Raw genomic sequence first — 42,041 nt, 5'->3', positions numbered from 1 at the left:
CTGTTCCCTGATCATCCCGATAATCTGCGCCTCGGTGAAACGGCTTTTCCTCATGTCGTCTGCTCCTTCTCAGGTTGGGCAGACTCTACATCACAGCGAGGGAACTTCCGGGGGGCAGGTCAAAAAGGTTGCAGTTATGTCGCGCCGCATTGCGTCCAAGCGCAAAATAGATGGCGGTTTGATGGCGGGTAAGTCCGCAAATTTCGAATTTAATCGTTTATTTTCAATGATATATGGCGGAGTGGAAGGGATTCGAACCCTCGAGACGTTGCCGTCTGCACCCTTAGCAGGGGTGTGCCTTCGACCACTCGGCCACCACTCCGCTGACCCGTCTATCCGCAGTGGGTGGGGGTGACAAGGGGGGCTTGCGGATTTTGTCTGTCAGATCAACTGCCCGATCCGCCGCCGACCACGCCCCTGTCAGCCGCCCGATCAGCCGTTGAACAGGAAGTGCAGGACGTCGCCGTCCTTGACCTCATAGGTCTTGCCTTCGACGCGGAATTTCCCCGCCTCTTTGGCACCCGCTTCGCCGTTGCCGGACACATAATCCTCATAGCCCACGGTTTCGGCGCGGATGAAGCCGCGTTCGAAATCGCCGTGAATCACGCCGGCGGCCTGCGGGGCAAGGGTGCCTTTGGTGATTGTCCAGGCGCGCGCCTCTTTCGGGCCGACGGTGAAATAGGTTTGCAGGCCCAAAAGGTCATAACCTGCGCGGATCAGCCGGTCCAACCCGGCCTCGTGCAGCCCCATTTCCTCAAGGAACATCAGGGCTTCGTCGGCGGGAAGCTGGCTGATCTCTTCCTCGATCCGAGCCGAGATCACCACCGAACCGGCACCTTGCGCCTTGGCCATGGCGGTCACGCGGGCCGATTGGCTGTTGCCTTCGGCGGCGCAGGCCTCTTCGACGTTGCAGACGTAAAGCACGGGCTTGGCGGTCAGCAGTTGCAGCATCCGCCACTGCTTTTGATCTTCGGCGGCAACTTTCACGGTGCGGGCGGGCTGGCCCGCCTCCAGCGCGGCAAGAGCGGCGCGCAGCAGGCGGTCTTGGTCCAGCGTGTCCTGATCGCCGCCGCGCAGCTTTTTGGCCAGGCTGGTCAGGCGCCGTTCGACCGAATCCAGATCGGCCAGCATCAGTTCGGTTTCAATGGTTTCGGCATCGGCCACGGGGTCGATCCGGCCTTCGACATGGGTGATGTCGCCATCTTCAAAGCAGCGCAGCACATGGGCCACGGCGTCGCATTCGCGGATATTGGCCAGAAACTGGTTGCCCAGGCCTTCCCCCTTGGAGGCACCGCGCACCAGACCTGCAATGTCAACAAACGTCAGGCGGGTGGGGATGATCTGCTTTGATCCGGCAATCTCGGCCAGCTTGTCGAGGCGCGGATCGGGCACGGCCACATCGCCTACATTGGGTTCAATGGTGCAAAAAGGAAAGTTTGCAGCCTGCGCCGCCGCCGTGCGGGTCAGGGCGTTGAACAGGGTGGATTTCCCCACATTGGGAAGCCCGACGATACCCATCTTGAAACCCATGATGCCGTTCCTTGTGACCAAACCGAAGGGGGCATAGGCCGCGCCTGCGCGGCGGTCAAGCGGATTGCCGCGCGTTGCCCCCGCCGCAGGCGCGCAGGAAAGGCCTTGGTGCTAAGGTCACGCCAGTTTCAGACCGAGGATTTCATGCCCACGCTGCCCTATCTGCATTTTCAGGGCCAATGCGCCGAAGCGCTGGCCTTTTACGCGACGGTCTTCGGCTCTGCCGCGCCACAGATTCTGCTCTATGCCGATGGGCCGGATGCGCCACTGGATCATCGCGGCTCGGACCGCGTGATGCACGGCGAGATTGCGATCTGGGATGGCAAGCTGATGGCGTCTGATTTTCCACCCGGCGTGACGGGCGACGCACAGGCGGCAGTGTCGGTGATGCAATCGGCCCCATCGGTGGACGAGGCGCGCCGCGTGTTCGACCTGTTGGGGCAGGGCGGGGCGGTGATTGCGCCCTTTACCCCCACCTTTTTCTCGCATGGGTTCGGCATGGTCAAAGACCGCTTTGGCACCCACTGGATCATTGCGGCGATGCCTGCCGTCTGATTGCAGAGTGCCGTTCTTTGGCGGGGCCATTGATTTTCCCGCCCCGCCCGTGCAAACCGCCTGAAAGAACAAGTGACAGCGGGCCCGCCATGACCAGAATCGACGATACCTTCGTGCGGCTGAAGGCCGAGGGCAAAAAGGCCTTTGTCGCCTATCTGATGGCGGGCGATCCCGATGTGGCGCGGTCGCTGGCCGTGATGAAGGGCCTGCCTGCCGCCGGGGTTGATGTGATCGAGCTGGGCTTGCCCTTCACCGACCCGATGGCCGATGGCCCGACGATCCAGCTTGCCGGCCAGCGCGCGCTGGATGGGCATATGACGCTGGGCAAGACCTTGCAGATGGTCCGCGATTTCCGGGCAGGTGACGCGACCACGCCCATCGTGTTGATGGGCTATTACAACCCGATCTATTCGCGCGGCGTTGACCGTTTTCTGGCCGAGGCCTGCGAGGCCGGCATTGACGGGCTGATCATCGTCGATCTGCCGCCAGAAGAAGATGAAGAGCTGTGTATTCCGGCGCAAAAGGCCGGGCTGAACTTTATCCGCCTTGCCACACCGACGACGGATGACAAGCGTCTGCCCAAGGTGCTGCAAAATACCAGCGGGTTTGTCTATTACGTCTCGATCACCGGCATCACCGGGGCTGCGGCGGCGCAAGCCACCGATGTCGGGCCGGAAGTGGCGCGGATCAAGCGGTCTACCGACCTGCCGGTCATCGTCGGCTTTGGCATTTCAACGCCAGAGGCCGCCCGCGATGTGGCCCGCGTGGCCGATGGCAGCGTGGTCGGCTCGGCCATTGTCAAGGAAATCGCTTCCGGCAAGCCGGTCAGCGAAATTCTGGCCTTTGTCGCGACGCTGGCCGCCGGGGCGCATTCGGCCTGATACGGGCCGTCTTGCGGGTCAAAGGCAAAAGGTTAGGGTTGGCGCATCCCGTCCAAAAGGCTGCGCCATGCCCGTCATTACCTGTATCGAAGACCTCAAACGCCTGCACCAGAAGCGGACGCCCCGCATGTTCTGGGACTATTGCGAAAGCGGCAGCTATACCGAGCAGACGTTTCACGACAACACCGGTGATTTCAGCAAGATACGCCTGCGCCAGCGGGTGGCGCGCGATCTGACGGGCCGCACCACCGAAAGCACGATGATCGGGCAAAAGGTGGTGATGCCGGTGGCGCTGTCGCCCGTCGGGTCCGCCGGAATGCAAAGCCCGGATGGCGAGATAAAGGCGGCACGGGCGGCAGCGGCCTTTGGCGTGCCTTTTACCCTGTCCACCATGTCGATCTGTTCGATCGAGGATATTGCCGAACATTCGCCCGATCCGTTCTGGTTTCAGCTTTATGTGATGAAGGATGAAGATTTCGTCGATGCCATCATCGAACGCGCCCGCAAGGCGGGGTGTTCGGCGCTGGTTCTGACGCTGGACCTGCAAGTTCTGGGCCAGCGCCACAAGGATCTGAAGAACGGGCTGACCTCTCCGCCCCGGCTGACTTTGCCGAATATCCTGAACATGATGACAAAGCCCGCCTGGTCGCTGGGAATGCTGCGCACCCCGCGCCGGACGTTCCGCAACATCGTGGGCCATGCCAAGGGCGTGACCGATCTGGCCAACCTGAACGCCTGGACCAACGAACAGTTCGATCCGCTGCTGGATTGGGCCAAGGTGCGGCGGATCCGGGATCAATGGGGCGGCAAGCTGATCTTGAAGGGTATTCTGGACGGTGAGGATGCCCGGATGGCGCTGGATGTCGGGGCGGACGGGATGATCGTCTCGAACCACGGGGGGCGGCAACTGGATGGGGCGCTGTCCACCATCCGGGCGCTGCCGCAGGTGGTGCGGGCCGTTGGTGGGCAGACCGATGTGTTTTTAGACAGCGGAATCCGGTCGGGTCAGGATGTTCTGAAAGCATTGGCTTTGGGCGCGCAGGGCGCGTTTATCGGACGGGCCTATATCCATGGGCTGGGCGCGATGGGGCAGGCGGGGGTGACCAAGGCGCTGGAGGTCATCCACAAGGAAATGGACATCACGATGGCGCTGTGCGGTTGCCAGAAGGCCCGCGACTTTGGCCCGGAGCATGTGCTGGTGCCCGAGGATTTTGAAGGGAAATGGGTGTGATTTCCCGTGTGAAATGCAGCATAATGTATTGATTGCATAAATAAATACATTTGGAACAAAGGTTGCGTCAGGCAAGGTAGCCCGCTACGGCGCCCTGAAAGCGCAGCGATCCGTGCATTGCAAGTAAATTGACAAACCTCAATGCGGCATGCTCGATATTCGGGCAGCGGGCCGGTGCCCGCGATCAAGGAACCTGCCCCATGTCCTACCGCCCGCCCGAAAGCTATGAAGAGCTGATCACGCTGATCCACGACCGTTATGACGATATGAGCAAGTCATATCAAAAGATTGCGCTCTACCTGACGCAGAACCCGAACGATGTGGCGGTGCTGTCGGTCAATGCCATCGGGGCCAAATGCGGCATCCATGCTTCCAGCTTTGTGCGCTATGCCCAGTCCTTGGGTTACAAGGGGTTCAAGGAATTGCAGGCGGTATTCCAGCGCCGGCTTTCCACGGCTGCCCCGGGGTTCGATGCCCGCGTCCGTGCGCTGGAAGCAGAGCTTGGCGGTGCGAAAGAGGGAGAGCTGGGCTTTCTGGCCGATCTTGTCGCGCGGGATGTCGCCTCGCTTAAGGATCTGCTGTCCAACATGGAAAGTGGCAACCTGACAGCCGCGGCAGAGCTGATGGAGCAGGCCGATACCATCTATCTGATCGGTCAGTTGCGCTCTGCACCAGTGGTCGAATTGCTGCGCTATGTGCTGACCATGCTGGGCAAGCGCACCGTGTTGCTGGACCCCGGCGGCGGGTTGGCGACCCATATGGCGAAAGCGTCGCGCCCGAATGACCTGCTGATGGTGGTGTCATTCCGCTTTTATGCGACCGAGGTTGTGAATGTGGCCGAGGAAACGGCACGGCGCGGGGTGCCGATCGTGGCGATCACCGACAGCACGCTGTCGCCCTATGCCAAGCTGGCCAAGGTGCTGTTCGCGGTGCCAGAGCATGAATACACCTTTTCACGCTCGCTTGCCGCGCCGATGTGTCTGGCGCAGGCGCTTTGCGTGATCCTGGCCTCGCGGCTGCAAAAGAACAACAACGATCCCCGCATTCCGGTTGTAACGGGGCCTTAGGGCCGGGGGCGACGGGCACCCCCGGCCTCTTGCACTCAGGGGGACACGCTCATCGGCCCATCGGGAACCGGCATTCCGCCAGAAACCGCGCCCCAGACCGACTGATCAAAGTTGACGATAGCCCCCGTCATAAGGCCCGCATCGTCCGAGACGAGAAAGTTCACCGCCCGCGCCGCCTCATTCGGGTCAACCAGACGGCCAAAGGGCAGGGCAGCGGCGGCCTTTGCCTCCCATTCGGGATCGCCGCCTTCGGCTTGTATCTCGCGCTCGTGGTCCGATGCCATCCAGCCGACGTTCAGCTGGTTCACGCGGATGCGGTTGGCCATCACGGAAAAGGCGGTGTTGGCAGTCAGCGTCGTCAGCGCCCCCTTGGACGCGCAATAGGCGTTGATGAAGGGCTGCCCGGCAAGCGCCGAGATTGATCCGATATTGCAGATCGCCCCCTGAATGCCCTTGGCGATCATCAGCCGTATCGCCTCTTGCATCAGGAAATACGGGCCGCGCACGTTGGTGGCAAACAGCGCGTCAAAGGTTTCGGGCGTGGTATCGACGATGGTGCCCCGCGCAGTCGATGCTCCGGCATTCACCAGAACATCCATCCGGCCAAACAGGTGGTCGGTTTCGGCAATGACATGGCGGCAATCTTCGACGCGGCCAAAATCGGCCTGAAGGAAATACGCCGCAATGCCATGGGCTTCGGTGATCTGGCGGGCCACCTCTGCCCCGCGCTGGGTGTTGCGCCCGGTCAGGACGATGCCCGCAGCCCCCGCCGCCGCAAGGCGACGGACGATGGCGGCCCCCAGACCCTGCGTCGCCCCGGTGACGACGCAGATCTTGCCGTCCATCCGGTTCATTGCACCACCTCATAGCCAGCGGCGGCCATGACGCGCATCAGCTCTGCATGGCCCTTGATGGCCATTTCAAGCGGTGGGGACACCTTGGGATCTTGCTCTGCCTCAACCACGAACCAGCCCTCATACCCCTTGGCAGCCAGCGCCGTGACGATGGCCTCAAAGTCAAGCGAGCCGTCGCCCGGAACCGTGAAGGCCCCCTTCACCACCGCATCAAGGAAGGATTCGCGGCTGCGGTCCAGCCCATCGACCACGGCACGGCGAATGTCTTTGGTGTGGACATGGGTGATCCGCCGCCAGTGGTTTTCGATCACGCGCAGAGTGTCGCCGCCCGCAAAGGCCATATGGCCCGCATCAAACAGCAAGGGCACCGAGGAATGCTGCATGAACAGGTCAAGCTCTGCCTCGGTCTCGATCGCGGCGGCCATGTGGTGGTGATAGCTGATCGGCATGCCATTTGCCGCGCACCAATCGGCGAAATCGCTGATCTTGCGGCCATAGGCGGCGGTTTCGGCCTCGGTCAGCTTTGGTTTGCTGGCAAGGGGGGCGGATTTGATGCCCTGAACCGAGCGCGCGGTTTCGCCATAGACGATGCAGGGCGCCTTGGCCGCCTTGAAGAAGGCCATCTGCTGGGCGATGCGGTCCTTTTCGGCCTCGATATCGCCGTCAAGCAACAGGCCCGAAAACCAGCCACCACAGACCGAGATGCCATATCTTGCAAGGATCGGCCCAAGTTCGGCCATGTCCATCGGAAAGCGGCGGCCCGTCTCCATGCCGGTAAAGCCCGCGACCGAGGCCTGCCGCAGGCACTCCTCCAGGCTTACATCGTCGGACAACTCGGCGAGGTCGTCGTTCCACCAGGCAATCGGGGCGATACCAAGTTTGGCTTTCATGTTCTTCTCACACTCCTACGCGCTGTTTTGCGCGGATTTCTTGCTGGTGGGCGCGGGCCTGCCGCACGCTTTCACGGTCCGAGACCTCGGGCACACCCACATCCCAATCGGCATCGCCGGGCACCCAGGCATAGGCATCGGTCACGATAGAGATCACTGTGGTGCGGTCGTTCGCCTTGGCCCAGTCAAGGGCGCCTTGCAGGTCGGCAAGGCTTTCGCAATGGCGCGCGGCGGCTCCCATGGCTTCCGCGTGCTTGGCAAAATCAACATGCAGCGGGTTTTCGCGGTTCTGGATGCGGCAATCCTTGAGCAGGTTGTTGAACCCCGGCACGCCTTTGAACTGTTGCAGGCGGCTGATGACGGCATAGCCGCCATTGTCGCAGACGACGATGATCATCTTGTGGCCGGACAGAACCGAGGAATAGATGTCAGAGTTCATCATCATATAGGTGCCGTCGCCCAGCATCACGATGGGCGTGCCGCCCGCAGCCCCGGGGCCTTCCTGCGCCATGGCACAGCCCCAGCCTGCCGCAATCTCGTATCCCATGCAGGAAAAACCGAACTCCAGATCAAAGGTGTTCGGGGCCTTGACGCGCCAGCCCTTGGCCACCTCACCCGGAATGCCACCGGCGGCGGCGATCAGGGTGTCTGTGTCATCCGCCGCGGTGTTCACCAGATTGACAACCTGCGCATAGGTCGGGATCGGGCTGTTCGTCGGGGTCTGGTGGCTGTCAAGCAACGCGTCCCATTCGGCAAACAGTGCCTTGGCGCGGGGCAGATGGCCTGCGGGGGCCTGCCATGCGCCAAGCGCGGCATCAAGTTCGTCTACGCATTCCAGCGCATCGCCCACCACCGCAAGCGCGCGGTGTTTCAGCGCGTCAAATCGGGCGGCATTGATGGAAATGAAGCGGGCATCGCGCGAAAACGCGGTCCAAGAGCCGGTGGTGAAATCTTGCAGGCGGGTGCCGATGGCAAGGATCACATCGGCCTCGGCGGCCAGCGTATTGGCCGAGGTGGAGCCGACGATGCCGATAGGCCCCGCGTGAACAGGGTGGTAATGGGTCAGCCCGCCCTTGCCGGCGATGGTTTCGACAACCGGAATGCCCCGTGCGGCGGCGAATTTGGCAACGGCCTCTTCCGCACCGGAATAGCGCATGCCACCGCCCGCGATGATCAGGGGGGCCTTTGCGGTCTTGAGCAGGGCCACCGCATCCGCGATGGCGCGGCGGTCGGCGCGGGGGCGGGGGATCGCCCAAAGGCGGGGTTCAAAGAACTCTGCCGGGTAATCGAAGGCAATTTCCTGCGTGTCTTGACACAGACCGATGAAGGCAGGGCCGCAATCGGCCGGATCAAGCATCGCGCCCACGGCTTGCGGCAGCGAGGAAATGATCTGTTCCGGCAGGGTGATGCGGTCCCAATAGCGGGTCACGGATTTGAAGGCATCGTTCACGGTGGTGGTGGGATTGCCGAAATGTTCAACCTGCTGAAGCACCGGGTCGGGCGTGCGGCTGGCAAAGGTATCGCCCGCGATCAGCAGAACGGGCAGGCGGTTGGCATGGGCCGTGCCCGCCGCCGTCACCATGTTCAGCGCGCCGGGCCCGATGGACGAGGTGGCAACCATGATCTGGCGGCGCCGCTTGGCCTTGGCAAAGCCAATCGCGGCAAGGGCCATCGACTGTTCGTTCTGGCCGCGCCAGGTGGGCAGCGTCTCCTGCACAGCCTCCAGCGCTTCGGACAGGCAGGTGACATTGCCATGGCCGAAAATGCCGAACACGCCCGCAAACAGCGGCACCCTCTGGCCGTCGATTTCGGTGAACTGCACCGTCAGCCAACGCACCAGCGCCTGCGCCATCGTTAGGCGAATCGTTGAATGTTCCATGAAGCCCTCCTCCCTCGATTTCTGGCGAGAACATAATATCGCGCATTGTGTGTTGACAATATATATTTAACGCAATGATTATTGCATTGACTGAATCGGGAGGACTCTGATGATCCGGATCGCTGTGCTCGGCTGCGGGCGCATTGGCGTGATGCACGCCAACAACATTGCTGCGCATCCACGCGCCGCCCTTGCCGGGGTGTTCGACATCCATGCCCCTGCCGCGGCAACGGTCTCTGCGAAAACGGGCGCGCCGGTCTTCGCTTCTGCCGAGGCGGCTTTCACGTCGCCAGACGTTGATGCCGTGCTGATCGCAACCGCGACCGACACCCATGCCGATCTGTTGGAAATGGCGGTTGCCGCGGGCAAACCCGTGCTGTGCGAAAAGCCGATTGATCTGAGCCTTGATCGCGTGAACCGCTGTGCAGCGGTCATTGCAGGCTCTTCGGTGCCGATCCAGCTTGGGTTCGTGCGCCGGTTTGATCCCGGCCATGCCGCCGTGCGCAGGGCTATCGAGGCGGGCGACATTGGCGACTTGCATCAGGTTGTCATCACCTCGCGCGATCCCGGAATGCCGCCCCCGGCCTATACCGCCGTTTCGGGCGGAATTCTGCGCGACATGACGATCCATGATCTGGACATGGCGCGCTTTATTCTGGGCGAAGAGGTGACCGAGGTGTTCGCCACCGGCTCGCGGTTGGTTGATCCGGCGCTGATGGACAAGCTGGGCGATTACGACACCGTGACCGTTGTGCTGAAAACGGCAAGCGGCAAGCAGGCGATCATCAACAACTCTCGTCAGGCGGTCTATGGCTATGACCAGCGGGTCGAGGCGTTGGGCACCAAGGGAATGGCGCTGTCGGAAAACCGCCGCCCGCATCAGATGAGCCTGCACACGGCCGAGTTTACAGACCGGGCAGAGCCGCTGCTGAACTTTTTCATCGAACGCTATCGCGAGGCGTTTGATGCCGAGATTTCCGCCTTTGTCGAGGCGGTCGAGGCCGGTCGCGCGCCCTCGGTCGGGTTCGAGGACGGCCGGCTTGCGCTGGTTCTGGCAGAGGCGGCGCTGAAATCCATCGCCGAGGCGCGTGTTATCGCCGTCAAGGAGATCGTCTGATGTATTCCCGCTTTGGCCTGTTCATCGATGGCGCTTGGCGTCCAAGTGCTGATGGTGAGACGGCGCCGGTTTTCAGCCCGGTGACCGAACAATCGCTGGGGGATTGCCCGGTTGCGTCTGTGGCAGATACCCAGGCGGCGCTGGCTGCTGCCGAAGCGGGCTTTGCGGCTTGGCGGGCCACCCCGGCCTTTGACCGGGCCGACGCGCTGCACCGTGTCGCGGATGAGATGATCCGCCGTACGGATGAGGCGGCCCGGATGATTTCAACCGAGACCGGCAAGCCCATTGCGCAGGCGGCGCGGGAATGGGCGCTCAGCATCGACCAGTTCCGCTGGTACGCCGAAGAGGCCCGGCGCATCTATGGCCGTATCGTCGAATCCCGCGTGCCGGGCGGGCGGTTTGAGGTTCACCACGAACCCGTGGGAATTGTCGCCGCCTTCACGGCGTGGAATTTTCCCGCAGCCCTGATTGCGCGCAAGGTCGCGCCAGCGCTGGCTGCGGGCTGTTCCATCATCGTCCGCCCCTCCTCTCAGACTCCCGGTGTGGCGATGGTGATGGTTGACTGTGTTCGGGCGGGCGGATTGCCCCCCGGCACAGTCAACCTGGTTATCGGGCCGACGGCGGCAACCTATGCGCCGCTGATGGCCGACAAGCGTGTGCGCAAGGTGTCGCTGACCGGATCAACGCGGGTTGGTCAGCAGATGATCCGCGACGCGGCGACGACGCTGAAAAAAGTGTCGATGGAACTGGGCGGCAATGCCCCGGTGATCATCTATGACGATGCCGATCTGGAGGCGGCGCTGAACGTGGCCGTTCCGACCAAGTTCGCCAATGCCGGGCAGGTTTGCGTGACGGGCGACAGGTTTTATGTGCATGACAGCCTGCATGATGCCTTTGTGGATGGGTTCGTGACGCGGGCCCGCTCCATCAAACTGGGCGACGGGCTGGACCCGGCCACGGGGATGGGGCCGCTGATCAACGGCGGCCGTCTGGCCGAGATGGAAAAGATCGTGGCCGGTGCCGTTGCGGCCGGGGCAAAGGTTGCCACGGGTGGCGCACGCGCGGCAGGCTTTAACGCGGGTCATTTCTTTGCGCCGACGGTGCTGACCGGATGCACCGACGACATGGCCGTGATGGCCGAGGAAAACTTTGGCCCCATCGCCGCGATCACCCGCTTTGGGTCCGAGGACGAGGTGCTGGCCCGCGCCAATGCCAGCGACATGGGGCTGTCGGCCTATGCGTTCACGCAATCGCCCGCCCGCGCGCGGCGAACCGTTGCGGTGCTGAAAGCGGGGATGGTCGGCATCAACTCTTTCGCCATGGCGGCGTCCGAGGCCCCCTTTGGCGGCACCAACCATTCCGGCATGGGCCGTGAGGGCGGAACCGAGGGCATCCGCGATTACCTTGATGTGAAATCCAGCCAGATGGTGTGGGCATGATTGCGAACAAGCTCAAATCGCTGTGGGCCGCGGGCAAGCCCACGATCAACGGCTGGTGCAGCATCGGCAACCCGTTCACCGCCGAAATCATGGCGGCGCAGGGGTTTGACAGCATCACCATCGACATGCAGCACGGCGCGCTGGATTATTCTGCCCTCTTGCCGATGTTTCAGGCGATGCGGGCCAGCGGGGTCACGCTGATGGCCCGCGTGCCGTGGAACGAGCCGGGTATCATCATGAAGGCGCTGGATGCCGGGGCCTATGGCATCATCTGCCCGATGGTGAACACCGCCGAGGATGCCGCCCGCTTTGTCAGCTATCTGCGCTATCCGCCCCATGGCCAGCGCAGCTTTGGCCCCACGCGCGTGTCATTCGCGGCAGGGGCGAATTACGCGGGCGAGGCGAATGACAACATCCTGGCCTTTGCGATGATCGAAACCGCCGAAGGCATGGCCAACCTTGATGCCATTGCCGCAACGCCGGGGCTGGACGGGATTTATGTCGGCCCCGCCGACCTGACCCTTTCGCTGACCCAAGGGCGGCTGGCCCCCGGTTTTGACCGGGAGGAGCCAGAGATGATTGCCGCCCTGCAAACCATTCTGGCCGCCTGCAAGAAGAACGGTCTCCGCGCCGCCCTGCATTGCGGAGCGCCCGACTATGCCGCGCGGGCCATCGGCTGGGGTTTTGACATGACGACGGTCGGCGGGGATTCGCGGTTCCTTGCGGCGGCGGCGGGGGCGGCTGTGGCGGGGTTCCGCAAGCTGACCGAGGGCCAGTTCGTCAAAACCGAGAAGGGGGCCTATTGATGCCGCATCTTCTGATTGCCGGAAAGCTGCATCCATCGGGTCTTGCCCTGCTGCGGCAGGCCCCGAACCTGACCTTCGATTATGTCGAGGACATTTCAGAGGCCTCTTATCAAGCCCATCTGCCCAAGGCTGATGCCATGGTCATCCGCACCCAGCCGCTGGGTGTCGCCTCTGTCGCCAAAGCGCCCGGCCTGAAAATCGTGTCGCGGCATGGGGTGGGGTATGATGCGGTGGATATGGGTGCGTTGACGGCGCGGGGCATTCCGCTGTGCATCGTCGGCGATGTGAACTCTGCCGGGGTGGCTGAACATGCCATGATGCTGATCCTTGCGGCAACGCACAGGCTGATTGCGGCAGACCGGGCCACACGGGCAGGGGACTGGGGCTGGCGCAACGGTTTGCAGACCCAAGAGGTTGCGGGCAAGCGGCTGCTGATCGTGGGCTTTGGCCGGATCGGACGACATCTGGCCAGCATGGCCCGTGCGTTCGGAATGGAGGTTCACGCCCATGATCCCTTTATTTCCGAAGACGCCTGGCCAGATATTGCCATCCGCGTGGGCGATCTTGGGCAGGCGCTTGCCCTTGCGGACGCCGTTTCGCTGCATCTGCCGCGCGCCGATCATGCCATTCTGGGGGCTGCGGAACTGGCAGGCATGAAGCCCACCGCCGTGATCGTCAACACCGCCCGGGGCGGGCTGGTTGACGAAAAGGCGCTGGCCGACGCCCTGCGCGATGGCCGAGTCGGCGGGGCCGGGATCGAGGTGTTTTCTGACGAGCCACCGGGCACGGACCACCCGCTCTTCGGCCTCGACCGGGCGGTTCTCACGCCCCACAACGCCGCCCTTACGGTGGAATGTGCTGAACGCATGGCCATTGCCTCGGTGCAGAACGTGCTGGATTTCTTTGCCGGTCGTCTTGACCCGGCGCTTATCGTCAACGGGGCTGCCTTGGGTGGCATGAAGGAATTTGTGAAATGACAAAACCGAAGCTTCGCATCGGCCTGATCGGCACCGGCTTTATGGGCAAGGCCCATGTGTTCGGCTTTGCCTCGGCACCCCGCGTGTTCGACCTTCCCTATGATCTGGAACTGCACACCGTGGCCGATATCACGGTGGATGCGGCCAACCGGGCGGCGGCGGCCTTTGGTTTTGCTCATGCCACGGCGGATTGGCGGCGCATCATCGACAACCCGGAAATCGACGTGGTGGACATTACCGCGCCGAATGCGCTGCACAAGGAAATGGCCTTGGCCGCGATCCGGGCGGGCAAGCATGTCTATTGCGAAAAGCCGCTCGCGCCGCTGGCGCAGGATGCCTATGAGATGGCGCTGGCCGCAGAGGCGGCGGGCGTGAAAACCCAAGTTGGGTTCAACTATCTGTGCAACCCGATGATGACCCTTGCGCGCGAGATGATTGCGGCGGGCGAACTGGGCGAAATCCGCGGCTATCGCGGCATTCATTGCGAAGATTACATGGCAGATCCGGCCGGGGTCTTTACCTTCCGCCATGATCCGGCAGGGGGCGGCGCGCTGGCCGACATCGGCAGCCACGCGCTGGCAACGGCCGAACATCTGTGCGGTCCGATCACCCGGGTGATGGGCGATTGTGTGACCATGATCGGCGAACGCCCCGACGGCAAGGGCGGCACCCGCAAGGTCGAGGTCGATGACGTAGGCCGCGCCTTCCTGCGGTTTGAAAATGGCGCGACGGGCAGCATAGAAGGCAACTGGATCGCCACGGGCCGCAAGATGCAGCACGACTTTGAAATTTACGGCACCAAGGGCGCGTTGGCCTTTAGCCAAGAGCATTTCAACGTGCTGCATTTCTTCAGCACCGCCGACGCCAAGGGGCGGCAGGGCTTTCGCCGGATTGAGGCCAGCCCAGACCACGCCCCCTATGGCCTGTTCTGCGTCGCTCCGGGCCACCAGCTTGGCTTTAACGACCTGAAGGCCATCGAAGTGGCGGGCTATGTGGCTGCCATCGCTGGCAAGGGGCCGGAACCGTTCAACTTTCGCAAAGGGCTGCGCATCCAGACACTGGTTGAGACGATTCAGACCTCCTCGCGCGAACAGCGGTGGATTGATGTGAAATGACGCTTGCGGTCGGGGTCATCGGTCTGGGTGTGATGGGGGCCGAACATCTGCGCCTGCTGCGCGAGGAAACGGCAGGCGCAACGGTCACCGCGATATGCGATGCCGATGGTGAACGGGCCGGGCGGCTGGCACAGGGCGCGGCGGTTTTTGCCGACCCGCTGGCGCTGATTGCGTCGGACCGGGTTCAGGCGGTGGTCATCGCCTCGCCCGATGCCACACATGCCGGGCTGGCGCTGGCCTGCCTTGCGCAGGGCAAGCCCGCGCTGTGCGAAAAACCCCTTGCGGCAACCACCGCCGAGTCCTTGCGGATTGTAGAGGCCGAGGTCGCGCTGGGCCGCAGGCTTTTGCAGATCGGTTATATGCGCCGCTTTGATCCGGCCTATGTCGAGATGAAGCACGCGGCGGATGCGGGTATGATTGGCGACCCCGTCCTGTTGCACAACGTGCATCGCAACGCCGCAGCGCCAGATTGGTTCACCGGCCCGATGGCGGTGACGAACTCTTTCGTACACGAGATTGACATCAGCCGCTGGTTGCTAGGCGCAGACCCGGTGACGGCCACCGTGCATACCGCGCCGGGGGGCGACCCGCTGTTGATCACGATGGAGACGGACAAGGGACAGTTGGTCTCGACCGAAGTTTTCATGAATGCGCGCTATGGCTATCACGTTCATGCCCAGCTTGTCGGGCGGGCGGGCACGGTGCAGATGGCGCAGCCTGCGGTGACGCTGACGAACGGCAGCTTGCATCATGGCCATACCTATCCCGAAAACTGGGTGCCGCGCTTTCGCGACGCTTACCGCATCCAGATGAATGACTGGGTACGGTCGGTCGCAAGCGGCAAGGCGGCAGGGGCCTCGGCCTGGGACGGTTATGTTGCAACGGTTGTTGCAGAGCAGGTTGTCTCCGCATTGCAGGGCGCCGCCAGGGTCAACCTATCCCTTGGCGCGCGCCCCGATCTTTATGCCTGACCCGGGCACTCTTTCAAGGAAACCATCATGCCCTTCCGCTTTGCCCTGAACCGAACCTGCGCGCCGCAGCTTTCCCTGGCCGATTTCATCGCGCTTGCCGTGGCATCCGGCGCAAAGGCGGTGGAAATCCGCAACGACATCGAAGGGCACGAATGTGCCGATGGCACCCCCGCGCCCGAGGTGAAGTCGCGGCTGGAGGCGGCGGGTCTGGCCGTTGCATCGGTGAATGCGCTGCAACGGTTCAACGACTGGACGCCAGAGCGCGCGCGTCAGGCAGAGGTGATCATTTCCTATGCCGCTGCGCTGGGCGCGCCGGGGGTGGTTCTGTGCCCCGTGCATACCGAAGGTCACGGCTGGTCCGACGCCGAAGCCGAGCGCAATTTGCGCGACGGCTTGAAAAACCTGCGCCCGATCCTGAAAGATCATGGGGTTACGGGCTATGTGGAACCCCTTGGAATGAAGGGGTCCACCATGAAGCGGCAGGAGATGGCCGTTGCGGCGGTGTCGGATGTCGATGGCTGGGATGCCTATCAGCTATGCTTTGACACGTTTCAGTTTTTCCGGTGCGGCGATGTGGCGCTGTTTCCCGACCGGATCGGGCTGGCCCATATCTCGGGCATCTCTCGCCCCGACCTGTTGCCTGCCGACCTGTCCGAGCCGGACCGTGGCCTGATCTTTATCGACGACCGCGTTGATAACATTGGACAACTGCGCCGCCTGATCGCTGCCGGATATTCGGGCTTTGTCTCGATGGAGCCGTTCAGCCCCGCCGTGCAGCAAGACCCGGACCTTCGGTCGCATCTGCGGGCGAGCTTTGAATATCTGGCGGCTCTGCTGCCGATATCGGCCTGACAGGCGCCCTGTCACGCGGCAGCGCCCCCCGCAATGCCGGGGGGATTGCTGCAACGCGTTGCAGTGATTATTGCAAAGAAAATTGTCAAAAACAAAATTTGACAAAGTTTTTTAAACCGCATTTTATGCCAGCAGGCGGCAGTCGCCAGCCGGCCAGAGGGCCGGTGATTCCATGGGAGGAATACGAATGAAAAAGACCCTGTTGCTTGCTTCCGTCGCGGTGGCGAGCCTGACCTCTGCTGCTTCGGCTGCGGATATGAAAGTTTGCGTTAGCTGGTCGAACTTTCGCGAAGAGCGCTGGAAAACCGACGAGGCCGCGATCAAGGGCGCTTTGGATGCGGCGGGTGCGGAATATATTTCGGCGGATGCGCAGACCTCTGCCACCAAACAGCTTGCCGATATCGAAGGCATGATCACCCAAGGCTGCTCGGCGCTGATCATTCTGGCACAGGACTCGGCCTCTATCGGGCCGGCGCTGGATGCAGCGCAGGACGCCGGTATCCCTGTGGTCGGCTATGACCGCATGATCGAAGACCCCCGCGCCTTTTACCTGACCTTCGACAATGTCGAAGTGGGCCGGATGCAGGCGCGCGAAGTGCTGAAGGCGATGCCGAAGGGCCGCTATGTCATGATCAAGGGCTCGCCCGTCGATCCGAACGCTGACTTCCTGCGCGGCGGTCAGCAAGAGGTTCTTCAGGCCGCAATCGATGCCGGTGACGTCACCATCGTCGGCGAGGCCTATACCGAAGACTGGCAGCCCGCGAACGCCCAGAAGAACATGGAGCAGATCCTGACTGAGACGAACAACGGTGTTGACGCCGTGGTCGCCTCGAACGACGGCACGGCCGGGGGCGTGGTTGCAGCACTGACCGCACAAGGCATGGCCGGTATTCCGGTTTCGGGGCAGGACGGCGACATGGCCGCACTGAACCGCGTCGCCTTGGGCACGCAGACGGTATCGGTGTGGAAAGATAGCCGCGCGCTTGGCAAGGCCGCTGGCGAGATTGCTGTGGCGCTGGCCTCGGGCACGGCGATGGACAAGGTTGAAGGGTCGGCCATGTTCAAGTCGCCCGGCGGCAAAGAGCTGAACTCGGTTCTGTTGAAACCGGTTCCGATCACCAAGGACAACCTCAATGTGGTTCTTGAGGCGGGCTGGATCACCAAGGAAACGCTGTGCGCTGGCGTCTCTGGCGTCGAGGTCTGCAAGTAACAAGACCGGGCTGAAGGCCGTGGCGTCCCGGATCACCGGGGCGCCACGCAAACTGGACGGGCAGTCCCATGCGCTGGCCCGAGGGGAGGGAGAACAACATGACAGATACCGGGCAGGCCGTCGCCGCACCCGCGCCAAAGCGCAGCATCATCGACACGCTGGAACTGGATGTCCGGCTTTTGGGGATGCTGGTCGCCTTTGCCGCGATTGCCATCGTATTCACCATCTGGACGGGCGGCACCTTCGTCAGTCCGCGCAACGTCTTTAACATTTCGGTTCAGGCAGTTCCTGTGGCCGTCATGGCCTGCGGCATGGTCTTTGTGATCGTGGCCCGCCATATCGACCTTTCGGTCGGCTCCATGCTGGCGATGTGTTCCGCCGTGATGGCGATGAGCCAGGCCTATTGGCTGCCATCGGCGCTGGGCCTTGAATACGGCAGCCCCGTCATTCTGGTGGTCACGATCCTGATCGGCTTTGCTGTCGGCACCGGAATGGGCGCGCTGACCGGCTGGCTGGTTGGCTATCAGACCATCCCCTCCTTTATCGTGACGCTGGGCGGCCTGTTCGTCTGGCGCAACATCAACTGGTACACGACGAACGGTCAGTCGGTTTCCCTGACCGACCCCAACCTGCTGATGTTCGGCGGCACCGAAGGCGTGCTGGGCGCGCCGATCAGCATGACGCTTGGCGCGCTGGCTGCGGCGGCTGCGGTCTTTGCGCTCTATTCAGCCCGCAAGAACAAGTTGAGCCATGGCTTTGTGGTCAAACCGGCGTGGGCTGAGGGCGCGATGATGGGGATCGTTGCCGGGGCCATCCTGCTGTTTGTGACATGGCTGTCGCGCTATCCGGTGCCGGAGGCCAAGCTGAAGCGGCTGTTTCAGGCCCGCGGCGAGGTGATGCCAGAGGGCTATACCGCGATGCACGGCCTGCCGATTTCGGTCATCATCCTGATCGTGGTCGCGGTGAGCATGACCCTGATCGCCCGCCGATCCCGCTTTGGCCGCTATATCTTTGCCACCGGAGGCAACCCGGATGCGGCTGAGTTGTCAGGCATCAACACCCGCGCCCTGACGGTCAAGATCTTTGCGCTGATGGGGTTCTTGTGCGCCCTTGCCGGGCTGATCGCACAGGCCCGCCTGCAAAGCCATGGCAATGACATCGGCATGCTGGAGGAACTGCGCGTCATCGCGGCGGCGGTGATCGGGGGAACGGCGCTGGCTGGCGGGGTGGGAACCATCTATGGCGCGGTCCTTGGCGCCCTGATCATGCAGTCGCTGCAATCGGGCATGGCCATGGTCGGCGTGGATACGCCCTTCCAGAACGTCGTCGTCGGGCTGGTCCTGGTGATCGCCGTCTGGGTTGACATCATCTATCGCAAGCGCATGGGGCTGGCAAAATGAGCAATGCAGGACGCACTCCGCTGGTCGAGATGCGCGACATCTCGATCTCTTTTGGCGGCATCAAGGCGGTGGATCATGTCTCGATCGACCTTTATCCCGGCGAGGTTGTCGGCCTCTTGGGCCACAACGGGGCAGGAAAATCGACGCTGATCAAGGTGCTTGCCGGGGCCTATCAGGCCGATCACGGTGAAGTCCTGATCAACGGCGAAAAGGCCGAGATCCGCAACCCGCGCGATGCCCGCGCCTATAACATCGAGACGATCTACCAGACGCTTGCGCTGGCCGACAATCTTGATGCGGGCGCGAACCTGTTTCTGGGCCGAGAGCTGATGTCGCGCGGTCTGGTCAATGACGCCAAGATGGAGGCCGAGACCCGCAAGATCATGGGGCGGCTGAACCCGAACTTTCGCAAGTTCAACGTGCCGGTAAAGGCGCTGTCGGGTGGTCAGCGCCAGTCGGTCGCCATTGCCCGCGCGGTCTATTTCAACGCCAAGATCCTGATCATGGACGAACCGACCGCCGCCCTTGGCCCGCATGAAACCCAGATGGTGGCAGAGCTTATTCAAGAGCTGAAGGCGCAGGGCCTTGGCATCTTCCTGATCGAGCATGACATCCACAACGTCATGAAGCTGTGTGATCGCGCCTCGGTCATGAAGAATGGCCAGCTTGTTGGCACCGTCAATGTGAACGAGGTGACCGATGATGACATTCTGGGAATGATCATCCTTGGCAAGAAACCGGCCCATCTGGCGGCCTGACAGATGCGCCTTCGGGCGCATCCCGCACATCTGACAAGGGTTTGCCATGATACGTTATGCTGTCGTCGGCGCGGGCTGGATTTCGCAAGAAGCCTTCATGCCTGCGGTTGCCCTGACCGGAAATTCGCGGATGCAGGCCATCGTGTCGGGCAGCCCCGAAGCGGCCCGCAAGCTGGCCGCATTTCACGGCGTGCCGGAAACCATTGGTTATGAAGGCTATGACGCCCTTTTGGCCAACGACCGGATCGATGCGGTCTACATCGCGCTGCCCAACTCGATGCACGCCGATTATGCCATTCGCGCGCTAAGGGCGGGCAAGCATGTGATGGTGGAAAAGCCGCTTGCCACCACGTTGCAGGAAAGCGAGGCGATGGTGGCCGCCGCACAGGAAAGCGGTGCCTTCCTGATGACGGCCTATCGGCTGCACAACGAACCCGGCACCCATGCCATGATAGAGGCGGTGCGGAGCGGCAAGATCGGCGATCCGGTCTATTTCGCCGCGACCTTCGGCTTTCAGTCGCAGCTTGGCAACCACCGGCTTAAGGCGGGGCACTGGGGCGGGGCGCTGCCCGATGTGGGCGTTTACTGTCTGAATGCCGCGCGGCACGTCTTTGCGGCAGAGCCGATTGCGGTGCAGGCCATGGCCAGCCGTCCCGCAAATGACCCCCGCTTTGCCGAGATTGACGCCAGCCTTGCCGTGACACTGCGGTTTCCCGGTGAACGGCTTGCGCAATTCTTCTGCTCTTTCGGCTCTGGCATGTCAGAATCGATCCGGGTTGTCGGGGCCACTGGCGAGCTGATCCTTGATCCGGCGTTCAAGTTTGAATCCGCCTTGCGGTTGACGATCCGCGCCGATGGCAAGGAAAAGACCACCGCCTTTGATCAGGTAGATCATTTCGCAGGCCAGATCGCCTATTTCTCGGAGTGTATCGCCGCAAAAACCCCTCCCGAAGCCGATGGAGAAGAGGGGCTGGCCGATATGCGCGCCCTGCTGGCGATAGACGAGGCCGCCAAAACCGGCGAGACGGTTCACCTTGCGCTGCACCCCTTCGGGGCCGGGATCGTGCCTGCGATGCGGCGTGCGTTTGCGCGGACAACGAAACGCCTGCTGCTGTAGCGCGCTGTTGGGGCCAAGGCGGGCCGGTCAGCCCGGTTTGCCCAGCAGGGCCAGCATCTCTGCCGCCGCCGCCTCTGGCGTGGTGGTCCCCTTGGCAACCCTGTTGCCAAGGTCTGCCATGATGCCCTTGGTCGGTTCGCGCAAAAGGGCTGCCAGAAGGCCATGGCGCACTTCGGCTTCAAACCAGTGGCGGGACTGGTCGGCACGGCGGGTGTCCCAGTGGCCATGACTGCGGCGCCAGTCGGCAAGGGTTTGCATCTGGGCCCATGCCTCGGCCAGACCGGCCTGCTCGACGGCGGAAACAGCCATCGCCTTGGGAAATCCTGCCGGGTCTTGCGGGCGTTTGCGCAACAGGTGCAGCGCGCCCGCGTAATCGGCCATGGTCCGCAGTGCGGCGGGTTTCAGGTCGCCATCCGCCTTGTTCACAAGGATCAGGTCGGCCATCTCCATGATGCCGCGCTTGACGCCCTGCAATTCATCGCCACCCGCAGGGGCCAGCAACAGCAGGAACAGGTCGCACATCTCGGCCACCATGGTTTCAGACTGGCCGACACCGACGGTTTCGACCAGCACCACGTCGAACCCGGCGGCTTCGCACAGCGCCACCGCCTCGCGGCTGCGCCGGGCGACACCGCCCATTTGCGCCTGGCTGGGCGAGGGGCGGATGAAGGCCATCGGATCGCGGCTAAGGTGTTCCATCCGCGTCTTGTCACCGAGGATTGACCCACCCGAGCGGGCCGAAGACGGATCGACCGCCAGCACGGCAACGCGCTTGCCCATGCCGGTCAGCATCAGGCCGAATGCCTCGATAAAGGTGGATTTTCCCACCCCCGGCGTGCCCGACAGGCCGATGCGCAGCGCCTGCCGCGCAGTGCCAAGCACCGACAGCAACTCTACCGCCTGTGCGCGGTGGTCGGGCCGACCGCTTTCCACCAGGGTGATGGCGCGGGCAAGGCTGCGGCGGTCACCCGCCTTGATGCCGTTTGCCAGTTCCGCCACCGTTGCCATCTGTGCCTCGTCATCACCGTTTTGCAAATCGGCTCCATCTAGCCGGAAGGACCGGGTGTTGACCAGTGGAGGCGGACAGGTGGGGTTGCGCGAAATTGTCCTTGCCCTGTGCTTGGTGGCAGGCGGCACGGCGAGGGCCGAGACCTTTGATTTTGACCTGACCTATGGTCCCTTGCGGGTCGGGCGGCTTACCTTGCAGGCAACGCAGGGAAAGGCTGGATATGAGGCGCGGCTGATGATCCGCAGCGCCGGGCTGGCAGGCGTGGTGCGGGCGGTGCGGTTCGAGGCAGCGGCGGTGGGGATGGCGGATCAGGGCTTGCAGCCGCAAAGCTATGCCGAAAGCGCCGATACTGGGCGGCGCGTTTCCACTGCCCGGCTGCGCTGGCAAGCGGATGGGGTGCAGGTTGTGGCCTATCGCGCCGATCCGGCCGAAGAGGTTGCGCCAGCGGTCGCGTCCGCAGGCGTACTGGACCCGGCCAGCGCCATTCTGCTGGTCCTGTCGGCGGTGCAGTGCGGGCAGCGCTTGCAGGTCTTTGACGGTCAGCGGCTGAGTTCGCTGGTGCTGGAGGCGACGCAGACCGGGCCTGAAGGGGTGGCCTGCACTGGTCGCTTTATCCGTGTCGATGGCTATCGCCCGCAAGACATGGACGAGAGGCGGCAGTTCGCGCTGCGCCTGACCTATGGGTCTGATGGCGTGGGCATGGCGCTGGCTGGGGCAGAGGTGCAGACGCTCTATGGAAAGGTGCGGCTGAAACGGCGATAAGGCGGCATGACCACCCTGCCGCGCCTGCCGATTGACGATGCCCTGCCTGCCCTGCGTGCCGCGCTGATGGCGCAGGGGCAGGCGGTGTTGCAGGCCCCGCCCGGCGCTGGCAAGACCACGCGGGTTCCGCTGGACATCCTGCCACTGGTTACGGGCCGCATCGTGATGCTGGAGCCGCGCCGGCTGGCGGCGCGGGCGGCGGCGGAACGGATGGCAGAGACCTTGGGCGAAGCGGTCGGCGAAACCGTGGGCTACCGCATTCGAGGCGAGGCGAAGGTATCGAAAACCACCCGGGTCGAGGTGGTGACCGAAGGCATCCTGACCCGGATGATCCAGTCCGACCCCGAACTCCGCGGCGTCGGCTGCGTGATCTTCGACGAATTCCACGAACGCAGCCTGAATGCCGATCTGGGCCTTGCGCTGACGCTGGAGATCCGTGGTGCGCTGCGCGACGATCTGATGCTGGTTGTGATGTCGGCCACGCTGGATGCGGCGCCCGTCGCGGCGCTTATGGGCGATGCGCCGCTGATCACCTCAGAAGGCCGGGCCTTTCCGGTTGAAACCCGCTGGCTGCCCCGTCCGGTTGACGCCTCGATGCGGTATGAGGCGGCCGTGGCGGCTCTGGTGCGGCAGGCGGTGGAAGACTGCCCTGAGGGCGGCGTTCTGGTGTTCCTGCCGGGTGAGGGTGAGATCCGCCGGGTAGAGGCGGCGCTGCGGCTGGGCGATGGCTTTGCGGTGCGCCCCCTGTTCGGCGCGATGGATTTTGCCGCACAACGCGCGGCGCTGGCCCCGGTGGCGGGGCGCAAGGTGGTGCTGGCGACCTCGATCGCGGAAACCTCGCTGACCTTGCCCGATATCCGGGTGGTTGTGGACGGTGGCCGGTCGCGCCGCGCGCGGTTCGATGCCGGGTCGGGCATGTCGCGACTGGTGACAGAACGGGTGACCAAGGCCGAGGCTGAACAGCGCCGGGGCCGCGCCGGCCGGGTGGCCGAAGGAGTCTGCTACCGGATGTGGACCAAGGGCGAGGAGGGTGGCCTGCACCCCTTCCCCCCGGCCGAGATCGAAAGCGCCGATCTGACCGGGCTGGCGCTGGAACTGGCGCTGTGGGGCGATGACCGGCTGCCGTTTCTGACGCCCCCCAACCCCGGCGTTCTGGCCGAGGCGCATAGTCTGCTGGAAGGTCTGGGCGCGCTCGACGCGGGCCGCATCACCGATCACGGCCGGAAACTGGCCGCCCTGCCGCTGCATCCGCGCCTTGGACATATGCTGGCGGTGGCCGGGGCCGACGCGGCCCCCTTGGCTGCGCTGATGGCTGAACGCGATCCGATCCGGGGGGCACCGCCCGACCTTGCGCTGCGGCTCAAGGCGGTCACTGACCCCAAGGGATATGAGCGGGACCACCCCTGGCCCCTGTCGCGCCCGGTGGTTGAGCGGATTAGGGATGAGGCCCGGCGGCTGGCGCGTGGGGCTGGCACGGGCGCAGGATATAGCCTTGGGCAGATGGCGGCCCTCGCCTATCCCGACCGGGTGGGCCTGCGCCGCAAGGGCGATGCGCCGCGGTGGCTGCTGTCCGGTGGCAAAGGCGCTGCAATGGAGGCCGGAACGCCGCTTGTCGGTGCGCGCCTGATCGTGGCAACCGATCTCGACGGCGACGCGCGCGAGGCGACCGTGCGGCAGGCGGTGGCGATTTCCGAGGCCGAACTGCGCGCGGTGCATGGCGCCCATATCCACTGGCGCGATGTGGTGGAATGGTCGCGGCGCGAGGGCAGGGTGGTGGCGCGGCGGCAGGAAATGTTCGGCGCGATTGCGCTGGATGACCGGCCGCTGACCGATGCCGAACCGCAGGCGCTGGCGCGTGCGGCGCTGGACGGGCTGCGCCAGATCGGTCTGCCGTGGACGCATTCTGCCCGCCGCCTATGCGCGCGGATCGAATTGGCGCGCGGCGGCGGGGATGCCTGGCCCGATTGCACCGATACCGCCCTGCTGGCGGGGCTGGAGGATTGGCTGCTGCCCCATCTGCGCCCGGTAAAGACCGAAGCCGACCTGCGTGCGCTGGACCTGACAGAGCCACTGAAGGCGCGGCTGTCATGGGAGCAACAGGTCGAACTTGACCGGCTGGTGCCCGCCCATTTCGAAACCCCACTGGGCCGCCGCGTGCCCATTGATTATGACGGCGAAAACCCCGGTATTGAATTGCGCCTGCAAGAAATGTTCGGCGTGACCACGCATCCCACCGTGGGCCGCAACCGCCTGCCGCTGCGTGTCACCCTGCTGTCACCGGGGCAAAAGCCCATTCAAGTGACGATGGATATTCCGAACTTCTGGCGCACGTCTTACGCTGATGTGCGCAAGGATATGCGCGGCCAGTACCCCCGCCACCCCTGGCCCGAAGACCCCACCGTGGCCGAGCCGACATTGCGGGCAAAGCCCCGTGGCACCTGACGGCAGCGGGGGTTTCACACCCCCGAGACCATTAGTCCTTGAACCAATGGCGAACACAATGGTCTCACCCCGTAGGATATTTATGCCAATGTGAACTGCGAAGACCCGCGCTTTCATACTGGCCCAAATATCCTCGAGGGTGCGGGGGCAAAACGCCCCCGCTGCCGTCAGATACCCGGCGCGCTGGCGGAGGCTGTTTCAAACCACCGGGCAATGGCGGCGCGCTCTGCCGGTTCCATGAAGCTGACATTGGCGGGCGGCATGGCGTGGGACAGTCCGGCTTGCAGATAGATGCGCGGGGCTTCGGCGGCGATCTGGGCGGGGGTTTCCAGAACGACATTCTTTGGTGGCCAGTGGATGCCGTCCCATCCCGGTTCGGCGGCATGGCACATTGAACAGCGGCCCTGCACGATGCCGACCACATCGTCGAACCCGGTGGCCGAGGCATAGCGCAGCGCGGTGGTGTTCATCGCGCCGTCGGTCTCGGGGCGGTGGCGCATTGCGGTGGTCGAAAGCCATGCCACCAGCAGGAACAGGATGGCAGTGGCGGCCCAGGTCCAGGTGGGGCTGCCTTTGCGGGCGTGGCGGGAGTTGAACCAGTGGCGGATGGTGACGCCCATCAGGAAGACAAGGCAGGCGATCAGCCAGTTATACTGGGTCGCGAAGATCAGCGGGTAGTGGTTCGACAGCATCAGGAACACCACCGGCAGCGTCAGATAGTTGTTATGCGTGCTGCGCTGCTTGGCAATTTTTCCATACTTCGGGTCGGGTGCGCGGCCTGCGATCAGGTCGGCGACCACGATTTTCTGGTTGGGGATGATGACCATGAACACATTGGCCGACATGATCGTGGCGGTGAACGCCCCCAGATGCAGCAGTGCGGCGCGGCCGGAAAAGACATGGGTATAAAACCACGCCATCCCCACCAGCACGCCAAACAGAGCCACCATCAATGCGGTCTGGTTGGCGTTCACGAAGACCCGGCACAGAGTGTTATAGGCCAGCCACCCGAACGCCAGCGAGGCGAGCGAAATCGCCACCGCCTGCCACACCGCCAGATCGGCCACGGTGGGGTCGACCAGATAAAGATCGGCCCCCAGATAATAGACCAGCACCAGCATGGCAAAGCCGGACAGCCAAGTGGCATAGCTTTCCCATTTGAACCAGACAAGGCCATCGGGCATCGACGCCGGGGCGACCAGATACTTCTGGATGTGATAGAATCCGCCGCCGTGGACCTGCCATTCCTCGCCATCCGCACCGGTGGCCAAGGCGCGGTCCCGGTGCAACCCAAGGTCCAGTGCCACGAAATAAAAGGACGACCCGATCCAGGCGATGGCCGTGATCACATGCAGCCAGCGCACCGCAAGCTCGACCGCTTCCCACAGCACAACCCAGTCATACATCGCGGCCTCCGTTTTGGCGCAACGCTATACCCGCGTCCACCTTTCTGTTAATCGTGCAAATCGCCGGATCACTTTCAAGCCATTCCAGCAAATAGGGGCCGCATGTCTTATGTGAATAACATCCGCATGTTCGTGCGTGTCTATGAATTGGGCTCTATGTCCGCTGCGGCGCGGGATCAGCGCACTTCGCCGGCGGTGTCTTCGGCGCGGATTTCGGAACTGGAAAAGCATCTGGGCGTGCGCCTGTTCAGCCGCACCACGCGCAGCCTGCAACCTACCGAGAACGGCCGCATTTTTTACGATGGCGCGAAAAAGGTGCTGGAGGCGATTGATGATGCCGAAGCGGCGGTGATGGATGTGACGCAGAACCCGCGCGGCACCATTCATGTCTCGGCCCCTTTGGGGATCGGGCGGCGGTTCATCGCGCCGCATGTGCCCGCCTTCAAGGACATCTATCCGCAGATCGATGTGCGCCTACGCCTGTCGGACCGCATCGTCGATGTCACGGCCGAGGGGCTGGATGTGGCCTTTCACCTTGGAATCCTTGACGATTCCACCCTGAAGGTCCGCCAGATCGCCGAATGTCCGCGTGTGCTGTGCGCCGCGCCTGCCTATATCGCACGGCGCGGCGACCCGGTGGACGGGGCGGCGCTGGTGGCCGACAGGCATGAGTGCCTGAACCTGCGCTTTCCGGGCGCCAAGGAATTTCAGTGGACGTTGCAAACCTCCGAAGGCCCTCGCCGCTTTGAAATCGGCGGTCCGTTTGAAAGCGATGATGGCGATGTGTTGACTGGCTGGGCGCTGGACGGGCGCGGCATCGTGATGAAGCCGATTTTCGAGGTGGCAGAATATCTGCGCGATGGTCGCCTTGTGCCGGTGGCCGAGGCGATGCCTCCGGTGCCGACCCAGCTTGCCTGTCTGTCGCAGCACCGACGTCTGAAAGACCCCAAGGTGCGGCTGTTCACCGATTTCATGGCAGCGCATGTCCGCGAAGAGATGCGCCGCGCGATGAAGGGGCTGGAGGGGCGGTTCGCCCCCTCGGCGGGACAGACAGGGTAAGTCAGCCGGGCAGGGTGACAACCATCGCCCCGCGCTCCATGGCGATGACAGTATGTTCATACTGCACCACCGGTGCGCCTGAATCGCTGAACAGGGTCCAGCCGTCGTGGCCTTCGGTTGCCCATTGACTGCCGGTCGACAGGAACGGCTCTACCGTCATGACAAGCCCTCTGGCGATGCGGCGGCTGTCGCCCCGCGTGGGCCAGGTGGCGATTTCGCCGGGGGCTTCGTGCAGCGCCCGGCCGACCCCGTGGCTGGCAAGGTTTCGGATCAACGTATAGCCGCGGTCGCTGGCAAAGCGGCCGATGGCTCTGCCGATGCCAGACAGCGGGCGACCGGCGGCCACCTGCGCAATACCTATCTGCATCGCACGTTTGCCGTCGCGGCACAGCCGGTCAAGCGCGGGGGTAGCCGGCGGCACCCGAAAGCTGGCGCCGGTATCAGCAAAATAGCCGTTGCAACAGGCCGAAACATCAATATTGACCAGATCCCCCGCCCGGATCACCCTGCTGCCGGGAATGCCATGCGCGATCTCTTCATTGACGCTGATACAGGTGGCTCCGGGAAAGCCATAGGTTAATCGTGGGGCCGACACGGCACCATAATGATCCAGCAAATCTTGGCCAATCTGGTCAAGCTCTGCCGTGGTCAGGCCCGGTTCCAGGGCCTTGGCCATGGCTTGCAGGGTGTTGGCAACGATGCGGCCAATATGTTTGATGCCGTCCAGTTCGTCCTGGTTCGTGATCGTCATGGCAGACCTTTTGCGTAGTAGGCGCACAGGATAGAGGCAAAGCTGGCGCGTGTCGCCAGCCAAGCTGACCCGAGTGGGTTACCGCCAGCCCAGGCCTGGCGCGACATGCTTCAGGATCGCCTCGATCACATGGGCGTTGTAATCGACGCCTAACTGGTTTGGCACCGTCAGCAGCAGCGTATCGGCCTCGGCAATCGCCTCATCCTGCCGCAACTGGTCGATCAGCTTGTCCGGCTCTGCGGCATAGCTGCGGCCAAAGACGGCGCGGAAGTTGTCGATCTGGCCGATCTGATCCTGTTCGGGGCGGCCCGTGCCGAAATACATCCGGTCGGTGTCGTTCATCAGCGCAAAGATCGACCGGCTGACCGAAACGCGGGGCGCACGGCTGTGGCCGGCCTCTTTCCACGCGGCGCGGTATTTACGGATCTGCTTGGCCTGCTGGATGTGCAGGGGTTCGCCGGATTCGTCCACTTTCAGGGTGGAACTTTGCAGGTTCATCCCCAACGTGGCCGCCCATTCCGCCGTGGCGTCCGAGGCTGCGCCCCACCAGATGCGATCCTTCAGACCCGCCGAATGCGGCTCCAGCCGCAACAGGCCCGGTGGGTTGGGGAACATCGGGCGCGGGTTCGGCTTGGCAAAGCCCTTGCCGTCCAGCAGGTTCAGAAAGGTCAGCGCGTGGTCGCGCGCCATGTCTTGGTCCGTCTCACCCTCGGCGGGCGCATAGCCAAAATGCCGCCAGCCGTCGATCACCTGTTCGGGAGACCCGCGTGAGATGCCCAGTTGCAGCCGCCCGCCAGAAATCAGGTCCGCGCTGCCGGCATCCTCGATCATGTAGAACGGGTTTTCATAGCGCATGTCGATAACGCCGGTGCCGATCTCGATCCGTTTGGTGCGGGCACCGACGGCGGCCAGAAGCGGAAAAGGTGAGGAGAGTTGCTGCGCGAAATGGTGAACCCGGAAATAGGCGCCATCCGCGCCCACCTCCTCGGCCGCGACCGCAAGGTCGATGGATTGCAGCAGAACATCCGCCGCCGACCGCGTGCCCGACTGGGGCGAGGGCGACCAATGGCCAAAGGACAAAAAACCGATCTTCTTCATGGCAAAATTCCACAGGCAAGGGCCCAAGCGGCCCACCTTCGCCGCCTAGCTATGCGCCGCCCGCGATTCCGCCAAGGCGTATTCCTGCACAATTACTCTGCGTGCGGGCACTCTGCGGATCACCCCGCCTGCAATGCCGCCTCCAGCCGGTCAAGAAAGAAGGCTACGTTGTCGGCCGAGAACACCAAGGGCGGACGGATTTTCAGCACATTGGCGCGGGGGCCGGTGGCCGAGATCAACACGCCGCCCTCTCGCAGATGGTTCACGATGCGGGCGGTGCGGGTGGCATCGGCGGCCAGCGGGTCGCCGTTCCGCACGATCTCGGCCCCAAGGAACAGGCCCGCGGCGCGGATGGGCCCAAGGGCGGAATGGCGGGTGGCAAGGTCGGCCAACCCGTCGCGGAACAGCGCGCCGACCGTGGCGGCGTTCTGCATCAGGCCCTCATCCTCGATCACGTCCAGCACGGCGTTGGCGGTGGCCGCTGCCACGGCATTGCCGCCGAACGTGTTGAAATAGCGCGCCTTTGCGCCGAAGGCGGCGATCACCTCTGGCCGCATGACAAGGCCCGCGATGGGATAGCCGTTGCCCATGGGCTTGCCCAAACTCACCATATCCGGTGTGATGCCATGGCGCTGAAAGCCCCACATCGTCTCGCCCGTGCGGCCAAAGCCCGGCTGCACCTCATCGGCGATAAAAAGGCCCCCGGCGCGGTGGATGGCCTGCACGGCAGCGGCCAGAAAACCCGGCGGGTCGGCATAGACGCCATCCGAAGAGAACACGGTATCGACGATAAGTGCTGCGGGTTTGATGCCATGGCGCGTCAGATCGTCGATGGCCTTCTGCACCTCAGCGGCGAAGGACTGTGCCAAATCGCCCGTCATCCGCAGCGGGTCGGGGGCGGGGATGGTGCGGATGTGTTCACCCAAGGGCACGCCGACCCCGAGGCTGGGCGACATGCCCGCGATGGCATGGGTAACGCCGTGATAGGCGTTTTCGGTGACGATAAAGCCGGTGCCGCCGGTATGGGCGCGGGCGATGCGGAAGGCCAAATCATTCGCCTCGGACCCGGTGCAGGTGAACATCACATGCGCCAGTTCCTGCGGGAAATAGGACAGAAGGCGCTCGGCATAAGACAGGATGCCTTCGTGCAAATATCGCGTGTGGCTGGCGAACAGGCCCGCCTGACGGGTCATCGCCTCAACCACGCGGGGGTGGCAATGGCCGACCGAAGCGACGTTGTTATAGGTATCCAGATAGGCCTGGCCGTCCTTGTCATAAAGCCAGACGCCTTCGCCCCGGACCAGATGGACCGGGGTTTCGTAGAACAGCCGATAGGCTGGCCCCAGCGCCTGCTGGCGGCGGCTGACAAGGGCCTGATCTTCGGGCGGCAGGTGGCCTTGGCCGGGCACATATGCGTTGGGCATGGCGCCGGGCAGGGTTGGCTTATCGGTCATGGCTTACTCCTGCCCGCAGGCGCGGGCGATGGCGGCGGAGGCTTCCGCAGCGGGGGTGGCGGCAAAGGCGGTCAACCCTTCACGGGCGGCAGGGGCATTGCGCAGGATATAGGCGGCATTGTCAGGCCAGCGGGCGGCGCGGTGGCTGGCAATGGCCAGGGTGGTCAGCCAGCGGGTTTGTGTCAGCAGGGGAACGAGGTATGCTTCCTGATCAGTCAGCGGGTTTTCGGCATGCCAAGCGGCGGTGAACTCGGCCAGCGAGGTCAGGGGAGCGGTGGGGTCAACCTGATAGCTGGCGGCGATGGCAAGGTCGCAGACCAAGGGCGTGCGCACCATGTCGCCGAAATCGAGGATGCCTGCGATGGTGGCGGTGTTGTCGGGTGCGACCAGAATATTATGCGGGTTCAGGTCGTTATGCACCACCTGCCAGCGCAGGGTTGGCAGGGCGGGCGCGGCCTCGGTATTGAAGCGGTCAAGGATGTGCTGGCAGAGCGGGCGGAAGGCGGGGTCAACATCTGGCAGCAGGGGCGCAAGGCTGGCGGCCTGCTTGATATCCCATTGCAGAAAGTGGTCGGCGGCCGGGTCGGTGAAATCGGCCATGGCGCGGGCGAGTTGCGCGGCGATGGCGCCCATCGCGCGGCGCTGGGCCGCGCTGCGCGGGGCAAGGTGTAGCGGCGTGCCTTCCAGATAGGTCAACAGGCGCAGGCGGCCCTGCGGGGTGGCGACCTCGGTCTGGCCGGTCAGGCTGCGGATAACGCGCGGCACGGGCAGGCCCGCGCGTTCCAGATGCAGCAGGGCGCGGGTTTGAAAATCGGTCACCTCTGCCGGTTCGGCGGGATTGGCGAGTTTCAGCACATAGCCTTGATCCGGGGTGGCGACGTGAAAGTTGAGGTCACGCTCCGAAGTCAGGCGCTTCAGCGTGCCGGTAACGCCCCAATGCCGGATCAGCAGGGCCAGCGCCTCTGGCGCGGGCAGGTCGGGTGGCGACGCGCTGAGAGAGGCGCCAAGGGGAGAGACTTCGGTCATGGCGCAAAGGAAGCCGGGGCCTTGCCGCCTGTCAAGGTGAAGGGGAGGCGTGGTCCGGCCCATTCGGCGCAACTGGCATTACGCGGAAGGGCGCGGGATAGCGGTATTCCTGAAGGTTGGGCGTTGCGCCGATGCGGTCCACCACGGCGAACAGGCCGGGGGCCGCAAGCGGCGTGAGGACGCCATGCCAGGTGCCGCGGCGCAGGTTGATGCCCTGCGCGCCATTGGTCAGGAAGGCCTGTGGCGTGCCGGGTGTGCCGTTTTCGTCCGGGGCGACGATCACAAGGAAGGGATGTTCGGTCATCGGCAGGAAGGCCTGAGAGCCGTCGGGGTGGCGTTCCACGAGGTCAAAAGTATAGGGCAGGGCGCGGGGCGTGGCGCTGAAGATGGAAATGCCCGCTTGGCCATGGGGGCCGAAATCAAGCTGCGCACGGTCATGGTGGCGATGGCAGAGGCCATCGTTGATCAGGCGGAAATCGCCAGTCGCGCCCAGCACTTCGCCGAAGGGGGCGAAGGCGGTGTGGGTGAGGGGCTGGGCGATCAGATCGGGCATGGCGGTCTTTCTGGCAGACGCCGGGGGCTGTCTGCCCCCCGGACCCCCCGAGGATATTTATGAACAGATGATGGGGTCAGCGAAACGGGCCGAAGGCGCCGGGGCCGCGAAGTTTGGCGTGGCGGTTGACATCCTTGTAGAGAAGATAGCGGAAGCGGCCGGGGCCGGCGGCATAGCAGGCTTGCGGGCAATAGGCGCGCAGCCACATGAAATCGCCGGCCTCGACCTCTACCCAGTCCTGATTGAGTTTGTAGACCGCCTTGCCTTCCAGCACATAAAGCCCGTGTTCCATGACATGGGTTTCCTCGAACGGGATGACGCCGCCGGGCTGGAATGTGACAATGTTGACATGGGCGTCGTGGCGCAGATCGTCGGGTTCGACGAAGCGGGTGGTGCCCCAGCGGTCCTGTGTGTCGGGCATCCAGCGGACGGCGATGTCGCGTTCATTGATTACGAAGGCATCGGGGGCGGGGGTGCCGGGGGCGGGTTCGTAGATCTTGCGCAGCCAGTGGAACCGGGCGGGGCTGCTGCCTTCGGCATGAAGCGCCCAAGGGGTGGCGGCGGGGATATAGGCGTAGGAGCCTGCCTCCATCTCATATCCGGTTCCTGCAATGGTCAGGGTGGCGAGGCCGCCGGTGAAGAACAGCCAGTGTTCGGCACCAGTTTCCGGGTCTGGCGTGTTAGACCCGCCGCCGGGCGCAACCTCCATCACATATTGGCTGAAGGTTTCGGCAAAGCCCGACATGGGCCGCGCGATCAGCCACAGGCGGGTGCCCGTCCAGCCCGGCAGGTGGCTGGTCACGATGTCTGAAAAGCAGCCTTTGGGGATGAAGGCGTAGGAGTTGGTGAAAGCCGCGCGCCCGGTCATCAGCGCGGTTTGCGGCGGCAGGCCGCCGGGGGGGGTGTAATAGCTGGTCATGGCAGGATGTCTTTCAGGCGCAATTCAGCGATGCGCTCCACTTGGGTGCAGGCGGTGGTGAATTCGGTGGGGGTGTCATTGGCAAGACGGGTGTGGAAGGCGGCGAGGATGCTTGCCTTGCTATGGTCACGCACGGCGATGATGAAGGGAAAGCCGTGCTTGGCCACATAAGCGGTGTTGAGGGTCTGGAAGGTGGCGCGGTCGTCATCGGTCAGCGCATCCAGCGCGGCGCTGGCCTGTTCGGCGGTGCTCTCCGCCGTCAGCCGTTTGGCCGCCGCCAGTTTGCCCGCAAGATCGGGGTGGGCGCGCAGAACGCCAAGGCGTTCGTCGGGCGTGGCGCTGCGGAACATGCGGGCAAGGGCGTTGTGCAGGCCCGCCGCACAGTCATGCGCGGGGCCGAGTTCGAGCTGGTACGCCCGTTCGGCGATAAAGGGCGAATGTTCGAAAATCGATCCGAAGCGGGTAACGAACCGGGCCTCGGTCATCTGAGAAGGGCGCTCGAACCGTTTGTGCGGATGGGTCTTTCGCCAATGATCGGCAATGTCGATGCGGCGGGGAAACCAGACGCCTTGATGCGATTTTGCATAGTCGAGGAACCGGCGCAGGCCCGCGACCTTGCCGGGGCGGCCGATCAGGCGGTTGTGCAGGCCGATCGAGAACATCTTGGCGCGGCCAGCCTGCCCTTCGGCATAAAGGGTGTCGAAGCTGTCTTTCAGATAGCTGAAAAACTGTTCCCCGGTGATATAGCCCGGCGCGGTGGCAAAGCGCATGTCATTCGCCTCTAGCGTATAGGGGATGACCAGTTGGTCATGATCGCCGTATTCGCGCCAATAGGGCAGGTCGTCGTCATAGGTGTCGGAGATCCAGTCGAGACGATGGGTCTCGGCGCTCAGGCGCACGGTGTTCATGCTGCACCGCCCGGTGTACCAGCCGCGCGGCGGGGTGCCGACAACCTCGGTGTGCAGGCGGAACGACTCGGCGATCTGGGCGCGTTCCTCTGCTTCGGTCATGTCGCGGTGTTCGACCCATTTCAGACCGTGGCTGGCAATCTCCCACCCTGCCGCTTTCATTGCCGCCACCTGTTCAGGGTTGCGGGCAAGGGCCGTGGTGACGCCGTAGATGGTGACGGGAATGTCAAGTTCGGTGAACAGCCGATGCAGCCGCCAGAACCCGGCCCGCGCGCCGTAATCATAGATCGATTCCATGTTCCAGTGGCGCTGACCCGGCCATGGGGTGGCCCCTGCGATGTCGGACAGGAACGCCTCGGACTGGGCATCGCCGTGCAGCAGGTTGTTCTCGCCCCCCTCTTCATAGTTCAGCACCAGAGAAACAGCGATTTTCGCGCCGCCGGGCCACCGGGCATCGGGCGGGTTCGGGCCATGGCCACGGAAATCACGGGGGTAGCGGGTCATGTTTGCTCCTGTCCGGGGCAGGTTAGGGGGTTTTCGCGCAAGGGTTTATCAAATTCTGCCAGAAGCTGCTTTGCGGTGCGGGAATGGTCGCACCATGTGCTGTGGCTTGCTAGGGTGTTTGCGGCAGAGGGAGGCGACGATGACGACTGGCCGGTTGACGACCCATGTTCTGGATACCGCGCGGGGCATGCCTGCGGCGGGGGTGAAGATCACGCTGTACCGGATTTCGGGGCAAAGCCACCGCAAGGTGAAAGAGGTCGTCACCAATGCCGATGGCCGCACCGATGGGCCGATGCTGGCGGGCGATGACCTGACGGTGGGCAGCTATGAGCTGGTTTTCTGTGCGGGCGACTATTTGCGCGCCACCGGACAGGCGCAGGGTGAGGTGCTGTTTCTGGATGAAATCCCTATCCGCTTCGGCATTCCCGATGCGGGCCAGCATTATCATGTGCCGCTGCTGATCAGCCCCTTTGCCTATTCGACCTATCGCGGCAGTTGACCACGCAGGGCCGGGGCTGGCCCTTTGTGTTCTGGGCCGCTGGTGGGGGTTGCGTCCGGTTATTGGTCCGCCCAGCGCGCGGCGCGGCTGGACCCGATTGACGCATTGCGCCACCAATAGGGCCAAAGGGGGGAAGGATGCGCAGTATCGACCTTGGATCATGGCAGGCGGCGCTATCCACCCTGCTGGGGGTGGCGCTGTTCGCGTTGGTGGGTATCGGCATTCGTCTGCTGTTGATGTTCACGGTACAGCATCGCCGCGAGCGGATGAACCGCCAGATCAATGAGCGGCTGAAGCTGCTGATCGCCGCCTATAAAACGCTGGGTGGATCATTCACTGGCAACCTGCTGGTCGATCCGCGCCATATGCGTGACTTTCGGGAAGAGGGGGCCGAGGGGCCGGGCATGGGATGGGAGCGGCGGCGCCAGATCCGCGATGCGGTAGAGGGCGCGCTGTCGGACATCCTGCTGCTGGGCACCGAAGAGCAGGTGCGGCTGGCGGCCCGTGCCGCGCAAAACCTGGTGGCCGGTCAGCCGGTGCAGACCGCAGAGCTGGTCGTGTCGCTGCGCGCCTTTATCCGCTCTGCGCTCGATCTTGACCCGATTCCCGATGGCGCTGTGGTGCCGGTGCAGGGGCCAAGCCGCCCCTCGACCACTGCGGCGCGTGGCAAGGGCGAGGGGAGGGCCGAAGCCGGACGTGGCGGAGGCGGCGGTGCGGCTGGCGGGATGGGCGGTGGCGGCATGGTTATGGGGATGGGCCATGACCCCGAGGACGATCCGGCCCACCCGACCGAGACGAAATAGCCGCCAACATGTCGGCCCCGGTGCAGACCCTGCGCCGCCTTGGCAAAAGGATACCCCATCTGGTGCCATGCCACGCAAGGAGCTTTGCGATGACCGATCTGCCACGGCTTGGGGCCGCGCTGTATCTACGGGAGTTCATTGGCATCACCGGAATGCAGGGCTTTGTCCGCGACCATGACCGCGACGTGGAAATCAGGGATTTCACCGAGATCGGCGCGCTGGGCGGCAATGTCTGGCCCGATATCGCAGATCGTGCGCGGCAGCTTTTTGCGGGCCATGCCGGGCGCATCGGCATCCATGGGCCGTTCTGGGGGTTCACCGTCGATATGCCCGACCCCGACATTCGCAAAATCGCGCAAGACCGGATTGCGGCGGCGCTGTCGGCGCTGATCCGCATTCTGGACGGCAAGGGCGGCGGGCATATGGTGCTGCACAGCCCCTATACCACTTGGCACGGGTTCAACCGCTGGACCAACCAGTGCGACGCGGCGGGGATTGCCGAGCGGACCCATGCCACGCTCGCCCCCGCCGTGCGGATGGCCGAGGAGAATGGCATCGAGATTGTGCTGGAAAACTGCGAAGATCGCGACCCGGCAGAACGGGTGGCGCTGGCGGCCAGTTTCGCCTCGTCCGCGGTGCGGGTGTCGCTGGATACCGGGCACGCCCATTATGCCCACGGGTCAACCGGCGCGCCGCCGGTTGATGCCTTTGTCCGCGCGGCGGGGGCGGCGCTGGCGCATGTGCATTTGCAGGATGCCGACGGGGTGGCCGACAGGCATTGGGCGCTGGGGCGCGGTAATATCCTGTGGCCAGGCGTTTTTGCAGCCTTGGGTGAATTGCCGGTGATGCCCCGGCTGATTGTGGAAATGGCCGATGCGCGCGACATCCTGCCATCGGTCATCTGGGCAGAGGGGCAGGGGCTGGCGGTTTAACGCAAGGCCGGGGTTGCGGACCTGCGCGCGATCAGCCCGGCGGAGGCCTGTTCGCACCCGCCGCCGCACAGCGCCAGCATGTAATGCAGATCGGCAAAGGCCAGACAGCCATCGGTCGCACGGGTTTCGGCCAGATGAGCCAGTTCATCCCAACGGTTCCCGACCGGTGCGCCCTCCAACTCCAGCCGTGACAAAAGCGAGGCGGCGTTGGCAATGTCGCGGTAATCGTCGGTCTTTTCGGTGCGGATGTCGCGGTCATACAGGGCCAGCGCCGCCTTGGCATTGCCAAGGTCAAGGTGCATCAGCGCCTGATGCCACCAGACGTGAAAGCGAAAATTGTTGCAATGCGCCCAGCTTGCCTACCGCCCGTCCAGCCAGGCAAGCCCTTCTTGGGCGCGGCCCGTCATGTCATGGACATGGGCTATGGCATGAAGCCCCCAGGCGTCATCGGAACAAAGATCAACCCCCTCGCGCCCGACACCCTCTGCCCAGGCATAGAGGCCGCGACCATCAGCCTGTTGATGGATGAATTGACCCAGCCCGACATGCTGGAACTCTATGTCGAAACCTACAACGCCGCCCGCCGCGAATATGCGCGGGGCGAATCGAGCCGGCGCGCCGAACTTGAACACAAGGTTGCCAAGCTGGATGCAGAGGTAGGCCGCCTGATCGACTTTGTGGCCCGTGGCATCGGCAATACCGACCGGCTGGCCCCAGATTATGAAACCCGCTGCCGCGAACTGGACGAGGCCCGCGCCGATCCGGCCCTTGCCCCGCCGCCCATGGATTCCGTCGCGCTGCACCCTGCTGCCCTTGCAGGCTATCGCCGCGCCATTTCCAGCCTTGTTCCGCTGATGGGTGGGGATTTAAGCGGCATCGACCGCAAGATGACAGACCAGCTGCGCAACCTCATCAACACCGTGACTGTTTATCCGGGACAGGCCCCAGGTCAGGTTGAAATTGAGCTGACCGGCCACCTGCGCGCCTTGATCGACGCGCCGCCTATCGGTCGGGTGTGGGAAGCTGTGGTGGCGAGGGGGGCCACAAAACTAGTAACTCATGATCTCTCGGGTCGTTCCAAATTGTCCTTGTATTATTGATATATTTCTTCTTTCCCTATATCAATACGTCTCGCTTAGACTTGCATCATCCCGCCGCTACTGGTGGGAAAATCGGCGGGATAAGACATATGGGGAAGCTCACGGATAGAGGCGCCAAAGGGAAGTTGCCCGCAGGCATGCATTCCGATGGCGAGGGCCTATATCTTCACGTCACGACAAGCGGAACGCGGTCCTGGATTTTTCGCGGCACGATCAAGGGGCGCACAACCGCAACCGGAAAGCCCTATCGTGTTGAGGTCGGTCTCGGGTCGTTATCTGACGTGGGCTTGGCCGCGGCGCGCGATGTGGCTTCTGAATTGCGTAAACACTGTCGGGCAGGGGTTAACCCGCTAGACGCGAGGCGGCGTGAGAGGCTCTCATTTGAGCAGGTTGCCAGGCAGCTACACAAAAAGGAAGCCACCGCTTGGGCAAAGAGCCACTCCACCCGATGGCTCGCCAGCTTGGAGACCTTCGCCTTTCCCAAGATCGGGACGCGCCCCGTCGAAGACATTCGGCGGCCTGACGTGGTTTCAGTTCTTGAGCCTATCTGGCGCAGCCATCACGAAACGGCGCGGAAGGTGAAAATTCGAGTGGCGCAAGTTATCGACTATGCGACCGATAGGGGCCTCTATCACGAGGCGAATCCGGCTCGGGGCGTTATCCGTTCCCTTGAGACTTTCGAGCATATCCCGAAGCACATGCCCGCCCTTCCTTGGCGTCAACTTCCGGCGTTCATAGCCCAGCTTCAAGCGCGCGATGGTGTTTCTGCGCGCGCCCTTGAATTTGCCATTCTGACCTGTGGGCGAAGCGGTGAAATCCGCGGGGCACGATGGGGTGAGATCGACGAAGGTGCCAAGGTCTGGGAGGTTCCGGCCGAGAGGATGAAGGCGCGTCGCGCGCATCGGGTTCCGCTGTCAGATGCCGCGCTTGCGATCCTCGATAGTGTTCGCGGACTAGATCCAGTTCTAGTTTTTCCGAGCGCGCAGCGCGACCAATTCGGGGGGGCGAAGATTATGAGCGACATGGCCTTCTCTGCGCTGTTCAAGCGGATGAAGGTTGAAGGGATAACAACTCACGGCTTTCGTTCGACATTTCGCGATTGGTGTAGCGAAAGTGCGCGTGCGGATTTTGATATAGCGGAGGCCGCGCTTGCCCATGCTGTTGGAAGTGCAACAGCCCGCGCATACGCACGCTCTGATCTGTTTGACCGGCGCCGAGCGCTTATGGACGCTTGGTCGCAGTACGTGACGGGGATGGTCGGACAGGTTGTCCAAATGGTGCGCGCATGAACGAATTCCATGCAACGCCCGATGAGAAGGCAGAGCTTCGACGAGACATGCTGGAGAACGACAAGGAGTTAGAAGCGCACGAAGCAAGACTGCAACGACGCATCGACCTCCTTGCGTGGGTTCTTGCACAGGCTGCGCGGCCGCGCGTGTTAACCGACCCCGAGAGCTGGCCCAAGTCTCTTTGGGTAATGGATTGGCCCGATACTGCCGAAGTGGCCTTCAAAGACCCTTTGGTCTTCGATCTGGCTCGATACCAGATGGCGGGCGATTTACGCGGTGAAGGGGCGAGAGAGTTAGGCTTTCAGGGTCTATACAACCGCCTCGAAGCCATAGCGGACCTTCTAAGTGTTCAGCCGCCGACCAGTCCCCCAGGGGCGAAACAGCTAGGAAAGCGGGCCATCAATATGCTTGTGCGCGGTATCGCCATTGATCTTGACGATTGGAACGTCTGGTTCGTGAATGAATGGTCTGCTGATGGTTGTCCGTTGGGCATGCGTCCGTCACAAAGCGCGATAGCTGGCGCCATCGCGGACAGATTGATCGTTCATCCCGCCCTTGAAGGTCTGCCGGGCGCAATAATGAGCTCAGATGCGATCAGGGCGATCCTGCGAGTCGGGAAGTAGGGTGATGGGGTTTCTCTGCTGTCCATCTTAGTTTGATCGAGACATTGACACCTATTGGCACAGGTTTAGCAACTTGGAGACTTATAGGAATGACCACGCTGCAAACAGCTTCCAGCTTCATGACTGTGAAGGAAGTTGCCGGGCATTTTAATGCCGGCGTCTCGACAATTTGGCGATGGGTGAAGAACGGCGATTTGCCGCCGCCCGTGAAAATCGGTGGCTCGACGCGCTGGCGCAGGGCAGACATCGAAGCTGCCTTTACCCGCGCCGCCTAAGTATCCGCCACCCAGCGCGAGCCGGGCGGCGGTCGGGGTTGCAGTCAGGACAGATGCAATTTGCCCCACACCTGGTCATCGCGCAATGACGTATGGAGGCCCTACATGGGCAAGCCTCAAACGTGGGATCGTGTTATCTGGACGCAGATTTCGACTGATGGCACTATCGGGAAGTTCACGACAACTGCCGGCGAGACTTGGGCGCTGCGGGCGTTGATTGCTGCTGGCAACGAAGGACTGCGGCCGACTGATGGCGCAGAAGGCCGGTTTGCCTTGTTGGTCGAGAAGCTGCGTGCTCTTGGCGTGCAGATCGACAGCACATCACAAGCGGCAGGAGCGAATGTGCGGACCGGCTTTCGGTTGATGGGCACAGTCGAGCGGTTTCGGTGATCTGATTTGCCGAGAGATCTGAAGCGAAGCGATGAGGAAGCAGCGCGACGCAGAGCGTTCATCGTGGACTTGCGCGCATGCCTAAAAAGGACGCGAGGCGCCGGAAAGGTTCCTGCATCGCTTCGCGAGCAGTTGGTCGGCCTTTTGCAACACTGGTTCAGACACCATTGCGGCGAAATTTACCCCGGCGTGGACAAGATGGCTAAATGGGCTGGTTCGTCTGAAAGGACGGCCCGTGACAACATCCGTCGTCTTGAGGCGTGGGGCGTTGCTGTGCCGACAGGCTATCGCGCGGGAGGTCGCGGGCAAGCCGTCCACTATCAGATTGATATGGCGAAGCTGTTCCAGGCACTCGTCACCATCGGCGCAAAGCCCTCGGACTCCATGCACCAGTTTTGCAAGGGAAAGGCGGAAGTTGGCAGCCGATTTTTCAATGATTATCAGAATGATATGCGGAATTACGATACACATTTCTTGCGAGGGCAGGATTGTGCCGGTGTAAGTGGTTCCACACGCCTTAAAGGCGGAAGACGTAGCCAGAAAAACCCGGAAGAAAACCCGGAAGAAACTTCCGCCAGTATAAGGGATATAATTGGAAGTGGGGTCACTTACTCTTCTGTCGCAAGTGTTCCGCCTTCGGCGGGCCGCTCCGCTTACGCTGCGCTGACTCCTTTTTTCTTAGAAGATAATAAGGGGCGAGTTGAACAGTCCGCGCGGCTGCAACTTCGGCGTGAAGGGCTTGCGGTCCCTGCGGATATGGTAAGCCCGCTTGATGCGTTTTGGCGCTACTTTCCGACACGAGGAAACTACGCCGAGGCATGTCGCGCGTTCATCGAGGCTGTTCAGTCTGGGGTTGATCCTTGGACGATTGTTGCGGGGGCCGAGAGGTGCGCGCGTAATGTATCTGAGATTGAGAAGCGATTTATGCGCTCACCGAGAACTTGGCTAAAAGCTCAGGGGTGGGAAGATGACGTGTTCTGAAAGCTGATGCCCGGCATCTGCGGACTTCGGACGAGCCAGATGCAAGCGTGTCGTCGCGGATTCCCGACACGACCGGACCTCGCAAGAGTGCCTCAACACTCTTCGGTGTTCAATGTTTACTCGCGACGATGCGTTCGTTGCTGCCTGAGCGTTCGTATTCGAAAATCAGCCACATCGCTCCGCAAAAAAGTCAGGACAAATTGCCATGCAAGCGCTTCTAGCTCCAATTGTCGCATCCGGCGGTGCGATGACGGCCGCCAGCATTCTCCCTGGCGTTGCCGGCGCCGCCAGCGCCGTTGACGGGTATTCAGCGGCATTGGCAGAAAAACGACGCGCCGAAGCGAATGCCTACATCGGCCGTACGCGGGCCGTGCAGACCAACGTCAACGCGCGCGAAGGGCTGAACGAAGAACTGGCGACGATGCGCGCCACCTTTGCCACCAATGCCCAGAAGCCGGGTGTGGGGACCATGGAAGTCTTCGATGAACTGCGCCGGGTTCGGTCGCGGGAACGTCGTGTCGAGTTTGGCAACCAGATGGCGCAGGCCGCAGATTGGAAAATGGCAGCGAAGAAGGCTGGGGTTTCTAGTTTCGGCGCGCTGCTCGGCGG

42 protein-coding genes and 1 tRNA gene (1 of these 43 running past the window's edge) are annotated in these 42,041 nt (G+C 63.2%); 28 read left to right on the top strand and 15 right to left on the bottom strand.

What is annotated here, in order from left to right; all coding sequences use genetic code 11:
* Window positions 1-234 precede the first annotated feature (234 nt).
* Window positions 235-322: transfer RNA gene (locus tag JI744_RS12635), tRNA-Ser, on the bottom strand.
* Window positions 323-432: 110 nt separating this feature from the next.
* Window positions 433-1,530 (bottom strand): redox-regulated ATPase YchF, encoded by a 1,098-nt coding sequence (gene ychF, locus JI744_RS12630; RefSeq protein ID WP_202661468.1) that lies wholly within the window; start codon window positions 1,528-1,530, stop codon window positions 433-435.
* Window positions 1,531-1,638: 108 nt separating this feature from the next.
* Here ychF and JI744_RS12625 point away from each other — a divergent pair, with 108 nt between their 5' ends.
* The 4 genes from JI744_RS12625 to JI744_RS12610 all read left to right on the top strand — a co-directional run bounded on the left by JI744_RS12625 (window position 1,639) and on the right by JI744_RS12610 (window position 5,264).
* On the top strand, window positions 1,639-2,085 hold the full coding sequence (locus JI744_RS12625) for a VOC family protein (RefSeq protein WP_202661467.1): 447 nt from the start codon (window positions 1,639-1,641) through the stop codon (window positions 2,083-2,085).
* A gap of 89 nt (window positions 2,086-2,174) precedes the next feature.
* Window positions 2,175-2,966: a tryptophan synthase subunit alpha gene (gene trpA / locus JI744_RS12620; protein WP_202661466.1), complete on the top strand. Its 792-nt coding sequence runs from the start codon at window positions 2,175-2,177 to the stop codon at window positions 2,964-2,966.
* Between the two features lie 67 nt (window positions 2,967-3,033).
* Window positions 3,034-4,197 (top strand): alpha-hydroxy acid oxidase, encoded by a 1,164-nt coding sequence (locus JI744_RS12615; RefSeq protein ID WP_202661465.1) that lies wholly within the window; start codon window positions 3,034-3,036, stop codon window positions 4,195-4,197.
* A gap of 200 nt (window positions 4,198-4,397) precedes the next feature.
* Window positions 4,398-5,264 (top strand): MurR/RpiR family transcriptional regulator, encoded by an 867-nt coding sequence (locus tag JI744_RS12610; RefSeq protein ID WP_202661464.1) that lies wholly within the window; start codon window positions 4,398-4,400, stop codon window positions 5,262-5,264.
* A gap of 35 nt (window positions 5,265-5,299) precedes the next feature.
* Here the strand turns inward: JI744_RS12610 and JI744_RS12605 are convergent, their stop codons facing one another.
* From JI744_RS12605 to iolD, 3 genes are read right to left on the bottom strand one after another with little or no spacing between them, the layout of a single operon-like run.
* On the bottom strand, window positions 5,300-6,118 hold the full coding sequence (locus JI744_RS12605) for an SDR family oxidoreductase (protein WP_202661463.1): 819 nt from the start codon (window positions 6,116-6,118) through the stop codon (window positions 5,300-5,302).
* Window positions 6,115-7,008 carry a myo-inosose-2 dehydratase gene (gene iolE / locus JI744_RS12600; RefSeq protein WP_202661462.1) on the bottom strand — a complete coding sequence of 298 codons (894 nt, stop codon included), beginning with the start codon at window positions 7,006-7,008 and terminating at the stop codon, window positions 6,115-6,117. Before iolE ends, JI744_RS12605 begins: the two co-directional genes overlap by 4 nt.
* 7 nt (window positions 7,009-7,015) lie before the next feature.
* The gene (iolD, locus tag JI744_RS12595) at window positions 7,016-8,887 is read right to left on the bottom strand and encodes a 3D-(3,5/4)-trihydroxycyclohexane-1,2-dione acylhydrolase (decyclizing) (RefSeq protein WP_202661461.1); all 1,872 of its coding nucleotides are present in this window, start codon (window positions 8,885-8,887) and stop codon (window positions 7,016-7,018) included.
* 109 nt (window positions 8,888-8,996) lie between these two features.
* On the opposite strand from iolD, the gene iolG reads away from it, so the two are divergent.
* The 11 genes from iolG to JI744_RS12540 all read left to right on the top strand — a co-directional run bounded on the left by iolG (window position 8,997) and on the right by JI744_RS12540 (window position 20,649).
* Window positions 8,997-10,004 (top strand): inositol 2-dehydrogenase, encoded by a 1,008-nt coding sequence (iolG, locus tag JI744_RS12590; protein WP_202661460.1) that lies wholly within the window; start codon window positions 8,997-8,999, stop codon window positions 10,002-10,004.
* On the top strand, window positions 10,004-11,443 hold the full coding sequence (locus JI744_RS12585) for an NAD-dependent succinate-semialdehyde dehydrogenase (protein WP_202661459.1): 1,440 nt from the start codon (window positions 10,004-10,006) through the stop codon (window positions 11,441-11,443). The genes iolG and JI744_RS12585 overlap by 1 nt, the downstream gene beginning before the upstream one ends.
* Window positions 11,440-12,249 (top strand): HpcH/HpaI aldolase family protein, encoded by an 810-nt coding sequence (locus JI744_RS12580; RefSeq protein WP_202661458.1) that lies wholly within the window; start codon window positions 11,440-11,442, stop codon window positions 12,247-12,249. The genes JI744_RS12585 and JI744_RS12580 overlap by 4 nt, the downstream gene beginning before the upstream one ends.
* On the top strand, window positions 12,249-13,226 hold the full coding sequence (locus JI744_RS12575) for a hydroxyacid dehydrogenase (RefSeq protein WP_202661457.1): 978 nt from the start codon (window positions 12,249-12,251) through the stop codon (window positions 13,224-13,226). Before JI744_RS12580 ends, JI744_RS12575 begins: the two co-directional genes overlap by 1 nt.
* On the top strand, window positions 13,223-14,341 hold the full coding sequence (locus tag JI744_RS12570) for a Gfo/Idh/MocA family protein (RefSeq protein WP_202661456.1): 1,119 nt from the start codon (window positions 13,223-13,225) through the stop codon (window positions 14,339-14,341). The genes JI744_RS12575 and JI744_RS12570 overlap by 4 nt, the downstream gene beginning before the upstream one ends.
* Complete coding sequence (locus JI744_RS12565) at window positions 14,338-15,312, top strand: Gfo/Idh/MocA family protein (RefSeq protein WP_202661455.1); 975 nt, start codon at window positions 14,338-14,340, stop codon at window positions 15,310-15,312. Before JI744_RS12570 ends, JI744_RS12565 begins: the two co-directional genes overlap by 4 nt.
* A gap of 27 nt (window positions 15,313-15,339) precedes the next feature.
* Window positions 15,340-16,164, top strand: coding sequence for a TIM barrel protein (locus JI744_RS12560; protein WP_202661454.1), 825 nt, complete (start codon window positions 15,340-15,342; stop codon window positions 16,162-16,164).
* Window positions 16,165-16,351: 187 nt separating this feature from the next.
* Window positions 16,352-17,374: a D-xylose ABC transporter substrate-binding protein gene (gene xylF, locus JI744_RS12555; protein WP_202661453.1), complete on the top strand. Its 1,023-nt coding sequence runs from the start codon at window positions 16,352-16,354 to the stop codon at window positions 17,372-17,374.
* A 98-nt stretch (window positions 17,375-17,472) separates the two neighbouring features.
* Window positions 17,473-18,774 carry a sugar ABC transporter permease gene (locus tag JI744_RS12550; protein WP_202661452.1) on the top strand — a complete coding sequence of 434 codons (1,302 nt, stop codon included), beginning with the start codon at window positions 17,473-17,475 and terminating at the stop codon, window positions 18,772-18,774.
* The gene (locus JI744_RS12545; RefSeq protein ID WP_202661451.1) at window positions 18,771-19,532 is read left to right on the top strand and encodes an ATP-binding cassette domain-containing protein; all 762 of its coding nucleotides are present in this window, start codon (window positions 18,771-18,773) and stop codon (window positions 19,530-19,532) included. The genes JI744_RS12550 and JI744_RS12545 overlap by 4 nt, the downstream gene beginning before the upstream one ends.
* A gap of 46 nt (window positions 19,533-19,578) precedes the next feature.
* A complete protein-coding gene (locus JI744_RS12540; protein WP_202661450.1) occupies window positions 19,579-20,649 on the top strand; it encodes a Gfo/Idh/MocA family protein in 1,071 nt (356 codons plus the stop codon).
* Between the two features lie 27 nt (window positions 20,650-20,676).
* On the opposite strand, the gene meaB is transcribed toward JI744_RS12540, so the two are convergent.
* Window positions 20,677-21,657, bottom strand: a complete 981-nt coding sequence (meaB, locus tag JI744_RS12535) for a methylmalonyl Co-A mutase-associated GTPase MeaB (protein WP_202661449.1) — start codon at window positions 21,655-21,657, stop codon at window positions 20,677-20,679.
* Window positions 21,658-21,712: 55 nt separating this feature from the next.
* Here meaB and JI744_RS12530 point away from each other — a divergent pair, with 55 nt between their 5' ends.
* Together JI744_RS12530 and hrpB are read left to right on the top strand one after the other, a co-directional pair.
* Entirely contained in the window at window positions 21,713-22,420 is a 708-nt protein-coding gene (locus JI744_RS12530; RefSeq protein WP_202661448.1) for a DUF3108 domain-containing protein, read from the top strand.
* A 6-nt stretch (window positions 22,421-22,426) separates the two neighbouring features.
* Window positions 22,427-24,862 (top strand): ATP-dependent helicase HrpB, encoded by a 2,436-nt coding sequence (gene hrpB, locus JI744_RS12525; protein WP_202661447.1) that lies wholly within the window; start codon window positions 22,427-22,429, stop codon window positions 24,860-24,862.
* A gap of 167 nt (window positions 24,863-25,029) precedes the next feature.
* Here hrpB and JI744_RS12520 read toward each other — a convergent pair whose 3' ends face one another.
* Complete coding sequence (locus JI744_RS12520) at window positions 25,030-26,268, bottom strand: urate hydroxylase PuuD (protein WP_202661446.1); 1,239 nt, start codon at window positions 26,266-26,268, stop codon at window positions 25,030-25,032.
* A 102-nt stretch (window positions 26,269-26,370) separates the two neighbouring features.
* Here JI744_RS12520 and JI744_RS12515 point away from each other — a divergent pair, with 102 nt between their 5' ends.
* Entirely contained in the window at window positions 26,371-27,327 is a 957-nt protein-coding gene (locus JI744_RS12515) for a LysR family transcriptional regulator (RefSeq protein ID WP_202661445.1), read from the top strand.
* 1 nt (window position 27,328) lies between these two features.
* Here the strand turns inward: JI744_RS12515 and map are convergent, their stop codons facing one another.
* The 7 genes from map to puuE form a co-directional block, all read right to left on the bottom strand.
* Complete coding sequence (map, locus tag JI744_RS12510; RefSeq protein WP_202661444.1) at window positions 27,329-28,078, bottom strand: type I methionyl aminopeptidase; 750 nt, start codon at window positions 28,076-28,078, stop codon at window positions 27,329-27,331.
* Window positions 28,079-28,156: 78 nt separating this feature from the next.
* Complete coding sequence (locus JI744_RS12505) at window positions 28,157-29,176, bottom strand: LLM class flavin-dependent oxidoreductase (protein ID WP_202661443.1); 1,020 nt, start codon at window positions 29,174-29,176, stop codon at window positions 28,157-28,159.
* Window positions 29,177-29,295: 119 nt separating this feature from the next.
* Window positions 29,296-30,630 carry an aspartate aminotransferase family protein gene (locus JI744_RS12500; protein ID WP_202661442.1) on the bottom strand — a complete coding sequence of 445 codons (1,335 nt, stop codon included), beginning with the start codon at window positions 30,628-30,630 and terminating at the stop codon, window positions 29,296-29,298.
* Window positions 30,631-30,633: 3 nt separating this feature from the next.
* Complete coding sequence (locus JI744_RS12495; RefSeq protein ID WP_202661441.1) at window positions 30,634-31,656, bottom strand: phosphotransferase; 1,023 nt, start codon at window positions 31,654-31,656, stop codon at window positions 30,634-30,636.
* A 31-nt stretch (window positions 31,657-31,687) separates the two neighbouring features.
* Window positions 31,688-32,209: an ureidoglycolate lyase gene (locus JI744_RS12490; protein WP_202661440.1), complete on the bottom strand. Its 522-nt coding sequence runs from the start codon at window positions 32,207-32,209 to the stop codon at window positions 31,688-31,690.
* Window positions 32,210-32,285: 76 nt separating this feature from the next.
* A complete protein-coding gene (locus tag JI744_RS12485; protein ID WP_202661439.1) occupies window positions 32,286-33,128 on the bottom strand; it encodes a bifunctional allantoicase/(S)-ureidoglycine aminohydrolase in 843 nt (280 codons plus the stop codon).
* A complete protein-coding gene (gene puuE / locus JI744_RS12480; RefSeq protein ID WP_202661437.1) occupies window positions 33,125-34,540 on the bottom strand; it encodes an allantoinase PuuE in 1,416 nt (471 codons plus the stop codon). Before puuE ends, JI744_RS12485 begins: the two co-directional genes overlap by 4 nt.
* Before the next feature lie 139 nt (window positions 34,541-34,679).
* On the opposite strand from puuE, the gene uraH reads away from it, so the two are divergent.
* The 3 genes from uraH (at window position 34,680) to JI744_RS12465 (ending at window position 36,774) form a co-directional block, all read left to right on the top strand.
* On the top strand, window positions 34,680-35,039 hold the full coding sequence (uraH, locus tag JI744_RS12475) for a hydroxyisourate hydrolase (RefSeq protein ID WP_202661435.1): 360 nt from the start codon (window positions 34,680-34,682) through the stop codon (window positions 35,037-35,039).
* Window positions 35,040-35,176: 137 nt separating this feature from the next.
* Window positions 35,177-35,842, top strand: a complete 666-nt coding sequence (locus JI744_RS12470) for a hypothetical protein (RefSeq protein WP_202661420.1) — start codon at window positions 35,177-35,179, stop codon at window positions 35,840-35,842.
* Window positions 35,843-35,931: 89 nt separating this feature from the next.
* Window positions 35,932-36,774, top strand: coding sequence for a sugar phosphate isomerase/epimerase family protein (locus tag JI744_RS12465; protein ID WP_202661418.1), 843 nt, complete (start codon window positions 35,932-35,934; stop codon window positions 36,772-36,774).
* Here the strand turns inward: JI744_RS12465 and JI744_RS19400 are convergent.
* A complete protein-coding gene (locus tag JI744_RS19400) occupies window positions 36,771-37,076 on the bottom strand; it encodes a hypothetical protein (protein ID WP_202661416.1) in 306 nt (101 codons plus the stop codon). The genes JI744_RS12465 and JI744_RS19400 overlap by 4 nt on opposite strands.
* Window positions 37,077-37,163: 87 nt before the next feature.
* Between JI744_RS19400 and JI744_RS12455 the strand changes: the two genes are divergently transcribed.
* The 7 genes from JI744_RS12455 to JI744_RS12425 all read left to right on the top strand — a co-directional run.
* Window positions 37,164-37,874, top strand: a complete 711-nt coding sequence (locus tag JI744_RS12455) for a hypothetical protein (RefSeq protein ID WP_202661414.1) — start codon at window positions 37,164-37,166, stop codon at window positions 37,872-37,874.
* A gap of 89 nt (window positions 37,875-37,963) precedes the next feature.
* Window positions 37,964-39,163, top strand: a complete 1,200-nt coding sequence (locus JI744_RS12450; RefSeq protein WP_407927591.1) for a tyrosine-type recombinase/integrase — start codon at window positions 37,964-37,966, stop codon at window positions 39,161-39,163.
* Window positions 39,160-39,786, top strand: a complete 627-nt coding sequence (locus JI744_RS12445) for a hypothetical protein (RefSeq protein WP_202661403.1) — start codon at window positions 39,160-39,162, stop codon at window positions 39,784-39,786. The genes JI744_RS12450 and JI744_RS12445 overlap by 4 nt, the downstream gene beginning before the upstream one ends.
* An 89-nt stretch (window positions 39,787-39,875) precedes the next feature.
* Window positions 39,876-40,061 (top strand): helix-turn-helix transcriptional regulator, encoded by a 186-nt coding sequence (locus JI744_RS12440; RefSeq protein WP_202661401.1) that lies wholly within the window; start codon window positions 39,876-39,878, stop codon window positions 40,059-40,061.
* Window positions 40,062-40,166: 105 nt separating this feature from the next.
* Window positions 40,167-40,451 (top strand): winged helix domain-containing protein, encoded by a 285-nt coding sequence (locus JI744_RS12435; protein ID WP_202661399.1) that lies wholly within the window; start codon window positions 40,167-40,169, stop codon window positions 40,449-40,451.
* 189 nt (window positions 40,452-40,640) lie between these two features.
* Window positions 40,641-41,432: a hypothetical protein gene (locus JI744_RS12430; protein WP_202661397.1), complete on the top strand. Its 792-nt coding sequence runs from the start codon at window positions 40,641-40,643 to the stop codon at window positions 41,430-41,432.
* Window positions 41,433-41,637: 205 nt separating this feature from the next.
* A protein-coding gene (locus JI744_RS12425; RefSeq protein WP_202661395.1) for a hypothetical protein crosses the window boundary here: on the top strand, window positions 41,638-42,041 show its 5' portion. Its footprint extends 94 nt past the window's final position; 404 of the gene's 498 nt are visible here — the first part of the coding sequence; it begins with the start codon at window positions 41,638-41,640; its stop codon lies off the right edge, out of view.

This window comes from Fuscibacter oryzae (genome assembly GCF_016765795.1).
Lineage (GTDB): Bacteria > Pseudomonadota > Alphaproteobacteria > Rhodobacterales > Rhodobacteraceae > Fuscibacter > Fuscibacter oryzae.
Note: the sequence above shows the minus strand (reverse complement) of the source record. Positions and strands in the feature narration are given on the sequence as shown.

Bases quoted from the DNA above. Each gene is read 5' to 3' on its own strand.
- JI744_RS12505 (WP_202661443.1), bottom strand. From the start codon at position 29,176: ATGAAGAAGATCGGTTTTTTGTCCTTTGGCCATTGGTCGCCCTCGCCC.
- JI744_RS12500 (WP_202661442.1), bottom strand. From the start codon at position 30,630: ATGACCGATAAGCCAACCCTGCCCGGCGCCATGCCCAACGCATATGTG.
- JI744_RS12465 (WP_202661418.1), top strand. From the start codon at position 35,932: ATGACCGATCTGCCACGGCTTGGGGCCGCGCTGTATCTACGGGAGTTC.
- JI744_RS12575 (WP_202661457.1), top strand. From the start codon at position 12,249: ATGCCGCATCTTCTGATTGCCGGAAAGCTGCATCCATCGGGTCTTGCC.
- uraH (WP_202661435.1), top strand. From the start codon at position 34,680: ATGACGACTGGCCGGTTGACGACCCATGTTCTGGATACCGCGCGGGGC.
- map (WP_202661444.1), bottom strand. From the start codon at position 28,078: ATGACGATCACGAACCAGGACGAACTGGACGGCATCAAACATATTGGC.
- JI744_RS12570 (WP_202661456.1), top strand. From the start codon at position 13,223: ATGACAAAACCGAAGCTTCGCATCGGCCTGATCGGCACCGGCTTTATG.
- JI744_RS19400 (WP_202661416.1), bottom strand. From the start codon at position 37,076: ATGCACCTTGACCTTGGCAATGCCAAGGCGGCGCTGGCCCTGTATGAC.
- trpA (WP_202661466.1), top strand. From the start codon at position 2,175: ATGACCAGAATCGACGATACCTTCGTGCGGCTGAAGGCCGAGGGCAAA.
- JI744_RS12470 (WP_202661420.1), top strand. From the start codon at position 35,177: ATGCGCAGTATCGACCTTGGATCATGGCAGGCGGCGCTATCCACCCTG.
- ychF (WP_202661468.1), bottom strand. From the start codon at position 1,530: ATGGGTTTCAAGATGGGTATCGTCGGGCTTCCCAATGTGGGGAAATCC.
- JI744_RS12435 (WP_202661399.1), top strand. From the start codon at position 40,167: ATGGGCAAGCCTCAAACGTGGGATCGTGTTATCTGGACGCAGATTTCG.
- JI744_RS12495 (WP_202661441.1), bottom strand. From the start codon at position 31,656: ATGACCGAAGTCTCTCCCCTTGGCGCCTCTCTCAGCGCGTCGCCACCC.
- JI744_RS12550 (WP_202661452.1), top strand. From the start codon at position 17,473: ATGACAGATACCGGGCAGGCCGTCGCCGCACCCGCGCCAAAGCGCAGC.
- JI744_RS12520 (WP_202661446.1), bottom strand. From the start codon at position 26,268: ATGTATGACTGGGTTGTGCTGTGGGAAGCGGTCGAGCTTGCGGTGCGC.
- JI744_RS12545 (WP_202661451.1), top strand. From the start codon at position 18,771: ATGAGCAATGCAGGACGCACTCCGCTGGTCGAGATGCGCGACATCTCG.
- iolE (WP_202661462.1), bottom strand. From the start codon at position 7,008: ATGAAAGCCAAACTTGGTATCGCCCCGATTGCCTGGTGGAACGACGAC.
- JI744_RS12605 (WP_202661463.1), bottom strand. From the start codon at position 6,118: ATGAACCGGATGGACGGCAAGATCTGCGTCGTCACCGGGGCGACGCAG.
- meaB (WP_202661449.1), bottom strand. From the start codon at position 21,657: ATGGCAACGGTGGCGGAACTGGCAAACGGCATCAAGGCGGGTGACCGC.
- JI744_RS12485 (WP_202661439.1), bottom strand. From the start codon at position 33,128: ATGACCAGCTATTACACCCCCCCCGGCGGCCTGCCGCCGCAAACCGCG.
- JI744_RS12440 (WP_202661401.1), top strand. From the start codon at position 39,876: ATGACCACGCTGCAAACAGCTTCCAGCTTCATGACTGTGAAGGAAGTT.
- JI744_RS12490 (WP_202661440.1), bottom strand. From the start codon at position 32,209: ATGCCCGATCTGATCGCCCAGCCCCTCACCCACACCGCCTTCGCCCCC.
- hrpB (WP_202661447.1), top strand. From the start codon at position 22,427: ATGACCACCCTGCCGCGCCTGCCGATTGACGATGCCCTGCCTGCCCTG.
- JI744_RS12565 (WP_202661455.1), top strand. From the start codon at position 14,338: ATGACGCTTGCGGTCGGGGTCATCGGTCTGGGTGTGATGGGGGCCGAA.
- JI744_RS12610 (WP_202661464.1), top strand. From the start codon at position 4,398: ATGTCCTACCGCCCGCCCGAAAGCTATGAAGAGCTGATCACGCTGATC.
- JI744_RS12585 (WP_202661459.1), top strand. From the start codon at position 10,004: ATGTATTCCCGCTTTGGCCTGTTCATCGATGGCGCTTGGCGTCCAAGT.
- JI744_RS12450 (WP_407927591.1), top strand. From the start codon at position 37,964: ATGGGGAAGCTCACGGATAGAGGCGCCAAAGGGAAGTTGCCCGCAGGC.
- JI744_RS12515 (WP_202661445.1), top strand. From the start codon at position 26,371: ATGTCTTATGTGAATAACATCCGCATGTTCGTGCGTGTCTATGAATTG.
- iolG (WP_202661460.1), top strand. From the start codon at position 8,997: ATGATCCGGATCGCTGTGCTCGGCTGCGGGCGCATTGGCGTGATGCAC.
- JI744_RS12560 (WP_202661454.1), top strand. From the start codon at position 15,340: ATGCCCTTCCGCTTTGCCCTGAACCGAACCTGCGCGCCGCAGCTTTCC.
- xylF (WP_202661453.1), top strand. From the start codon at position 16,352: ATGAAAAAGACCCTGTTGCTTGCTTCCGTCGCGGTGGCGAGCCTGACC.
- JI744_RS12445 (WP_202661403.1), top strand. From the start codon at position 39,160: ATGAACGAATTCCATGCAACGCCCGATGAGAAGGCAGAGCTTCGACGA.
- iolD (WP_202661461.1), bottom strand. From the start codon at position 8,887: ATGGAACATTCAACGATTCGCCTAACGATGGCGCAGGCGCTGGTGCGT.
- JI744_RS12615 (WP_202661465.1), top strand. From the start codon at position 3,034: ATGCCCGTCATTACCTGTATCGAAGACCTCAAACGCCTGCACCAGAAG.
- JI744_RS12540 (WP_202661450.1), top strand. From the start codon at position 19,579: ATGATACGTTATGCTGTCGTCGGCGCGGGCTGGATTTCGCAAGAAGCC.
- puuE (WP_202661437.1), bottom strand. From the start codon at position 34,540: ATGACCCGCTACCCCCGTGATTTCCGTGGCCATGGCCCGAACCCGCCC.
- JI744_RS12580 (WP_202661458.1), top strand. From the start codon at position 11,440: ATGATTGCGAACAAGCTCAAATCGCTGTGGGCCGCGGGCAAGCCCACG.